Source organism: Streptomyces sp. NPDC107498 (assembly GCF_055582805.1).
The window spans coordinates 112,789-170,459 of record NZ_JBVJPE010000004.1; the positions used below are offsets into that span (position 1 = coordinate 112,789).

At 71.4% G+C, this 57,671-nt stretch carries 42 protein-coding genes and 2 tRNA genes (2 of these 44 only partly in view); 11 read left to right on the top strand and 33 right to left on the bottom strand.

Going from position 1 to position 57,671, the window contains the following annotated elements:
* The 7 genes from ACZ66Z_RS08835 to ACZ66Z_RS08865 form a co-directional block, all read right to left on the bottom strand.
* A protein-coding gene (locus ACZ66Z_RS08835) for a glycosyltransferase family 2 protein (RefSeq protein WP_469933294.1) crosses the window boundary here: on the bottom strand, positions 1 to 1,480 show its 5' portion. It extends 167 nt beyond the left edge of the window; 1,480 of the gene's 1,647 nt are visible here — the first part of the coding sequence; the start codon lies at positions 1,478 to 1,480; its stop codon lies beyond the left edge, outside the window.
* Between the two features lie 120 nt (positions 1,481 to 1,600).
* Entirely contained in the window at positions 1,601 to 3,040 is a 1,440-nt protein-coding gene (obgE, locus tag ACZ66Z_RS08840; protein WP_469933295.1) for a GTPase ObgE, read from the bottom strand.
* 108 nt (positions 3,041 to 3,148) lie between these two features.
* Positions 3,149 to 3,403, bottom strand: a complete 255-nt coding sequence (rpmA, locus tag ACZ66Z_RS08845; RefSeq protein WP_010041940.1) for a 50S ribosomal protein L27 — start codon at positions 3,401 to 3,403, stop codon at positions 3,149 to 3,151.
* Positions 3,404 to 3,416: 13 nt separating this feature from the next.
* Positions 3,417 to 3,737, bottom strand: coding sequence for a 50S ribosomal protein L21 (rplU, locus tag ACZ66Z_RS08850; RefSeq protein ID WP_015033583.1), 321 nt, complete (start codon positions 3,735 to 3,737; stop codon positions 3,417 to 3,419).
* 248 nt (positions 3,738 to 3,985) lie between these two features.
* Positions 3,986 to 7,879: an Rne/Rng family ribonuclease gene (locus tag ACZ66Z_RS08855; RefSeq protein ID WP_469933296.1), complete on the bottom strand. Its 3,894-nt coding sequence runs from the start codon at positions 7,877 to 7,879 to the stop codon at positions 3,986 to 3,988.
* A 233-nt stretch (positions 7,880 to 8,112) separates the two neighbouring features.
* On the bottom strand, positions 8,113 to 8,904 hold the full coding sequence (locus tag ACZ66Z_RS08860; RefSeq protein ID WP_356903854.1) for a TIGR03936 family radical SAM-associated protein: 792 nt from the start codon (positions 8,902 to 8,904) through the stop codon (positions 8,113 to 8,115).
* A gap of 255 nt (positions 8,905 to 9,159) precedes the next feature.
* Positions 9,160 to 9,795: a hypothetical protein gene (locus ACZ66Z_RS08865; RefSeq protein ID WP_469933297.1), complete on the bottom strand. Its 636-nt coding sequence runs from the start codon at positions 9,793 to 9,795 to the stop codon at positions 9,160 to 9,162.
* Positions 9,796 to 10,014: 219 nt separating this feature from the next.
* Here ACZ66Z_RS08865 and ACZ66Z_RS08870 point away from each other — a divergent pair, with 219 nt between their 5' ends.
* Positions 10,015 to 12,036, top strand: a complete 2,022-nt coding sequence (locus ACZ66Z_RS08870) for a glycosyltransferase (protein WP_469933298.1) — start codon at positions 10,015 to 10,017, stop codon at positions 12,034 to 12,036.
* Between the two features lie 70 nt (positions 12,037 to 12,106).
* Here the strand turns inward: ACZ66Z_RS08870 and ACZ66Z_RS08875 are convergent, their stop codons facing one another.
* Positions 12,107 to 15,703 (bottom strand): bifunctional glycosyltransferase/CDP-glycerol:glycerophosphate glycerophosphotransferase, encoded by a 3,597-nt coding sequence (locus ACZ66Z_RS08875; protein WP_469933299.1) that lies wholly within the window; start codon positions 15,701 to 15,703, stop codon positions 12,107 to 12,109.
* Positions 15,704 to 16,066: 363 nt separating this feature from the next.
* On the opposite strand from ACZ66Z_RS08875, the gene ACZ66Z_RS08880 reads away from it, so the two are divergent.
* The gene (locus ACZ66Z_RS08880) at positions 16,067 to 18,367 is read left to right on the top strand and encodes a bifunctional glycosyltransferase/CDP-glycerol:glycerophosphate glycerophosphotransferase (RefSeq protein ID WP_469933300.1); all 2,301 of its coding nucleotides are present in this window, start codon (positions 16,067 to 16,069) and stop codon (positions 18,365 to 18,367) included.
* A 61-nt stretch (positions 18,368 to 18,428) separates the two neighbouring features.
* Here ACZ66Z_RS08880 and ACZ66Z_RS08885 read toward each other — a convergent pair whose 3' ends face one another.
* The 12 genes from ACZ66Z_RS08885 to ACZ66Z_RS08940 form a co-directional block, all read right to left on the bottom strand.
* Positions 18,429 to 20,357: a TIGR03960 family B12-binding radical SAM protein gene (locus ACZ66Z_RS08885; RefSeq protein ID WP_469933301.1), complete on the bottom strand. Its 1,929-nt coding sequence runs from the start codon at positions 20,355 to 20,357 to the stop codon at positions 18,429 to 18,431.
* Positions 20,358 to 20,409: 52 nt separating this feature from the next.
* The gene (locus ACZ66Z_RS08890; protein WP_469933302.1) at positions 20,410 to 21,924 is read right to left on the bottom strand and encodes a CYTH and CHAD domain-containing protein; all 1,515 of its coding nucleotides are present in this window, start codon (positions 21,922 to 21,924) and stop codon (positions 20,410 to 20,412) included.
* A gap of 29 nt (positions 21,925 to 21,953) precedes the next feature.
* Entirely contained in the window at positions 21,954 to 23,153 is a 1,200-nt protein-coding gene (gene rodA, locus ACZ66Z_RS08895) for a rod shape-determining protein RodA (RefSeq protein WP_469933303.1), read from the bottom strand.
* Positions 23,154 to 23,157: 4 nt separating this feature from the next.
* A complete protein-coding gene (gene mrdA, locus ACZ66Z_RS08900) occupies positions 23,158 to 25,416 on the bottom strand; it encodes a penicillin-binding protein 2 (RefSeq protein ID WP_469933304.1) in 2,259 nt (752 codons plus the stop codon).
* A 19-nt stretch (positions 25,417 to 25,435) separates the two neighbouring features.
* Positions 25,436 to 26,104 carry a rod shape-determining protein MreD gene (gene mreD, locus ACZ66Z_RS08905; protein WP_469933305.1) on the bottom strand — a complete coding sequence of 223 codons (669 nt, stop codon included), beginning with the start codon at positions 26,102 to 26,104 and terminating at the stop codon, positions 25,436 to 25,438.
* Positions 26,101 to 27,078, bottom strand: coding sequence for a rod shape-determining protein MreC (gene mreC, locus ACZ66Z_RS08910; protein ID WP_469933306.1), 978 nt, complete (start codon positions 27,076 to 27,078; stop codon positions 26,101 to 26,103). The genes mreD and mreC overlap by 4 nt, the downstream gene beginning before the upstream one ends.
* A 62-nt stretch (positions 27,079 to 27,140) precedes the next feature.
* On the bottom strand, positions 27,141 to 28,160 hold the full coding sequence (locus ACZ66Z_RS08915) for a rod shape-determining protein (RefSeq protein ID WP_469933307.1): 1,020 nt from the start codon (positions 28,158 to 28,160) through the stop codon (positions 27,141 to 27,143).
* Positions 28,161 to 28,383: 223 nt separating this feature from the next.
* On the bottom strand, positions 28,384 to 28,797 hold the full coding sequence (ndk, locus tag ACZ66Z_RS08920) for a nucleoside-diphosphate kinase (RefSeq protein ID WP_469933308.1): 414 nt from the start codon (positions 28,795 to 28,797) through the stop codon (positions 28,384 to 28,386).
* Positions 28,798 to 28,863: 66 nt separating this feature from the next.
* Positions 28,864 to 29,220, bottom strand: coding sequence for a DUF4233 domain-containing protein (locus ACZ66Z_RS08925; RefSeq protein ID WP_469933309.1), 357 nt, complete (start codon positions 29,218 to 29,220; stop codon positions 28,864 to 28,866).
* Between the two features lie 5 nt (positions 29,221 to 29,225).
* Entirely contained in the window at positions 29,226 to 30,725 is a 1,500-nt protein-coding gene (gene folC, locus ACZ66Z_RS08930) for a bifunctional tetrahydrofolate synthase/dihydrofolate synthase (RefSeq protein ID WP_469933310.1), read from the bottom strand.
* Between the two features lie 70 nt (positions 30,726 to 30,795).
* Positions 30,796 to 31,935, bottom strand: coding sequence for a sensor histidine kinase (locus tag ACZ66Z_RS08935; RefSeq protein ID WP_469933554.1), 1,140 nt, complete (start codon positions 31,933 to 31,935; stop codon positions 30,796 to 30,798).
* 156 nt (positions 31,936 to 32,091) lie between these two features.
* The gene (locus tag ACZ66Z_RS08940) at positions 32,092 to 34,713 is read right to left on the bottom strand and encodes a valine--tRNA ligase (protein ID WP_469933311.1); all 2,622 of its coding nucleotides are present in this window, start codon (positions 34,711 to 34,713) and stop codon (positions 32,092 to 32,094) included.
* A 138-nt stretch (positions 34,714 to 34,851) separates the two neighbouring features.
* Here ACZ66Z_RS08940 and ACZ66Z_RS08945 point away from each other — a divergent pair, with 138 nt between their 5' ends.
* Complete coding sequence (locus ACZ66Z_RS08945; RefSeq protein WP_469933312.1) at positions 34,852 to 35,823, top strand: hypothetical protein; 972 nt, start codon at positions 34,852 to 34,854, stop codon at positions 35,821 to 35,823.
* 69 nt (positions 35,824 to 35,892) lie between these two features.
* Here the strand turns inward: ACZ66Z_RS08945 and clpX are convergent, their stop codons facing one another.
* The 5 genes from clpX to ACZ66Z_RS08970 form a co-directional block, all read right to left on the bottom strand.
* Positions 35,893 to 37,176, bottom strand: coding sequence for an ATP-dependent Clp protease ATP-binding subunit ClpX (gene clpX, locus ACZ66Z_RS08950; RefSeq protein ID WP_015033605.1), 1,284 nt, complete (start codon positions 37,174 to 37,176; stop codon positions 35,893 to 35,895).
* A 175-nt stretch (positions 37,177 to 37,351) separates the two neighbouring features.
* Positions 37,352 to 38,014 (bottom strand): ATP-dependent Clp protease proteolytic subunit, encoded by a 663-nt coding sequence (locus ACZ66Z_RS08955; RefSeq protein ID WP_469933555.1) that lies wholly within the window; start codon positions 38,012 to 38,014, stop codon positions 37,352 to 37,354.
* Between the two features lie 65 nt (positions 38,015 to 38,079).
* Positions 38,080 to 38,697, bottom strand: coding sequence for an ATP-dependent Clp protease proteolytic subunit (locus tag ACZ66Z_RS08960; RefSeq protein WP_469933313.1), 618 nt, complete (start codon positions 38,695 to 38,697; stop codon positions 38,080 to 38,082).
* Between the two features lie 240 nt (positions 38,698 to 38,937).
* Complete coding sequence (gene tig, locus ACZ66Z_RS08965; protein ID WP_469933314.1) at positions 38,938 to 40,323, bottom strand: trigger factor; 1,386 nt, start codon at positions 40,321 to 40,323, stop codon at positions 38,938 to 38,940.
* Between the two features lie 171 nt (positions 40,324 to 40,494).
* A tRNA-Pro gene (locus ACZ66Z_RS08970) sits at positions 40,495 to 40,571 on the bottom strand.
* A gap of 132 nt (positions 40,572 to 40,703) precedes the next feature.
* Between ACZ66Z_RS08970 and ACZ66Z_RS08975 the strand changes: the two genes are divergently transcribed.
* Positions 40,704 to 40,777: transfer RNA gene (locus tag ACZ66Z_RS08975), tRNA-Gly, on the top strand.
* Between the two features lie 70 nt (positions 40,778 to 40,847).
* Here ACZ66Z_RS08975 and ACZ66Z_RS08980 read toward each other — a convergent pair.
* Positions 40,848 to 41,042 (bottom strand): hypothetical protein, encoded by a 195-nt coding sequence (locus ACZ66Z_RS08980; RefSeq protein WP_015033610.1) that lies wholly within the window; start codon positions 41,040 to 41,042, stop codon positions 40,848 to 40,850.
* Positions 41,043 to 41,179: 137 nt separating this feature from the next.
* Positions 41,180 to 42,325 (bottom strand): PP2C family protein-serine/threonine phosphatase, encoded by a 1,146-nt coding sequence (locus ACZ66Z_RS08985; RefSeq protein ID WP_469933315.1) that lies wholly within the window; start codon positions 42,323 to 42,325, stop codon positions 41,180 to 41,182.
* A 107-nt stretch (positions 42,326 to 42,432) separates the two neighbouring features.
* Here ACZ66Z_RS08985 and ACZ66Z_RS08990 point away from each other — a divergent pair, with 107 nt between their 5' ends.
* Positions 42,433 to 43,662 carry a GNAT family N-acetyltransferase gene (locus ACZ66Z_RS08990; RefSeq protein WP_469933316.1) on the top strand — a complete coding sequence of 410 codons (1,230 nt, stop codon included), beginning with the start codon at positions 42,433 to 42,435 and terminating at the stop codon, positions 43,660 to 43,662.
* Between the two features lie 34 nt (positions 43,663 to 43,696).
* On the opposite strand, the gene ACZ66Z_RS08995 is transcribed toward ACZ66Z_RS08990, so the two are convergent.
* Together ACZ66Z_RS08995 and ACZ66Z_RS09000 are read right to left on the bottom strand one after the other, a co-directional pair.
* Entirely contained in the window at positions 43,697 to 44,503 is an 807-nt protein-coding gene (locus ACZ66Z_RS08995; RefSeq protein ID WP_469933317.1) for an Fpg/Nei family DNA glycosylase, read from the bottom strand.
* Positions 44,503 to 44,997 carry a ribose-5-phosphate isomerase gene (locus ACZ66Z_RS09000; protein ID WP_317873378.1) on the bottom strand — a complete coding sequence of 165 codons (495 nt, stop codon included), beginning with the start codon at positions 44,995 to 44,997 and terminating at the stop codon, positions 44,503 to 44,505. Before ACZ66Z_RS09000 ends, ACZ66Z_RS08995 begins: the two co-directional genes overlap by 1 nt.
* Before the next feature lie 196 nt (positions 44,998 to 45,193).
* Between ACZ66Z_RS09000 and ACZ66Z_RS09005 the strand changes: the two genes are divergently transcribed.
* Positions 45,194 to 46,645, top strand: a complete 1,452-nt coding sequence (locus tag ACZ66Z_RS09005; protein WP_469933318.1) for an amino acid permease — start codon at positions 45,194 to 45,196, stop codon at positions 46,643 to 46,645.
* A gap of 91 nt (positions 46,646 to 46,736) precedes the next feature.
* Here ACZ66Z_RS09005 and ACZ66Z_RS09010 read toward each other — a convergent pair whose 3' ends face one another.
* Entirely contained in the window at positions 46,737 to 47,330 is a 594-nt protein-coding gene (locus ACZ66Z_RS09010; protein WP_469933319.1) for a biotin transporter BioY, read from the bottom strand.
* A 252-nt stretch (positions 47,331 to 47,582) separates the two neighbouring features.
* Here ACZ66Z_RS09010 and ACZ66Z_RS09015 point away from each other — a divergent pair, with 252 nt between their 5' ends.
* The 3 genes from ACZ66Z_RS09015 to ACZ66Z_RS09025 all read left to right on the top strand — a co-directional run bounded on the left by ACZ66Z_RS09015 (position 47,583) and on the right by ACZ66Z_RS09025 (position 51,334).
* Complete coding sequence (locus ACZ66Z_RS09015) at positions 47,583 to 48,956, top strand: amino acid permease (RefSeq protein ID WP_469933320.1); 1,374 nt, start codon at positions 47,583 to 47,585, stop codon at positions 48,954 to 48,956.
* Positions 48,957 to 49,072: 116 nt separating this feature from the next.
* On the top strand, positions 49,073 to 50,485 hold the full coding sequence (locus tag ACZ66Z_RS09020; RefSeq protein ID WP_469933321.1) for an amino acid permease: 1,413 nt from the start codon (positions 49,073 to 49,075) through the stop codon (positions 50,483 to 50,485).
* Positions 50,486 to 50,689: 204 nt separating this feature from the next.
* Positions 50,690 to 51,334, top strand: a complete 645-nt coding sequence (locus ACZ66Z_RS09025) for a superoxide dismutase (RefSeq protein WP_469933322.1) — start codon at positions 50,690 to 50,692, stop codon at positions 51,332 to 51,334.
* Positions 51,335 to 51,442: 108 nt separating this feature from the next.
* Here ACZ66Z_RS09025 and ACZ66Z_RS09030 read toward each other — a convergent pair whose 3' ends face one another.
* A complete protein-coding gene (locus ACZ66Z_RS09030; RefSeq protein ID WP_469933323.1) occupies positions 51,443 to 52,078 on the bottom strand; it encodes a mycothiol-dependent nitroreductase Rv2466c family protein in 636 nt (211 codons plus the stop codon).
* A gap of 159 nt (positions 52,079 to 52,237) precedes the next feature.
* Here ACZ66Z_RS09030 and pepN point away from each other — a divergent pair, with 159 nt between their 5' ends.
* Both pepN and ACZ66Z_RS09040 read left to right on the top strand, forming a co-directional pair.
* Positions 52,238 to 54,787: an aminopeptidase N gene (gene pepN / locus ACZ66Z_RS09035; protein WP_469933324.1), complete on the top strand. Its 2,550-nt coding sequence runs from the start codon at positions 52,238 to 52,240 to the stop codon at positions 54,785 to 54,787.
* 145 nt (positions 54,788 to 54,932) lie between these two features.
* Positions 54,933 to 55,937 carry a hypothetical protein gene (locus ACZ66Z_RS09040; protein ID WP_469933325.1) on the top strand — a complete coding sequence of 335 codons (1,005 nt, stop codon included), beginning with the start codon at positions 54,933 to 54,935 and terminating at the stop codon, positions 55,935 to 55,937.
* A 10-nt stretch (positions 55,938 to 55,947) separates the two neighbouring features.
* Here ACZ66Z_RS09040 and ACZ66Z_RS09045 read toward each other — a convergent pair whose 3' ends face one another.
* A complete protein-coding gene (locus tag ACZ66Z_RS09045; RefSeq protein ID WP_469933326.1) occupies positions 55,948 to 57,087 on the bottom strand; it encodes a serine hydrolase domain-containing protein in 1,140 nt (379 codons plus the stop codon).
* Between the two features lie 122 nt (positions 57,088 to 57,209).
* Positions 57,210 to 57,671, bottom strand: the 3' portion of a protein-coding gene (locus ACZ66Z_RS09050; protein ID WP_469933327.1) for an NUDIX hydrolase. 6 nt of this gene lie beyond the right edge of the window; 462 of the gene's 468 nt are visible here — the last part of the coding sequence; its start codon lies off the right edge, out of view; the stop codon is at positions 57,210 to 57,212.

Genomic DNA, 57,671 nt, shown 5'->3' on the forward strand with positions numbered 1-57,671 from the left:
CCGAGCGACGCTGCCGCTCCTCCGGAAGCCGGAGCGCCGTCGTGAACGAGCTGCCGTCCGCGCAGGTCACCGTGGCCCGCACGTCCCAGAGCTGCACGCCCCTGCGCCCCCGCCGCAGGCCCTCCCGGGCCAGGTCCGTGAGCCCGGCCGGGACGCGTCCCGACCAGCCGCCGGCCACGCCCGACAGCTCGGCGTGCTCGGTGCGGGCGGGCGTGTCGCCGCCCCGGGGAAGGAAGTCGACGCGGGCGGTACGGGGAAGGGCCTCGGCCAGCCGCCCGTACAGGTCCCGGACCGTGAACCGCAGTTCGCCGCCGGCCGCTCCGGGGCGCAGCTCGCCGTCGACGAGCAGCGGCAGCCCGGCGAGCGGCAGGTCGTCCATGCCGTCCAGCTCCACGGGAAGGTCCTCGGACCAGACGGCGGCGCCCCCGCTCCGGGCGAAGGGCGGGAGCAACCGGGCGGGGTCGGCGGCGAGCCGGGAGAGCCGCTCCAGGTCCCGGGGCTCCCCGGCGGCCAGCAGGAATCGGGCGGCCCAGCGGGCGGGCGGGGACGCGGCGGCGATCGCGCTCTCCCCGAAGGTCCCGACGTGCTCGCGGGCCGACGTCCACCACGCGCCGCGGTAGGCGGTGTCGCGCAGCCTCAACTCGCGGGCGTAGAGCCGCAGGTCGTGCTCCAGGAACTTGGTGCGGCAGGCGGTGGCCAGCTCCTTGCGGCCCGCCTCCTCGAAGGTCTCCACGGCCGTGCGGTGGGCGGCGATCCGGGCCTCCCAGTTGGCGATGCCGTCCCGGTCGAGGGAGATCGAGAGCCGCGCCGTGGCCCGGCGCACGTGCCAGATGTAGACGGTGTCGGGGACGACCGCGACGCGGGGCGCGGCGGCCAGGACGCGCGCGGTGAAGAGGAAGTCCTCGTAGACGCAGCGGCCTTCGGGGAAGCGGATGCCGTTCTCGGCGAGGAAGGCCCGGTCGTAGACCTTGTTGACGCAGAGCGTGTCGTGGACCAGCGGCAGGAGGTCCGCCGGCGTCTCCAGGAGGGCCGGCTCGCGGTAGAGCGCGGGCTGCCAGCGCACGTCGCGGCCCTCGGGCAGTTCGCGCCGCACGCAGGCGCCGACCGCGACGGGGGCGCCGTGCCGCTCGGCCGCCGCCACCAGGGTCTCGGCCGCGCCCTCGGGCAGGACGTCGTCGCTGTCGAGGAATATCACGACGGGGGCGGTGACGGCCCGGACGCCGTCGTTGCGGGGGGTGCCGCAACCGCCGCTGTTCTCCGTGCGGTGCACGACGCGCAACCGGGGGTGGACGGCGGCCAGTTCGTCCAGGACCCGGGCCGTGCCGTCGCTCGATCCGTCGTCGACGGCGACGACCTCCGCGACCACGGGACCCTGGTCGAGCACGGACCGGATCGCCTCGCCGACCAAGCCCTCGTCATTGTGTGCGATTACCACAACGCCGAGCTTTCCTGCCACCTGAGGGGAAGTGATACGACTCACATCCAGGATGGTACGGGACCCGCCCCACCCGAACGGCCCCTTCCGTCCCGGCGGCGGAAAGCACGGAAGGCGGGGCGGCACGTGCCGCCCCGCCTTCCGTCGTCCTCGGGAGCGGAGCTCCTAGAACGGGTCGAACTCGTCGTACTCGCGCTGCGCGTCGTCCCGCTCCGCCTCGCGGTCGCGGCGGCGCTGCGCGGCCGGACGCGGGGCCTCCAGACGGTGGTCCTCGCCGCGGCGGCCGAGCATCTCGGCGCCCGCCATCATGGTGGGCTCCCAGTCGAAGACGACCGCGTTGTCCTCGGCGCCGATCGCGACGCCGTCGCCCGCACGGGCACCGGCCTTCATCAGCGCGTCCTCGACGCCGAGGCGGTTGAGGCGGTCGGCCAGGTAGCCCACGGCCTCGTCGTTGTTGAAGTCGGTCTGGCGGACCCAGCGCTCCGGCTTCTCGCCGCGCACCCGGTAGACCTCTTCGTGCTCGTCGTACGTGACGGTGAAGCCCGCGTCGTCGACGGCCTTCGGACGGATGACGATCCGGGTCGCCTCCTCCTTCGGCTTGGCCGCGCGCGCCTCGGCGACGATGCCGGCGAGGGCGAAGGAGAGCTCCTTGAGACCCGTGCGGGCCACGGCGGAGATCTCGAAGACCTGGTAGCCGCGCTCCTCCAGGTCCGGGCGGATCATGTCCGCGAGGTCCTGGCCGTCCGGGATGTCGATCTTGTTGAGGACGACGATCCGGGGCCGGTCCTCCAGGCCGCCGTACTGCTTGAGCTCCTCCTCGATGACGTCGAGGTCGGTGACCGGGTCGCGCTCGGACTCCAGCGTCGCCGTGTCGAGGACGTGGACGAGGACCGAGCAGCGCTCCACGTGGCGGAGGAACTCCAGACCGAGGCCGCGGCCCTGGCTGGCACCCGGGATCAGACCCGGCACGTCGGCGATCGTGTAGACGGTCGAGCCCGCCGTGACCACGCCGAGGTTCGGGACCAGCGTGGTGAAGGGGTAGTCCGCGATCTTCGGCTTGGCGGCCGACAGGACGGAGATGAGCGAGGACTTGCCGGCGCTCGGGTAACCCACCAGGGCCACGTCGGCGACGGTCTTGAGCTCCAGGACGATGTCCCGCGCCTCGCCGGGCTCGCCGAGGAGCGCGAAGCCGGGGGCCTTGCGGCGGGCCGAGGCCAGCGCGGCGTTGCCGAGGCCGCCGCGGCCGCCCTGGCCCGCGATGAAGGTGGTGCCCTGGCCGACCAGGTCGGCGAGGACGTTGCCCTTCTTGTCGAGGACGACGGTGCCGTCGGGCACGGTCAGGACCAGGTCCTGGCCGTCCTTGCCGGAGCGGTTGTCACCGGCGCCGGGCTGGCCGTTGGTGGCCTTGCGGTGCGGGGAGTGGTGGTACTCGAGGAGAGTGGTGACGGACTGGTCGACGACCAGGATCACATCGCCGCCACGGCCGCCGTTGCCGCCGTCGGGGCCGCCGAGCGGCTTGAACTTCTCCCGGTGTACGGAGGCGCAGCCGTGGCCTCCGTTACCCGCGGCGACGTGCAGCTCGACGCGGTCCACGAAGGTGGTCATGGTTCTGTGCCTCCAGGAAATACGGGTGGAATGTCTGTCTATCAACACGCGAAAGGCGGACCCTCTTCCCTTCCGGGAAGTGAGGTCCGCCTCCGCAAAGAGTTCCGATCAGGCGACCGGAACGATGTTCACGACCTTGCGGCCACGGTGGGTGCCGAACTGCACCGAACCGGCCTGCAGGGCGAACAGCGTGTCGTCGCCGCCACGGCCGACGCCCGCGCCGGGGTGGAAGTGGGTGCCACGCTGGCGGACCAGGATCTCACCCGCGTTGACGACCTGACCGCCGAAGCGCTTCACGCCGAGCCGCTGGGCATTGGAGTCGCGCCCGTTCCGGGTGGACGATGCGCCCTTCTTGTGTGCCATGTCTCAGTCCCTCTTACTTCGCAGCCGCGGGGATACCGGTGACCTTGATCGCCGTGTACTGCTGACGGTGACCCTGGCGACGGCGGTAGCCGGTCTTGTTCTTGTAGCGCAGGATGTCGATCTTGGCGCCCTTGTGGTGGTCCACGACCTCGGCCGTGACCTTGATGCCGGCCAGGACCCACGGGTCGCTGGTCACGGCGTCGCCGTCGACAACGAGCAGGGTCGAGAGCTCGACCGTGTCGCCAACCTTGGCGGTGGAAATCTTGTCAACCTCAACGATGTCGCCGACAGCAACCTTGTGCTGGCGACCACCGCTGCGCACGATGGCGTACACGCGGATCTCTCTCTCACTCGGGATCGAAACCTCTGAAGCCAGCCGCTCACACGGGCCCGGGGGCCCGCGGCGTTCCGGAATCGGACGAGCGGCCTCTCCCGACGGGCGGGAGGGAGGTGCTCAGAGGCGCGGCGCATCGATAGACGCGCCGACGGTCTAGGTTACGGGCGGCTGCCTCAGAGGGTCAAATTCGCCCGTGCGGTGCGGGCCGCCTCCCCGCGGAGGAGGAGGCGGCCCGCACCGGCCGGTCAGTCCTGGGCCGGGGCGGCGGTCTTCTCCGCCGCCTTCTTGGCCGTGGCCTTCTTGGCGGTGGTCTTCTTCGCCGCCGTCTTCTTGGTCGCCGCCGTCTTCTTGGTGGCGGCCTTCTTGGCCGTGGCCTTCTTCGCGGTCTTGCGCGCGGCCGTCTTCTTGGCCGGCGCGGCCTCCGCCTCGGGCTCGGCCGGCGCCTCGGCGGCCTCGGCCGGGGCCGTGGTCACCACGACGACGGCCGCCTCCTCGGCGCCCGCGGGCGAACCGGCGGGAGCGGTGGCCTTGCGGACCACCCGGCGCCGGGCACGCGGCGGGGCGGCCACGGGGGCCTCCTCGACGACGGGCTCGACGACGGCCTCGGTCGCGGGCGCGGCCACCGGCTCCGGTGCCACGACGGGCTCCGGCTCCGGAGCGGGCTCCGCGGCCACGGGCTCGGCGACGATCTCGGCGGGCGCGTCCGTGGTCGAGACGACCGGGGACGTCACCCGGCGGGTGGCCCGGCGACGGCCGCGCGGAGCCGGGGCGGCGGCCTCCTCGGCCACCGGCTCGGACTCGGCGACGGGCCGCTCCTCGGCGGCCGGTGCGACCGGCTCGGCGACCGGTGCGACGGGCTCGGCGGCCGGCGTCGTGGCGGGCGCCGGCTCGAAGTCGACGGCCTCGGTCTCCACGACCGGCGCCGGCGTCGAGACGACCGGGGCGGACACCCGACGGGTGGCCCGACGGCGGCCGCGGCCGCGCGTGGCGGCGGCCTCCGCCTCGGCGGCGGAGCCGTACAGCTCCTCGTCCGGGGCGATCGGCACCGGCACGGCCACCGGGGCGGCCAGCTCCGCGGCGACCTCGGCCTCGGTCTCGACCTCGGTCTCCGCCGTCTCCGGCTCCACGGCCTCGGCGTGCTCGTGCTCGTGGACGTGCTCGGCGCCGCCGCGACCGCGCTTCTTCGAGCGCTTGCCGCCGCCACCGCCGCCGGCGGTGGCCGGCTGCTCCATGTGGACGATGACACCGCGGCCGTTGCAGTGGACGCAGGTCTCGGAGAAGGACTCCAGCAGGCCCTGGCCGACCCGCTTGCGGGTCATCTGGACCAGGCCGAGCGAGGTGACCTCGGCCACCTGGTGCTTGGTCCGGTCACGGCCCAGGCACTCCAGGAGGCGGCGCAGCACCAGGTCGCGGTTGGACTCCAGGACCATGTCGATGAAGTCGATGACGACGATGCCGCCCAGGTCGCGCAGGCGCAGCTGGCGCACGATCTCCTCGGCCGCTTCGAGGTTGTTCCTCGTCACGGTCTCCTCGAGGTTGCCGCCCTGGCCGGTGAACTTGCCGGTGTTGACGTCGACGACGATCATCGCCTCGGTCTTGTCGATCACCAGCGAGCCGCCGCTCGGCAGCCAGACCTTGCGGTCCAGCGCCTTCATCAGCTGCTCGTCGATCCGGTACGTCGCGAAGACGTCGACCTCGCTGGTCCACTTGGACAGGCGGTCGGCCAGGTCGGGCGCGACGTGCGAGACGTACCCGTGGATGGTCTCCCACGCGTCGTCGCCGCTCACGATGACCTTGGAGAAGTCCTCGTTGAAGATGTCGCGGACGACCCGGACGGTCATGTCCGGCTCGCCGTAGAGCAGGCTCGGCGCGGACGTCGAGATCTGGGCGGCCTTCTTCTGGATGTCGGCCCACTGCGCCTGCAGGCGCTCGACGTCGCGGCGCAGCTCGTCCTCGCTCGCGCCCTCGGCGGCGGTGCGCACGATGACGCCCGCGTCCTCGGGGACGATCTTCTTGAGGATGGTCTTCAGACGGGCGCGCTCGGTGTCCGGGAGCTTGCGGCTGATGCCGGTCATCGAGCCCTCGGGGACGTACACGAGGTAGCGGCCCGGGAGGGAGACCTGGCTGGTCAGACGTGCGCCCTTGTGACCGATCGGGTCCTTCGTGACCTGCACGAGGACCGACTGGCCGGACTTGAGGGCGGACTCGATGCGGCGCGGCCCGTTGGCCATGCCGAGCGCCTCGAAGTTGACCTCGCCGGCGTACAGGACGGCGTTGCGGCCCTTGCCGATGTCGACGAAGGCGGCCTCCATGGACGGCAGCACGTTCTGGACCTTGCCCAGGTAGACGTTGCCGACGTACGAGGTGGCCTGCTCCTTGTTGACGTAGTGCTCGACGAGCACGTTGTCTTCCAGGACGCCGATCTGGGTGCGCTCGCCGTTCTGGCGGACGACCATGACGCGCTCGACGGCCTCGCGACGGGCGAGGAACTCGGCCTCGGTGATGATCGGGACGCGGCGGCGGCCCTGCTCGCGGCCCTCGCGGCGACGCTGCTTCTTGGCCTCCAGGCGGGTCGAGCCCTTGATGGACTGGACCTCGTCCGCACCCGTGCCGGGTTCGGCCTTCTCGCGGGCCGGACGGGGCTCGCGGACCTTGACGACCGTACGGACGCCGTCCTCGTCGCCCGCCTCGACGTCGGCGGAGGCGTCCCCGCTGCGACGGCGGCGACGACGGCGGCGACGGGAGCTGCTGGAGCCGCCGGCGTAGGCCTCGGCGTCCTCCGACTCCTCCTCGCCCTCCTCGGGCTCCTCCGTCTCGTCCTCGGCGTGCGGCTCCTCGGCCTCCTCGGCCTCCTCGACCTCGGTGAGCTCGCCGCGGCGGCGGCGACGGCCGCCACGACGGCGACGGCGGGACGGACGGTCCTCGTACTCGTCCGTCTCCTCGGCGTCCTCGGTCTCCTCGACCTCGTCGGCGGCGGCCTCGACCTCGGGCTCGTCGGCGACGGTGGCCGGGACGGGCTCGACGGCGACGGGCTCGCCACGGCGGCGACGGCGACGGCGGGAGCCGGTCTCGGCGCGCTCGGCGGTCTCGGCGGTCTCGGCCTCGGCGGGCTCGACAGCCTCCACGACCTCGGTCGTCTCGACGGCCTCGTCCTCCTCCGGCTCCTCCACGTGGGCGGCGGCGGCCGCGGCGGCGGTCTCCGGGGTCTGGAACATGGGCTCGGTGAAGACCGGGGCCTGGAAGACGGCGACGGCGGGGCGCGCGGCGCGGCGCGTCTCGCGGGTCGGGGCCGGCTCGGAGGTGAACTGCGGCGAGGTGGCGCGGCGGCGGCCGCGGCCACGGGTGGCGGCGGTCTCGGCGGCGGCGACCTCGGCCTCGTCGGCGGCGATCTGCTCGACGGTGGACTGGGGCAGCGACTCGCCGGTGACGGCCGGCTCGGCGGCCGGAGCGGCGGTCGGCTCGGGCGAGGTGACCTTGCGGGTGGCGCGACGGCGGGTACGGGCCGGCGGCGCGGCCTCCTCCACGGTCTCGGCGACCGGAGCGGCGACGGCCTCGGCGGCCGGCGCGACGGCGGGCGCCGCGGTCTCCTCGGCGGCGGCCGGGGGGCCGGCCGGGGCGGTGGCCTTGCGGGTGGCGCGACGGCGGGTACGGGCCGGCGGCGCGGCCTCCTCCACGGCCTCGGCGACCGGAGCGGCGACGGGCTCGGCGGCCGGCTCGGCGGCAGGGGCCGCGGTCTCCTCGGCGGCGGCCGGGGAGGTCACCGGCGAGGTGGCCTTGCGGGTGGCGCGGCGGCGCGGGCGGGCCGGGGCGGCCTCGGAGGCCTCCTCGACGGCCTCGGCCGCGGGGGTCTCCACGACCGGCTCGGCGACCGGCTCGGCCGCGGTCTCCACGGAGGGCGCGGTGGCCTTGCGGGTGGCCCGGCGGCGGGTGCGCGGCGCGGGGGCGGCCTCGGCCTCGGCGGGGGCGGCCTCCACGGCGGGGGTCTCGACGGCCGGGGCCTCGGCGGTCACCGTGGTCTCGGCGGCGTCGGTGGTCGCGCCCGTCACCGGCGGACCGGCGGGGCGGGAAGCGGCGCGGCGCCTGCGGCGCGGCGGCAGCTTGTCACCGGGGGCGTTGGTGTCTTCGTTGGACTCGAGCATGCGGGGTTCTCCCGTCACGCTCCCGGGCGCCGCGTCTGGTTCCGGTCCGGCGGCACGATCGCGCCTGTGGCGCGGTGCCGCCGTCCGGGGCGCGGGCGCCGCACGGGAGCTCTGTGTCTGGCTCGCCGGTTCCGTACGCCCTGTGCGGACGGCCTGGCGAAAGTCTCCTGGTCAGTGCGCTGCCCGGCCCAGGTGGCTCCCGAGTGCCAGGGCGGCGCTACGACGACCGCTCCCTACGCGGTACCGGCACCCGGCGCCGTCGCCGGGGCGGTCGCGGCGGCCGTGGGTGAAGCGGCCGTGACTGCCTCGCGGTCGGGCGCGAGCGGGTCGGTCACCGTGCCGGACTCCTCGTCGAAGAGCCCCTGCGCCAGCCTGGTCACCGCAGCGGGGACCGGCGGCGCCAGGTCGGCCACAGCTCGGAGACCGGACAGGACGTCGTCGGGTCGCACGGCAGGTGTCACGTGCCGAACAACCAGGCGCAGTATCGCACAGGCGCTGTCCAGCGGCCTATCACCCTGGGGATCGCCCTGGTGACGGGCTGCCGTCAGCTCGGTGACGGCGGAACGGGCGTCGAAGGTGCGGACTCCGTTCTTGGTCTTGCGCTGTACTTCCACCGTCTCGGCCGCGAGAAACGCCTCGACGGCCTTCTCCGCGTCCTCGACGGCGACGCCCTCCAGGCGCAGCTCCCACACGGAGGCGGTGAGCCGGTCGGCGAGGCCCGAGGTCCGGGCCTCGACGGCGTCGGTGATGTCGAGGCCGGCCGGGAGGGACTCGTCGAGCAGGGCCCGCAGGGTCTCCGGGTCGCGCGCCTCGGTGAGCGCGATCTCCAGGTACTCGGCCTCGGAGCCCGTGCCCGTCGGGGCGGCGTTGGCGTACGACACCTTGGGGTGCGGGGTGAAGCCCGCCGAGTACGCCATGGGCACCTCGGCACGGCGCAGCGCACGCTCGAAAGCGCGCTGGAAGTCACGGTGGCTGGTGAACCGGAGGCGGCCGCGCTTGGTGTAGCGCAGTCGGATGCGCTGCACCGCCGGTGCGGGCGGCGGGCCTTCGGGCTGTCGCTTGCCCAGTGGTTCTTCTCCTCGGTGCGGGGCGGGCGCGGGTGGCGCTCCGCCCGGAAGCTCGGGGGACGTCCCCTGGGCGGCCCGCCCGGACCACCCCCGCGTCCTGCGGGGAGATCTCGGGGCGGGCGCCGCGCCGGGGACGTTCGTCGTACTGCCCAGAGTACGCGCCCGGGCCGCCTCAGGTTCCCGGGAGGAGGACCGGGGACCCGTGCGGGCCGGTCAGCGGGGGCCGCCGAAGAGGGCGGTCCGTACGTCCCGGGCGGCGGTGCGGACCGCCCGGCCGACGGCGGCGGCGGGCTCCCACACCCAGGTGCGCAGCCAGTGGCCGACGGGCGTGAGGATCACCCGGTACGCCCAGGCGAGGGGGCGGCCGATCGCGTTCCACAGCACCCAGCGGAGCGCCCGGCCGAGGACCGACGAGACCTGCCCGGCGATCCGCCAGGCCCGGGCGAGGGCCGCGCCGACGGCGCGGAGGACGGGACCGAGCAGGTACCTCCAGAGCCAGGTGAGGGGGGTGACGAGGATCAGGTCGACCACCCACCACAGGGCCTTGCCGACCGGGACGAGGACCCCTTCCCAGAGCCGGAGCAGGGGGACGACCACGAGGTGGTGGAGCAGCCACCCGAGGGCTCGGCCGATCGGGGCGAGGACCCACTTCCACAACCAGAGGAGGGGAACGACGAGGAGGTGGTGGAGCAGCCACCCGAGGGCTCGGCCGATCGGGGCGAGGATCCAGCGCCAGAGCTGCCGGAGGCAGTAGGCGAGGGCGTCCCAGACCAGCCGGACGGGCAGGACGACGACGAGGGCGACGGCGCGCGCCACTCCCGTGAGGCAGCCCGGATTTTCCGTGTTCATGCCCAGGACGACGTCGCAGGTCCGGGAAGGGTTTCCCCCTCGCCCCGCCGAGACCAAGGCGTTACGCGGCGGACACCGGCTCCGGGCCCCGCCGGAGCGGACGGACCCACCCCGCTTCCGGGAGGCGGACCCGTAACCTAAGGTGCGTCACCTCCGTGCTCGACGCACGTCCCGCACACCCCTTCCGGGGCCCAATCTCCGCAGACAACGAGGCTCGGCGTGAAAATATCCTTCATCCTGGTAGACCGCTGTCACATCGGCGGCGTGGTGAGCGCGATCCACAACCTGGCCGGTGCGCTCGCGGACCACCACGAGGTCGAGCTGGTCGCCCTCCGCCGCAACCGCGACCAGGCGTTCTTCCCGCTCGACCCCCGGGTGAAGACCCTCGCCCTCTCGGACTACCGGAAGCACTCCCACACGTACGACGGCGACGACCCGCAGATCGAGGTCTTCCCGCACATCTACCCGAACGAGCCCACGGACAAGAAGCCGTGGATCAGCCGCCTGGCCGAGAAGCGGCTGATGGAGTACCTGGCCACGACCGACGCCGACGTCGTGGTCAGCAACAACCCCAAGATCACCATCATGCTGGCCCACGCGGACCGCGACTTCCTCAAGGTCGCCATGGAGCACTCCCGGCCCGCGCGGTACGGCGCGCACATCCGGGACGCCCTCTTCCGGGACGCGTACCCGAAGATGGACGCGATCACCGCGCCGACGCCGGACGAGTGCCGGACCATCGCCGGGGTCGTCCCCACCGTGAGCCACCTGCTCTCCCCGATGCCCAACTGCATCCCGGCCCACGAGGGCCAGATGTCCACCGGCGACAACAAGGTCGTCGTCACCGCCGGCGTGCTCAAGTCCCACAAGGGCTTCGCCGACCTCATCGAGGCCTTCTCCACCGTGGCCCCGCGCCACCCGGACTGGAGCCTGCGGATCTACGGCGCCGGCCCCGAGCGCGGCAACCTGCGCAAGAAGATCAACGACACGGACAGCAACAACCAGATCTTCCTGATGGGCCCGGCCACCCCGGTCACCCCGGAGTTCGCCAAGGCGTCCCTGTTCGTCCTCCCCTCCCACCTGGAGGCCTTCGGCAACGTCACCGTCGAGGCGATGGCGGCCGGTCTTCCGGCGATCTGCTACGACGCCCCGCACGGCCCGCGCAACATCATCAAGCAGGGCGAGGACGGGTACGTCGTGCCGCTCGGCGACAAGGAGGCGCTCGCCGAGCACATCGAGAAGCTGATCTCGGACGAGGACCTGCGCCGGAAGATGGCGGCCGCCGCGGTGGCCAACGTGGTCCGCTTCCAGGGCGCCGAGACCGTCGCCCGCTTCGAGCGGCTCGTGGAGACCATGCGGGCCCGTCGGGCCGTCCCCCGCACGGCCACCGCCGTGGTCGCCCCGCAGGGCGACGTCCGGGTGCGGGTCGAGGGGCTGCCCGCCGGCTCCGACGCCCGGCTGGTCTGCCGGGACGTCCGCAAGAAGGCCGACGAGGTCGTCCTCCCCTTCGTCGACGGCGAGGCGCTGGTCCCCGCGCTCGGCACGCTCGTCGAGGGCGACTGGGAGCTGGTGATCCGCGCCGCCGACTGCGAGATGCCGCTGCGGTCGGCCGGCTGCGACACCCTCCAGATCCTGTCGCTGAAGCTGCCCCGCACCGAGGGCCCCGCCCTCTCGCTGCTGCTGCCGCACGCCCACACGGACGGCACCCTGCGGGTGCAGAGCCGGGTCCGCGCCCAGCACGTGGAGGTCGCGGGGCTGCAGGTCGGCGCCACCTCGATCGTCATCGACGCCGCCGCCTGGGGCGCCGAGCCGGTCACCGGCAGCGTCGTGGAGGCCGTCCACCGCAAGGACGCCGACAAGAACTTCACCTTCCCGGTGAAGACGGGCGCCGACGGGCGCTTCACGGCCGCCCTGGACAACGCCGCCGCGGCCCGCCTGCACCAGCCGGGCACCGAGGACGTCTGGGACCTGTGGCTGCTGCCGGACAAGGCCTCCGCCCGGATCCGCATCTGCAAGCTGGCCAACGACGTGCTCACCCCGATGGACGTCTTCACCTACCCGTACCCGGTGGTGAAGCAGTCCGGCGCCCCGGCCCAGGCCGCGGAGCAGCCCAAGGCCAGGAACGGCTGGCGGGGCCGTCTGTCCTCCGTGCCCGCCGCCGTCGCCCCGGTCCGGCACGAGCTGCGCCCGTACTTCTCCAGCAACGGGCAGCTGTCGCTGAAGATCATCGACAAGAAGTAACCACGCGTACGGAGGAGCCCCGGTCCGCAGTGCGGACCGGGGCTCCTTCGCACGGGGCCGGGGGCGTCGCCTACAGCGGCGCGCCGTCCTCCGCCGTCTTGAACATCAGGTCCGCCAGCCGCTCGGACGCGTGGCCGTCGTCCAGGTCGCAGAAGAGGTGGTGGAACCTGTCGTACTTCTCCCGGTACTCGCCCGCGACCTCGTCGACCTCGCGGATCGCCTTGATCAGCTCGTCGGACGTGCCGATGAGCGGGCCCGGGGCGTCGTTCTCGAAGTCGAAGTAGAAGCCGCGCAGCTTGTCCCGGTAGTGCTCCAGGTCGTACGTGAAGAACAGCATCGGACGACGCAGGTGCGCGTAGTCGAACATGACCGACGAGTAGTCCGTGATCATGATGTCGGCGGCCACGTACAGGTCCGCGATGTCCGGGTACTCGGAGACGTCGAAGACGAAGCCGTTGCCCGCGCCCGGGATGCTGTCGACGATGTTGGAGTGGCGGCGGATCAGGAAGACGTGGTCGTCGCCCAGCCGGCGGCGGGCGTCCTCCAGGTCGACCCGGAGGTCGAACTTGAACTGGCCGCGGGCGTGCGAGAGGTCGTCCCGCCAGGTCGGCGCGTACAGCACGACCTTCTTGCCCTCGGGCAGCCCGAGGCGCTCCCGCACCTCCTTGGCCCGCTCGTCGCGGTCCTCGGCGTACAGGTAGTCGTTGCGCGGGTAGCCGATCTCGGCGATCAGGCCCTCGTATCCCATGGCGCGCTTCAGGATGGGCGTGCTGAAGCGGTTCGAGGAGACGAGGATGTTCCAGTTCGCCGCTTCCTTGACCAGCCGCTCGTGGTAGTTCGGGTCGAACTTCGGCGCGTCGATGTCCAGGCCGATCTTCTTCAGCATCGTGCCGTGCCACGCCTGCACGATCACCTGGCCCGGGCGCCGCTTGATCCAGTGCGGCAGGTGGGCGTTGGTGACGATGTAGCGCGAGCGCGCCAGCGCCTCGTACCACTCGGTGCCCTGGAACCGGACCGGGGCGACCGTGTCGGGCAGCTCGACCTGGCCGTCGCGGACCAGCCACAGGTGCTCGACCTCCGAACCGCGGCGCAGCAGCTCCTCGTGGAGCGCGCGCGGGCTGTCCGAGTACTGCTTGCCGTTGTAGCTGATGTACAGCACCTGGTCGCGCAGCGGCAGCTCGCGGCCCTTCTCGTACACCTCCTGACGCAGCTGGTACTGGCGGTTGTCGCCCCGCTCCAGCGGCGTGAGGTCGGTCAGGCAGTTCAGCTGCGGGTGGTCCTGCCAGTGGACCTCCAGCTGGTACTCGCGGCCGTTGTGCGTCCCCTCCAGCGGGAACTGCGGCACGGCGAGCCGGTCCACCACGAGCGGCATGTCCGGCGCGTCGCCGGAGGACTCCAGGCGGAAGACCCAGCGGCCGGCCTTGAGCGGCAGCCCGCCGGTCGCCCCCGACATCGTGGAGGGGCGGAAGGACGCCTCGAAGCTCCCGTCCGGACGGACGGTCACCGGGACGGTCTTCTCGTCGAAGCGGTTCTTCGCGCTGACGACCAGGTGGTGGTCGGAGAGCGCCACCGGGGTGGTGCCCCGGATCGTGAAGGTCCCGTCCTCGCAGGTGATGTCGACGATCTTGGCGCGGAGGGGGCGCCCGGAGAACTTCAGATAGCCGTTGGTGCCGGAGAGGACCGCCACCTCGTTCAGCTCGGCGCCCTCGCCGAAGCCCGCGGGCAGGCCCACCTGCTGGTCGGCCACGCCGTCCTTGACGACGACGCGGACCTTCCGCGGGTTCTCCACGCCCGGCTCCTCGACCTGGAGCTGCGTGCTCCAGTTGCGGCGCATCGCCTTCGCCGGGTCGGCGCCGCCGGTCTCGGTGGTGTCCAGGTGCTCCGGCAGCAGGGCGACGTCGCGCAGCGGGACGCGGACCCGCAGCGAGGTCCGCGCACCGGCGGTGCCGGTGACCTCCGCCGGGTACTCGAGCACCTCGCCGCTGCTCTGGTTCACGACCCGCAGGGTGAACCCGGTCCCCACGGGCACCGCCTCGCGGAACACGCCGTCGATGACGATCCCGTCACCCTCGGCCGTGAAGCCGTCGACCAGGAACGGCACCTTCTCGACGCGCAGCTTGAGCGCCGCCCGACGGAGCTCCGGAACCATCCGGTAGTCCTCGTCGAGCCAGTGGTACGGAGGGTAGGCCTTCCGGTCCGAGCCGTACGAGTGCACGGAGCGGGAGCGCACGAGGCCGCCGGACATGACGCGCATGCCCACGTGCCAGAGGCCCTCCTGCCACTGGCCGCCCTTGCGGAAGCGGGCCGGGTCGATGACCGTCTCCCAGCCGGCCCAGTCGAAGCTGTGGCCGCGTCCCGCGTAGCCGGAGGCCGTGGTGGCCTCGGCGGTGAAGATGTTGCCCAGCGGTATCAGCATGCGGCGCTGGGTGCCGTCCTTCTTCAGCTGGAGCAGCTTGACGACGCTGCGCTTGCTGCCCTGGTCGACCCGGTCGACCCAGGCGTTGCCGGCCAGCCGCAGCTTGCCGTCCCGCCACTCCAGCTCGGTCAGCGGGGAGCGGAGCTGGAGGTCCTGGTCCATGCGCAGGACCTTCTTGGGCAGCAGGTCGCCGTCGAGCGAGGGGAACTTCGCGTACTTGCGGATGGCGCCGTCGAGCTCGACGGGCTCGCCCAGCCGCTCCGCCTCGATGAAGTCGAGCAGCTCGTTCAGGGCGTGCTTGCGGACGAGCAGCCACTTGACGCGCAGCGCGGTGGGCAGCGCCTTGACCGTCTTGAGGTCGACCTGGTCGAGGTACTTGTTGGCCACCCGCAGGAACTCGGCGCGGTACTCGTCGTCGCCGTCCGGGAAGACGTTGAGGAAGATCCGCAGGTCGCCGGTGAGCACGGTCCGGTCGTACTCGCGCTTCAGCTCGTCGGCGACGGGCTCCTTGCGCTCGGCGAGGAACCGGCTGACGGACTCGACGGCGGAGGCGCGGTCCCGGGCGGCCTTCGGCTCGGTCCGGCGCTGGGTGATCGAGGGGGTCGCCTCGCCCTCGCGCAGGCGCCAGTAGTACGTGGTCGAGCTGATGATGTCGACGGACTCGGCGAGGTACTGGGCCGGCACGATGACCGGGGTGTCCTCGTACAGCACGCCCTCGGGGAAGCGCAGGGAGTTCGCCTCCCAGAAGTCGCGGCGGAACACCTTGTTGCAGGCGATCCGGTCCGTCAGGAGCATCCGCTTCCTGGAGACGTGCGTCTTCTTGACCGCGCCCCGGGAGAGGAAGCGGTGCATCGGGGACTGCCACACCTTGGTCGAGTTGATGTGCTCGACGTTGCCCGTGGCGAAGGAGGAGCCGGTCTCCTCCAGGGTCTCGATCATCAGCCGGTAGGCGTCCGGCGGGATCATGTCGTCGCTGTCGACGAAGGCCAGGAACTCGCTCTCCGGCGCCAGGCTGTCGAGACCCGTGTTGCGGGCGGCACCCAGGCCGGCGTTCTCCTTGCGGATCAGCCGGAAGCGGGCGTCCTTGGCCGCGAACTCCGCCGCGATCGCATGGGACCCGTCACTGGATCCGTCGTCGATCATCAGCACTTCCAGGTCCTGGAAGGTCTGCACGGCGAGCGAGTTGAGGCAGGCCGGAAGGTACTGCTCCACGTTGTAGATCGGGACTATGACGCTGAGCCGGGGTGCCATGAAGTTCTGCGTTCCTTTCCGTTTCAGACCCGCTCGACAAGCCGAGCGCCTGAGGGGGTGACGGGGCGTGCTTTCGGTTTTCCAGCGGACCGACAGAGGACGTCCCCGCCCTCCGAGGAAGACCCGCCTGACGGCCGCACGCCCGCCGTCGAACTGCAGTGCTTCTCCCGGTACCCGGTCCGCAGCTTAGCTGTCGGCTCATCCGCCCCGGCTGCGGAGCACGGGGACCTGGCTACATGACTCTGCGGTGGCCCCCGGCCACCGCAGCTCTCCAGGATAGACGATCCCCGCCTCTGGCGTTCGATCGCCGTTGGGCCTCCTGTCATACTGCGTTCGAGCGGTTCGACTGAGGAGAAACACGGCATGCCGGCTGCAGCTAACCCCCGATTCAGCGTGATCATCCCTGTGTACGGGGTCGAGGGCTACATCCGCGAGTGCCTCGAATCGGTGACCTCGCAGAGTTACCGGGACTTCGAGGTCATCGCGGTCGACGACTGCTCCCTCGACGGCAGCGGCGCCATCATCGACGAGTTCGCCGCCCGCGACCCGCGGGTCCGCGCCGTCCACCGCGAGCGGAACGGCGGCATCGGCGCCGCCCGCAACACCGGCGTCGCCCACGCCCGCGGCGACTACCTGCTCTTCCTCGACGGCGACGACTCGATCCGCCCCGGCTCCCTGCAGGCCGTCGCCGACCGGCTCGACGGGGCCCGGGACCCCGAGATCCTGATCTTCGACCACGTCCGCACCCACGTGGACGGCCGCGTCGAGGCCAGCAAGACCGGTCCCCACCTGGCCGGCATCCGCGACCGGGTGGTCCGCCCCGTCGACCACCTCGAACTGCTCCGGATCTTCGCCGTCGTCTGGAACCGCGTCTACCGCCGCGACTTCTTCACCGGCGAGGGCTACACCTTCACCGACGGCCTGTACGAGGACGCGCTCATGGTCTACACGACCATGGCCGCCGCCCAGCGCGTCGCCGGGCTCGAGTACGTGGTCGTCGAGTACCGCCAGCGCCGCCAGGGCAGCTCGATGCGCAGCAGCTCCCCCCGCAAGCACTTCGTGATCTTCGAGCAGTACCAGCGGGTCTTCGACTACCTCGAAGGCCGCCCCGGTCTCGACGAGTACCGCAAGCTCGTCTTCGAGCGGATGGTCTCCCACTTCCTCTACACCTTCGCCCGGGGCTTCCGAATACCCCGCAGCCACCGCCGCGCCTATCTGAAGCAGGCCGGCGCGACCTACCGCCGCAACGAGCCCGCGGGCTTCACCCCGCCGCCCGGCATGGTCGGCCTGAAGTTCAAGGTGATGCGGACCGGTTCGTACGCCGCCTGGGAGGCCCTCAAGACGGTCAACGGCACCCGCGAGACCGCCTTCGGCGCCCTCGGCAGGTCCAAGCGCTGGGGCGGCCGCAAGGCCCTGCGCGCCTACTACGCCGTGCAGCGCCGGCTCCCCGTCGACGAGAACCTCGCCGTGTACTCGGCGTACTGGGGCCGCACCCCCGGCTGCAACCCGCTCGCCGTCCACGAGGCCGCCAAGAAGCTCGCGCCCGGCATCCGCGGCGTCTGGGTCGTGAACCGGGCGCACGCCCGCGACCTCCCCTCCGGCCTCACCCGGATCGCCCCGGCCACCTTCGGCTACTGGAAGGCGATGGCCCGGGCCAAGTACCTGGTCAACAACGTCAACTTCCCCGACGCCGTGATCAAGCGCCCCGGCCAGGTCCACCTCCAGACCCACCACGGCACCCCGCTCAAGCGGATGGGCCTCGACCAGCAGCACTACCCTGCCGTCGCCCGCAGCATGGACTTCGACAAGCTCCTGGAGCGCGTCGACCGCTGGGACTACAGCGTCTCCTCCAACCAGCACTCCACCGAGCAGTGGGAGCGGGTCTACCCGGCCGCCTTCCAGACCCTCGACACCGGCTATCCCCGCAACGACGTCTACTACCGCGCCACCGCCGCGGACGTCCGCCGGATCCGCGGCGAGCTCGGCATCGCGCCCGGCAAGAAGGCGCTCCTGTACGCCCCCACCGTGCGCGACCACCAGAAGGACGCCTTCGTCTCCCGCCTGGACCTCGCCCGCTTCGCCCGCGAGCTCGGCCCCGACCACGTCCTCCTGGTCCGCGCCCACTACTTCTACGGCGGCGACCCGGAGCTGGCGCTCCTCGCCGAGCGCGGCGCGCTCGTCGACGTCTCCCGCCACCCCTCGGTCGAGGAGCTCTGCCTGGCGGCGGACGCCCTGATCACGGACTACTCGTCGATCATGTTCGACTACGCCAACCTCGACCGGCCGATCGTGACGTACGCCGACGACTGGGAGATGTACCGCACCTGCCGCGGTGTGACCTTCGACCTGCTCTCCGGCGAGCCCGGCGACACCCCCGGCGTCATCGCGACCACCGAGGACCAGCTGATCGAGGCCTTCCGCAGCGGCGCCTGGGAGGGCGAGCGGGCCGCCGAGCTCCGCCGGGCCTTCCGCGAGCGGTTCTGCGCCTGGGACGACGGCTTCGCGGCCGAGCGGGTCGTCCGCCGCGTCTTCCTCGCCGAGGACCGCCCCCGTCCGCCGGTCGTCCCGCTCCAGGAGCGCACCCCGGCCCCGTCCCCCCGGACCGCCGAGTGCGCCCCGCTCCTCCCCCGCGACGACCTGGCCGAGGCCCGCTCGGAGCACTGACCCACCACGACGAAGAGGCGCCCGGACCGATGCGGTCCGGGCGCCTCCTTCGTCGTGGGGACTACTTCACGACCGTCAGCGGCAGCAGCTTCTTGCCCGTGGGGCCGACCTGGATCTCGGTCTGCATCGCGGGGCACACGCCGCAGTCGAAGCACGGGGTCCAGCGGCAGTCCTCGACCTCGGTCTCGTCGAGGGCGTCCTGCCAGTCCTCCCAGAGCCAGTCCTTGTCGAGGCCCGAGTCCAGGTGGTCCCAGGGCAGGACCTCCTCGTAGGTGCGCTCGCGGGTGGTGTACCAGGCGACGTCCACGCCGGCGGCGGGGAGCGTCTTCTCGGCGCAGGCCATCCAGCGGTCGTACGAGAAGTGCTCGCGCCAGCCGTCGAAGCGGCCGCCGTCCTCGTACACCGCGCGGATGACCGCGCCGAGGCGGCGGTCGCCGCGGGACAGCAGGCCCTCGACGATGCCGGGCTTGCCGTCGTGGTAGCGGAAGCCGATCGAGCGGCCGTACTTCTTGTCGCCGCGGATCTTGTCGCGGAGCTTGCGCAGGCGCTCGTCCGTCTCCTCGGCCGACAGCTGCGGGGCCCACTGGAAGGGGGTGTGCGGCTTGGGGACGAAACCGCCGATGGAGACGGTGCAGCGGATGTCGTTCTGGCCGGAGACCTTGCGGCCCTCGGCGATCACGTTCATCGCCATGTCGGCGATCTGCAGGACGTCCTCGTCGGTCTCCGTCGGCAGGCCGCACATGAAGTACAGCTTCACCTGGCGCCAGCCGTTGCCGTAGGCCGTCGAGACGGTACGGATGAGGTCCTCTTCCGAGACCATCTTGTTGATGACCTTGCGCATGCGCTCGGAGCCGCCCTCGGGGGCGAAGGTGAGGCCGGAGCGGCGGCCGTTCCTCGTGAGCTCGTTCGCCAGGTCGACGTTGAACGCGTCGACGCGGGTCGAGGGGAGGGACAGGCCGACCTTGTCCTCCTCGTACCGGTCCGCCAGGCCCTTCGCGATGTCGGCGATCTCGGTGTGGTCCGCGGAGGAGAGGGAGAGGAGGCCGACCTCCTCGAAGCCCGTCGCCTTGAGGCCCTTCTCCACCATCTCGCCGATGCCGGTGATGCTTCGCTCCCGCACGGGGCGCGTGATCATGCCGGCCTGGCAGAAGCGGCAGCCGCGGGTGCAGCCGCGGAAGATCTCGACGGACATGCGCTCGTGGACGGTCTCCGCGAGCGGGACGAGGGGCTGCTTGGGGTACGGCCACTCGTCGAGGTCCATGACGGTGTGCTTGGAGACGCGCCACGGCACGCCGGACCTGTTCGGCACGACGCGGCCGATGCGGCCGTCCGGCAGGTACTCCACGTCGTAGAACGCCGGGATGTACACCGAGCCGGTCTTCGCGAGGCGGAGGAGGACCTCCTCGCGGCCGCCGGGGCGGCCCTCGGCCTTCCACTGCCGGATGATCTCGGTCATGTCGAGGACGGCCTGCTCGCCGTCGCCGATGATCGCCGCGTCGATGAAGTCCGCGATCGGCTCGGGGTTGAAGGCGGCGTGGCCTCCGGCGAGCACGATCGGGTGGTCGACCGTCCGGTCCTTCGCCTCCAGCGGGATGCCCGCCAGGTCCAGGGCCGTGAGCATGTTCGTGTAGCCGAGCTCCGTGGAGAAGCTGAGGCCGAAGACGTCGAACGCGCCGACGGGGCGGTGGCTGTCCACGGTGAACTGCGGCACGTCGTGCTCGCGCATCAGCTCTTCGAGGTCCGGCCACACGCTGTAGGTGCGCTCGGCGAGGACGCCCTCGCGCTCGTTCAGCACCTCGTAGAGGATCATGACGCCCTGGTTGGGCAGGCCGACCTCGTACGCGTCCGGGTACATCAGCGCCCAGCGGACGTCGGCGGACTCCCACGGCTTGACCGTGGAGTTCAGCTCTCCACCGACGTACTGAATCGGCTTCTGCACGTGCGGGAGCAGAGCTTCGAGCTGCGGGAAGACAGACTCGGCAGCAGACATCTCGAACCTTCGTGAGCTGGCAGGGGGGCGACTCTCAAGCGTACCCCGGTGCTCAGTGGCTCAGCGCCGCCGTGAGGGCCGGGGCCGAGGCGCGGGCCCAGACCCCGGGCAGTTTCCGCTCGGTCGCGTCGGCCGCCGCCTCCTCGCGGCCGTGGAGAAGTCCCCAGGTGAAGGCCGATTCGCCGGCGCCGTGGGCCATGATCCCGAATTCCCGGAGGGCGGCGCGGGCGACGACGGCGTCCTGGTGTTCGCCGAGGAGGGACTGGACGGCCTTGACCCGCTTCGAGAGCCGCTTGGCGGGCTTGCCGAGGGTGGGACGGGCCGCCTCGGCGGCGTAGCGGGCGCGTTTGGCGGCCTTGCGGGCCTCGTGGAGGGCGAGGTCGCGCTCGTGGCCGGGGGCGAGGGCGAGGGCGTGCTCGATCCGTCCGCCGAGGCGGTCGTGGTCCTTGCGGACGGCGTGGGCGAGGACCGGGCGGGCGGCGCGGCGGGCGGCCTTGCGCAGCGGCGGGTCGGCGAGGAGCGCGTCGAGGGTGTCGAGGAGGGCGAGGTAGCGGGCGGAGTCGAGGGCGGCGAGGACCTGGTGCCGGGCGTTCCTGGCGAGGGCGGCGTTCCGGCGGCGCAGCCGGGCTTCGACGGGGCCGAGGACGAGGGTGAGGGGCAGGTCCGCGACGCGGGCGTGCAGTCGTGCGTCGAGGACCTCCTGGTCGCGGGCGACGCCGAGCTCTCCGGCGAGCCATTTCAGCTCGTCGCCGACGGGGTCGGTGACCTGCCGGTCGAGGACCTTGCGGTAGGTCTTGAGGGCGCTGCGCATCCGGCGGCAGGCGACCCGCATCCGGTGGACGGCGTCGGGCAGGTCGCGGCGCACGGCGGGGTCGAGCGCGACGATCGCGTCGGCCTGTTCGCGCACGTAGGCGAGGACGGCGGCGCCCGCGGTGCCGGGCTTCCCCGCGGTGGGGGCCTTCCGGGGCCCCCGGCCGGTCTCCGCGAGGGCCCGGGCGAGTTTGGACGGCGACGCGGAGGGGTGGACGCCGGTCTCGCGGAGGCGTTCTTCGACGGCGTCGAGGAGGGCCGGGTCGACGTCGTCCGCGAGTTCGACCTCGATCTCGGTCCAGGTGGCCTCCGCGCCTTCGGGCAGGCGTGCGGCGTGGACCGTGTCGACGGAGAGTTCGGCGAGGAGGCCGCCGTCGGCGTCGAAGAGGTGGCGGACGTCACGTGCCGAGCGGAGGCGGACGACCGGGACGATCTCCGCGTCGCGGACGCGGGAGCGCAGGAGCCCCGCGAGCTCACCCGGCAGGGTGTCGCTCAGCGGGGCCCTGATCTCGTCGCGGACTCCGGCGGCGACGGGGAACTTCACGTGCCAGCCGGCGTCGTTCCCGCCGGTGCGGCGGCGGAGGGTGACCGCGTCGGCCGCCAGACGGAGGTCCGGGGTGTCGTAGTAGACGGCGTCCAGTTCCACGACGCCCCGGACCGCGACCCCGGAGACCCCGGGGACGTCGGTGAGGTCCGGGGGCGGGGTCTCGCCGGTGGCTTCGTACTTTCGCTCGATCTCGCGCTTCGTCTCGGCCATACCCCGCGTCTAACCGCCTTCCGCCGCCGTCATGCCGTCATCGGGCGCTGCACGCGGATCGACTGGAGCAGTCCGATGGCCACCCACACGGCGAACATCGACGAGCCGCCGTACGAGACGAACGGCAGCGGGAGGCCGGCGACCGGCATGATGCCGAGCGTCATGCCGATGTTCTCGAAGGACTGGAAGGCGAACCAGGCGACGATGCCGGCCGTGACGATCGTGCCGTAGAGCTCGGTGGTCTCGCGGGCGATCCGGCAGGAGCGCCAGAGGATGACGCCGAGGAGGACGAGGATCAGACCGGCGCCGACGAAGCCGAGTTCCTCGCCGGCCACCGTGAAGACGAAGTCGGTCTGCTGTTCGGGGACGAACTGGCCGGTGGTCTGCGAGCCCTTGAAGAGGCCCGCGCCGAGGAGGCCGCCGGAGCCGATGGCGATGCGGGCCTGGTTGGTGTTGTAGCCGACGCCGGCGGGGTCGAGTTCGGGGTTGGCGAAGGCGGCGAAGCGGTTGATCTGGTACTCGTCGAGCATGCCGAGCGCGGTGACGAGGACCGCGCCGACGACGCCGGCGCCGATGAGGCCGAGGACCCAGCGGTTGGAGGCGCCGGAGGCGAGCAGCACGCCGAGCACGATGACCGCCATGACCATGACCGAGCCGAGGTCGGGCATCAGCATGACGATGCCCATGGGGAGGGCGGCCAGGACGAGGGCCTTGGCGACGGTGCGGTGGTCGGGGTGGAGCTGGTCGCCGGCGTCGACCCTGGCGGCGAGGAGCATCGCCATGATCAGGATGATCGTGATCTTCACGAACTCGCTGGGCTGGAGGGAGAAGCCGCCGCCGATGACGATCCACGCGTGGGCGCCGTTGATGGTGGCGCCGAGCGGGGTGAGGACGGCGAGGATCAGCACGATCGAGAGGCCGTAGAGGATCGGCACCGCGCCGCGCAGGGTGCGGTGGCCGAGCCAGATCGTGCCGATCATCAGGGCGAGGCCGATGCCGGTGTTGAGCAGGTGGCGGAAGAGGAAGTAGTACGGGTCGCCCTGGTTGAGCTCGGTGCGGCCGCGGGTGGCGGACCAGACGAGCAGCGAGCCGACGCCGGAGAGGGCGAGCGCGGAGAGCAGTATGGGCCAGTCGAGCCGGCGGAGCACCGAGTCGCGGGCGGTCAGCCTGGCGAGGGTGCCGCGCTCGGGTGCGTACCGGGAGACGGAGAAGCCGTGGGGTGCCGTCATCTGTTCAGAGCCTCCCGCGGGCGGCGGGCGGGCCCGCCAACTGCTGGTCGTCGTCCGGCTTCCTGGTGGGGGGCGTCGTGGGGTCGGCCGGCGGGGCCGGCGGCTGGGCGCCGTCGACCTGCTGCTTCGTCTCGTCGACCTTCTGCGCCTCCGGGTCGTACGGCTTGATCTTCGGCGCGTCGATGGAGCCGTCGGCCTCGATCTTCGGCAGGGCCTTCTGCGGCTGCGGCAGCAGGGCCCGCTTGAGGTCCTGGTTGCCGGAGTCGTCGAGCCCGTAGAGCGCGTCGTAGATGTTGCGCACGGCGGGGCCGGAGGCGCCGGAGCCGGTACCACCCTGGGAGATCGTCATGACGATCGCGTAGTCCTTGGTGTACGTGGCGAACCAGGAGGTCGTCTGCTTGCCGTAGACCTCGGCGGTGCCCGTCTTGGCGTGCATCGGGATCTTGTCCTGCGGCCAGCCGACCTGGGCGAAACGCCAGGCGGCGGTACCGCGGGTGGCGACTCCCGCGAGGGCTTCGTCTATCAAGTCGCGGGTGGCGGCGTCGAAGGGGAGCCTGCCGTGCGACGTGGGCGCGATCTCGTGCACCTTCTTGCCGTCGGGGCTGATGACGGCCTTGCCGACGGTGGGGTTCCACAGGGTGCCGCCGTTGGAGATGGCGGCGTAGATGGTGGCCATCTGGATGGGGGTGACGAGGGTGTCGCCCTGTCCGATGGAGTAGTTGACGGAGTCACCGGCGCGCATCAGGTTGCCCTCCAGGCAGTTCTCGTACGAGAGCTGCTGGACGTAGGTGCCGCCCTTCTTGCCGTACTTGCACCACCAGTCCTTGTTGGCCTCCCAGAACTTCTGCTTCCACTGGCGGTCGGGGACGCGGCCGGAGACCTCGTTGGGGAGGTCGATGCCGGTCTCGGCGCCGAGGCCGAACTGGTGGGCGGTCTTGTAGAACCAGTCGCCCGGGTTCTTCTTCGGCTTCATCCCGCCGTCCTTGATCCACTGCTGGTGGGCGAGGGCGTAGAAGACGGTGTCGCAGGAGACTTCGAGGGCGCGGCCGAGGCTGATGGGGCCGTGGTTCTGCGATTCGAAGTTCTTGAAGACCTGGTTGCCGATGGAGTACGAACTGGTGCACGGGTAGCGGCCGTCGAAGTCGTAGCCCGCGTTGACGGCGGCGGCGGTCGAGACGACCTTGAAGATGGAGCCGGGAGCGGCCTGGCCCTGGATGGCCCGGTTGAGCAGCGGCAGGTTGGAGCCCTTGCCGGTGAGGGCGGCGTAGTCCTTGGCGGAGATGCCGCCGACCCAGGCGTTGGGGTCGTAGTCGGGCTGCGAGGCCATGGCGACGATCCGGCCGGTCTTCGCCTCCATGACGACCACGGCGCCGGAGTCGGCCTTGTAGTTCTCGCTGGTGTTGCGGTCGACGACCTTGCGGGCCTCGACCATCGCGTTGTGCAGCTCCCATTCGGCGACCGCCTGCACGCGGGCGTCGATGGAGGTGACGACGTTGGCACCGGGCACCGCGGGGTCGTTCTTGGCCTGGCCGATGACGCGGCCGAGGTTGTCGACCTCGTAGCGGGTGACGCCGGCCTTGCCGCGCAGCTCCTTGTCGTACGTGCGCTCCAGGCCGGAGCGGCCCACCATGTCGGAGCGCAGGTACGGCGAGTCGGTGTCCTTGGCCTTCTCGATCTCGGCGTCGGTGACGGGCGAGAGGTAGCCGAGGACCTGGGAGGTGCGGGACTTGCCGGGGGCCGGGTAGCGGCGGACGGCGGTGGGTTCGGCGGTGATCCCGGGGAAGTCCTCGGCGCGCTCGCGGATCTGGAGGGCCTGCTGGGTGGTGGCCTCGTCGGTGACGGGGATCGGCTGGTAGGGCGAACCGTTCCAGCAGGGCTTGGGCGTCTTGGAGTCGCAGAGCCGGATCTTGTTGACGACGTCGACGGGCTTCATGTCGAGGACGGCGGCGAGCCGGGTGAGGACGGCCTTGCCCCGGTCCTTCATCTTCATCAGGTCGGTGCGGGACGCGGAGACCACGAGCCGGGTCTCGTTGTCGGCGAGCGGGACGCCCCGGGCGTCGAGGAGCGAGCCCCGGACGGCGGGCTGGACGACCTGCTGGACGTGGTTGTTCTTGGCCTCGTCCGTGTACTCCTTGCCGTTGCGGATCTGGAGGTACCAGAGCCGGCCCCCCAGGGTGAGGAGCAGGGAGAAGACGAGGATCTGGATGACGACGAGTCGGATCTGGACCCGGGGGGTCCGTCCGGTCTCGGGGATGTTGCTCATACTGCCGGTGCCCCCTCGGTCACAGTCGCTTGACTCCCTTGATGCGTCCGGCGCGTGAGGCGCGGCTCCGCGCGGCCTTCACGCGCAGGCCGCCGCGCTGGGTGCCGATCCGCAGGCCCGTGCCGGAGGCGAGCCAGCCGGAGGCCACGTCGGCGCCGCTGCCGCCGCCGGTGTCGGCGAGCGGGTCGTTCTCGGCCCGGCGGGCGAGGGCCATGATGAGCGGCACCGTGAAGGGCGCGAGGAGCAGGTCGTACAGGGCCGCGGTGAACAGCAGGAACCCGAGGCCGACATGGCGGGCGGCGGTGTCGCCGACGAGGGCGCCCACGCCCGCGTAGAGGAGCGTGGAGCCGACGGCCGCGGCGACGACGACGGCCATGGGGCCGGTCGCGGAGGTGAGCCGGCCGTTGTCCGGCTTCGCGAGGCCGACGAGGTAGCCGATGACGCAGAGCACGAGGGCGTAGCGGCCGGCGGCGTGGTCGGCGGGCGGGGCGAGGTCGGCGAGGAGGCCGGCGGTGAAGCCGACGAGGGAGCCGCTGACGGGTCCGTGGACGAGGGCGAGGCCGACGACGGTGAGGAGGACCAGGTCGGGGACGGCTCCGGGGAGCTGGAGGCGGGCGAGGACGGAGACCTGGACGACCAGGGCCACCACGATCAGGGCGGCGGAGAGGAGGATGCGGTTGAGCTTCACGGTGTCGCGTCCCCCTGGTCCTGCGGTGTCTGCCGGCTCTGACCGTCGTTCTGTTTCTGCTGTCCGTCCGGTGGTGACGGTGTGACCGTGACGGTGACGGTCGGGGCGGGCCTGGGCTTCCGCGGCAGGACCGTGTCGCGCGGGTCCGACTGCGGGGCCTGGACGACGACGCCGACGATGTCGAGCTTGGTGAAGCCGACGTACGGGCGGACGTAGACGTTGCGGGTCAGGCCGCCGCCGGACGGGTCGACGCGGACGATCTCGCCGACCGGGACGCCGGGCACGAAGGGCTTGTCGGCGCGCGATCCGAAGGTGACGAGCCGGTCGCCGGGCTTGACCTTGGCCTTGCCGTTGAGGAGCTGGACGAGGAGGGGGCTGTCGCCCTGGCCGGTGGCGAAGCCGAGTTCGTCGCTCTTCTCCATGCGGGTGCCGACGGTGAAGTCGGGGTCGTTGGCGAGGAGGACGGTGGAGGTGGAGGGGCCGACGGTGGTGACGCGGCCGACGAGCCCGGAGCCGTTGAGCACGGTCATGTCGCGTTCGATGCCGTCGCGGGCGCCGATGTCGATGGTGACGGTCCAGGAGAAGCCCTGGGCCGCTCCTATGGCGATGACCTGGGCGCCCTTGATGCCGTACTGCCCGGCGCCGGCGGTCTTGAGCATGGCGTCGAGCTCGCGCAGCCGGTTGCGGTTGCGGTCGTCGCTGCCGAGCTTCGCCTTGAGTTCGGCGTTCTCCTTCTCCAGGGCGGCGATCCGGGTGTGCCGCTCCCCGGAGTCCCGTACGGCGCCTATGGCGTTGCCGACGGGATCGACGGCGGCCGCCACACCGTTCTCGACCGGCCCGAAGACCGCCGCTGCGGCCTGTCGGGCACCGTCGACGGGTGACTCCTGGCCGCCGCGGATGTCCACCGTGATCAGTGCGAACGCGATGGCGATCAGCAGCACCAGGAGCAGCCGGCTCTCTCGTGTGTCCCTCACGTGCGGCGGCCGTGCCTTTCCTCGTGGTTCGGTTGTTCGGCTGTAGGGGTGAAACGGTGTCGCTAGCGGCGCGGTTGGGCGTCCAGGACCTGCTGGAGCGCCTCGAACTCCTCCACGCACTTGCCGGAGCCGAGCGCCACCGAGTCCAGCGGGTCCTCGGCGATGTGGATCGGCATGCCGGTCTCGCGCCGGAGGCGCTCGTCGAGGCCGCGGAGCAGGGCGCCGCCACCCGTGAGAACGATGCCGCGGTCCATGACGTCACCGGAGAGTTCCGGCGGGCACTTGTCGAGGGTGGTCTTCACCGCGTCGACGATCGCGTTGACCGGCTCCTCGATGGCCTTGCGGACCTCGGCCGCGGAGATGACCACGGTCTTGGGCAGCCCGGAGACGAGGTCGCGGCCGCGGATCTCGGTGTGCTCGTCCTTGTCGAGGTCGTACGCGGAGCCGATGGTGATCTTGATCTGCTCGGCGGTGCGCTCGCCCAGGAGGAGGGAGTACTCCTTCTTGATGTGCTGGATGATCGCGTTGTCCAGCTCGTCGCCGGCGACCCGGATGGACTGTGCCGTGACGATTCCGCCGAGGGAGATGACGGCGACCTCGGTGGTGCCGCCACCGATGTCGACGACCATGTTGCCGGTGGCCTCGTGGACGGGGAGCCCCGATCCGATGGCCGCCGCCATGGGCTCCTCGATGATGTGCACCTGACGGGCGCCGGCCTGGCTGGACGCCTCGATGACGGCGCGGCGCTCCACTCCGGTGATGCCGGAGGGCACGCAGACGACGACGCGGGGGCGGGCCAGGTAGCGGCGCTTGTGGATCTTGAGGATGAAGTAGCGGAGCATTCGCTCGGTGATCTCGAAGTCGGCGATCACGCCGTCCTTGAGCGGGCGCACGGCGACGATGTTGCCGGGGGTCCGGCCGATCATCTTCTTCGCCTCCGCGCCGACCGCGAGGATGCCCCCGGTGTTGGTGTTGATGGCGACGACCGACGGCTCGTTCAGAACGATGCCTCGACCCCTGACGTACACCAGCGTGTTGGCGGTCCCGAGGTCGACAGCCATGTCACGGCCGATGAACGACATTGAGTTCCCCTTGATTTCCCATGGCTGAGAGTGGTGCGGCGTGGAGTTTTCCATCGTAGTGCCGCCCGCACGGATGGCGCGCGGTGGTCCACCTCTGTACAGGTGACGGCAGGACGCGGCGATCCGTTCCCGGGATTGGTGTTCATATGCCTGGGGGCGACCGAATTCCTTCGGTCGCCCCACAGGGTTGTGCCGATCGACTGACGCCGGGTCAGCGATCGGCTCAGGCGAGACCCGGGAAGAAGATCTTCAGCTCGCGCGTGGCGGACTCCTCCGAGTCCGAGGCGTGGATCAGGTTCTCCCGGACGATGGTGCCGAAGTCGCCGCGGATCGAGCCCGGCGCGGCGGCGATCGGGTCGGTCGGGCCGGCGAGCGTGCGCAGGCCCTCGATGACCCGCTCGCCCTCGACGACGAGCGCGACGACCGGGCCCGACTGCATGAACCCCATCAGCGGCTCGTAGAAGGGCTTGCCCTTGTGCTCGCCGTAGTGCTGCTCCAGCGTGTCCTGGTCCAGCTCGCGCAGCTCCAGGGCGGTGATGGCCCATCCGGCCTTGCGCTCGATGCGGCCGATGATCTCGCCGATCAGGCCACGGCGGACGGCGTCGGGCTTGAGCAGGACGAGCGATCGCTGGCTCACGGGGGGACTCCTTCGGAAAAGCGGTGTGCGGGACCTCCGAGGCTACAGGGCCCGCACGTCCCGCGATTACGCAGCGTCAGGCCCTGCCGAGGCATGGGCCGCGGCCCAGTCGGCCTTGACCTTGTCGATCCGCCGTCCGTAGTGCACCGAGGCCCACCACAGACCGGCGAAGACCGCCCCGAGGAAGAACATGGTGGGGACGAAGAAGCCGCTGAGGACCAGCCCGATCTGCAGGGCCCAGCCGAGCTGCACCCCGCCCGGCCGGGTGATCATCCCGCACAGCAGCACCGAGAGGACCATGGCCACGCCGCAGACCCACCAGACGGTGGACGTCGCGAGGCCGTCGTCCTTCATGGCGACGAGCCCGGCGAAGCCGATCACGAAGAACTCGCCGATGAGGGTCGAGGAACAGAGCACGCGCATCGGGTTCAGCCCCTTCGCAGCAGCAGTCGGGCGTCGCCGACCGTGAAGATCGAACCGGTCACGAGGACGCCCGCGCCGCCGTACTCGGCCTCTTCCTCCGCGAGGGTGATGGCCGCCTCGATGGCGTCGGGCAGCCGCGGCTCGACGACGACCCGGTCCTCGCCGAAGACCTCGACCGCGATCGCGGCGAGCGCGTCCACGTCGGTGGCCCGCGGGTTGGAGTTCGCGGTGATCACGACCTCCGCGAGGATCGGCTCGAAGGCCTCCAGAAGGCCCTTGGCGTCCTTGTCCCCGCTCGTGGAGACCACGCCGATGAGCCGGGAGAAGCCGAAGGCCTCGCTGATGCCCTCCGCCGTCGCCCGCGCGCCGTGCGGGTTGTGCGCGGCGTCCAGGACGACGGTCGGCGAGGAGCGGACGATCTCCAGCCGGCCCGGCGAGGCCACCTGGGCGAAGGCCCGGCGGACGGTGTCGACGTCCAGGGTCCTGGCGTGCTCGGCGCCGATCCCGAAGAAGGCCTCGACCGCCGCGAGCGCCACCGCGGCGTTGTGCGCCTGGTAGGCGCCGTGCAGCGGCAGGAACACCTCGTCGTACTCGCCGCCCAGGCCCCGCAGGGTGAGGAGCTGGCCGCCGACCGCGACCTCGCGGGAGGCGACGCCGAACTCCATGCCCTCGCGGGCCACGGTCGCGTCCGCCTCGACGGCCTTCTTCAGCAGGACCTGGGCCGCGTCGACCGGCTGCTGGGCCAGGACGACGGTCGCGCCCTGCTTGATGATCCCGGACTTCTCGGCCGCGATCTCGGCGGTCGTCCCGCCGAGCCGGTCGGTGTGGTCGAGGTCGATGGGGGTGACGACGGCGACGGAGCCGTCGATGACGTTCGTCGCGTCCCAGGTGCCGCCCATGCCGACCTCGACGACCGCCACGTCGACCGGGGCGTCCGCGAAGGCGGCGTACGCCATGCCGGTGAGGACCTCGAAGAAGGAGAGCCGGTACTCCTCGCGGGCGTCGACCAGTTCCACGTACGGCTTGACGTCCTGGTACGTCTCGACGAACCGCTCGGCGGAGACCGGGGCGCCGTCCAGGCTGATCCGCTCGGTGATGGTCTGCACGTGCGGCGAGGTGTAGCGCCCGGTGCGCAGCTCGAAGGCGCCGAGCAGGGCCTCGATCATGCGGGCCGTCGACGTCTTGCCGTTGGTGCCGGTGATGTGGATCGAGGGGTACGCGCGCTGCGGCTCGCCGAGGACGTCCATCAGGGCCGCGATCCGCTTGACGGAGGGCTCCAGCTTGGTCTCGCCCCAGCGGGTGGACAGCTCGGTCTCGACCTCGCGCAGCGCCTCGTCCAGCTCGGGGTCCTCGGGACGGCCGGGCACGGGGTCGCCCTGGGGCGGTCCGCCCTGCGTGCGCAGGGTGCGGCTGCCGGCCTCGATCACCGCCAGGTCGGGGTCGCGGTCTGTCTCGGTGTCGACGATGTCGTCGAACTGGTCATTCGGGTCGCTCGGCTCGCTCACGGGCCCAGTCTACGGAGCGGTGCCGACAGGACCGCGGACCCACCCCTTTCGGGACTTTCGGTCCACCGGCCTACCGGGCCGGCCCCGCCGGCAGCAGCGCCGTCACCACGTAGGCGCCGCCCTCCCGGCGGGCCCGCAGCGTGCCGCCCATGCCGGCGACCCGCTCCTCCATCGAGAACAGTCCGGTGCCGGTGGAGACGGGCGCCGGGTCCGGCGGGCTCTTCGGCAGCGGGTTGCGCACCTCCGTCCGCAGGTCCGGTCCCTCGACCGTGATCACGACCGTCACCGGGAGGCCCGGGGCGTGCTTGGCGGCGTTCGTCAGGCACTCCCGGACGACGCGGTGGACGGCGGCCTGCCGGAGCGGGGACAGCGCCTTGGCCTCCTCCGCGACCCTGAGGTCGACGGGGCTGCCCATGCGTTCGCCCTCCCGGGCGAGTTCGGGGAGTCCTTCGAGGCCGGGCGTCGCGGCGTCCCGGTCGGCGCGGCGCACGAGCGTCTCGTTGAGCATGAGGTGGGCGCGCCGGGCGGTGTCCGCGAGCTCTTCGACGTCCTTCCGGTGGGCCTCGTCCCCGGCTCGTACGGCGAGGACCTCGGCCCGCACCGCGAGGACGGTGAGCTCGCGGCCGACCAGGTCGTGGACGTCCCGGCCGACGGAGATCCGCTCCTCCTGCACGGCCTGCCGGGCGGCGGCCTCGCGGCGCTGGGCCTCCAGGGCGCGGACGAGGTCCTGGCGGTAGGCGGCGATGCCGACGCCGGCCGCGAGGACGCCGATCGGGACGACCAGGCCGAGGAAGTCGCTGACGGTCCCGCCGTGCTCGACGGGCCAGCCGGGCGTCAGGAAGCAGCCGTACGCCACGGCGACGTACAGCAGGGTCGTGAGGACGGCGGCGCGCCGTCCCCGGTAGCGGCCGATCGAGTACAGCGCGAACTGGATCATGGTCAGTTCGTGCAGCCGGCCCATCAGACCGAGCGCCACGGCGTACGGGAGCCACGGCAGCCGCCGCCGGAGCACCAGCGTGGCCGCCCCGCCCGCGAGGACCAGGGTCGCGGTGACCCCGGTGAGGGAGTTGTCGGCGCGGGCGAGTCCCGGCACGTCCAGGACCATCAGGCCGAAGGCGAAGAGCGCCGCGACGACGTCCAGGGCGCGGGGCGAGCCGGTCCACCGGTCCACGCGGCGGCGGAGCGCGGGGAGGGTGGGGAGGCGGAGCATGTCCTCCATTCCCGGGTCTTTCGTCCCGGGCTCCTGGACCGCGGTCACGGGTCCCGTGACGTCACCCGCACACGGACGGAGGCGTCCCCGCGAGCGGACGGAGCCGAAGGGGCCCGGAACCGCTCCGCGCGGTTCCGGGCCCCTTCGTCGCGTGTCCTAGGCCTGCGGCAGGTTCGCCAGCTGGGCCTGGATGCGGGCGATGTCCTCGTCCGCCTTGGCGAGGCGGGTGCGGATCTTGTCCACCACGTTGTCCGGGGCCTTGGCGAGGAAGGCCTCGTTGCCGAGCTTGCCCTCGGCCTGGGCCTTCTCCTTCTCGGCCGCCGCGAGGTCCTTCGCGAGGCGCTTGCGCTCGGCGGCGACGTCGATCGTGCCCGAGAGGTCGAGCGCGACGGTGGCACCGGCGACCGGCAGGGAGGCGGTGGCGGAGAAGCCCTCGCCCTCCGGCTGGAGGCGCAGCAGCTGGCGGATGGCGGCCTCGTGCGCGGCGAGCGGGGTGCCGTCCAGCTCCAGGCGGGCCGGGACCTTCTGACCGGGCTGGAGGCCCTGGTCGGCGCGGAAGCGGCGCACCTCGGTGACGACCCGCTGGAGGTTCTCGATCTCGGCCTCGGCGGCGTCGTCGCGGAAGCCGCTGTCCTTCGGCCACTCGGCGACGACCAGGGACTCGCGCCCGGTGAGCGTGGTCCACAGCGCCTCGGTGACGAACGGGACGATCGGGTGCAGCAGGCGCAGCATGACGTCCAGGACCTCGCCGAGGACCCGGCCGGAGACCTCGGCCTGCTCGCCGCCGGCGAAGAACGTCGTCTTCGACAGCTCGACGTACCAGTCGAAGACCTCGTCCCACGCGAAGTGGTAGAGCGCGTCGCTGAGCTTCGCGAACTGGTAGTCCTCGTAGTACGCGTCGACCTGGGCGACCGTCTTGTTGAGACGGGACAGGATCCAGCGGTCGGTCGCCGACAGCCGCTCGACCGGGGGCAGTTCGCCCTCGATCGTCGCGCCGTTCATCAGGGCGAAGCGGGTGGCGTTCCAGATCTTGTTGGCGAAGTTCCGGGAGGCCTTGACCCAGTCCTCGCCGATCGGGACGTCGACGCCCGGGTTGGCGCCGTTGGCCAGGGTGAAGCGGACGGCGTCGGAGCCGTACTGGTCCATCCAGTCCAGCGGGTTGACGACGTTGCCGAAGGACTTCGACATCTTCTTGCCGTTCTGGTCACGGACCATGCCGTGCAGCGCGATGGTGTGGAACGGCGGGGTGCCGTCCATCGCGTACAGACCGAACATCATCATCCGGGCGACCCAGAAGAAGAGGATGTCGTAGCCGGTGACCAGGACGGAGTTCGGGTAGAACTTCTCGAGGCTCTCGGTCCGCTCGGGCCAGCCGAGCGTGGAGAACGGCCACAGGCCGGAGGAGAACCAGGTGTCCAGGACGTCCGTGTCCTGGTGCCAGCCCTCGCCCGCCGGCGGCTGCTCGTCCGGTCCGACGCAGACGACCTCGCCGTTCGGGCCGTACCAGACCGGGATGCGGTGGCCCCACCACAGCTGGCGCGAGATGCACCAGTCGTGCAGGTTGTCGACCCAGTCGAAGTACCGCTTCTCCATCTCCTGCGGATGGATCTTGACCTTGCCGTCGCGGACCGCGTCACCGGCGGCCTTCGCGAGCGGGCCGACCTTGACCCACCACTGCATCGACAGGCGCGGCTCGATGGTGGTCTTGCAGCGCGAGCAGTGGCCGACGGAGTGGACGTACGGACGCTTCTCGGCGACGATCCGGCCCTCGGCGCGCAGGGCGGCGACGATGGCGGAGCGGGCTTCCAGGCGGTCCAGGCCCTGGAAGGGGCCGTGGACGGTGATGACCGCGCGCTCGTCCATGACGGCGAGGTTCGGCAGGTCGTGGCGCTGGCCGATCTCGAAGTCGTTCGGGTCGTGCGCCGGGGTCACCTTGACGGCGCCGGTGCCGAACTCGGGGTCGACGTGGGTGTCGGCGACGACCGGGATCGTACGGTCCGTCAGCGGCAGCTTGATCCGCTTGCCGACCAGGTGCTTGTAGCGCTCGTCGTCGGGGTGGACGGCGACGGCCGTGTCACCGAGCATCGTCTCGGCGCGGGTGGTGGCGACGACCAGGGAGTCCTCGCCCTCGCCGTAGCGGATGGAGACGAGCTCGCCCTCGTCGTCCTGGTACTCGACCTCGATGTCGGAGATGGCCGTCAGACAGCGCGGGCACCAGTTGATGATGCGCTCGGCGCGGTAGATCAGCTCGTCGTCGTAGAGCTTCTTGAAGATGGTCTGGACGGCCTGGGACAGGCCCTCGTCCATGGTGAAGCGCTCACGGGACCAGGCGACGCCGTCGCCCAGGCGCTTCATCTGGCCGGAGATCTGACCGCCGGACTCGGCCTTCCACTGCCAGACGCGCTCGACGAACGCCTCGCGGCCCAGGTCGTGGCGGGACTTGCCCTCCTTGGCGAGCTCGCGCTCGACGACGTTCTGGGTGGCGATGCCGGCGTGGTCCATGCCGGGCTGCCACAGCGTCTCGAAGCCCTGCATGCGCTTGCGGCGGGTGAGGGCGTCGATCAGCGTGTGCTCGAAGGCGTGGCCCAGGTGGAGCGAACCGGTGACGTTCGGCGGCGGGATGACGATGGTGTACGGCGGCTTCTCGCTCTTCGCGTCCGCCTCGAAGTACCCGCGCTCCACCCAGCGCTCGTACAGCGGCCCCTCTACCTCGGCCGGCGCGTACTGGGTCGGCAGTTCGGTGGTGGGCGCTGTCTGCTGCTGAGTGTTCTCGGTCACGGGGCCAGTTTAGGGGTGTCGCGGTCCTGTCCTGAAACGCTTTGGTTCGGTAACGGTGTGGCCCCCGCCGCACCGAGTGTCCAACGGTTCCGTCAGGATGTTCGGCAGGCATAAACATCCTGTGAGGGGAACCTGTCGATGAGCTACAACCAGCCGGGCCCGTACGGCGGCCAGCAGCCCGGTCCCTACGGCCAGCCGGGTCCGTACGGCCAGCCGCCGCAGCAGCCGGGCCCGTACGGCCAGCCGCCGCAGGCTCCGCAGCCGGGTTACGGCTACCCCCAGCAGGCCCCGCAGGGCGTCCCGCCGCAGCAGCCCCCTTACGGCTACCCGCAGCAGCAGCCCCAGCAGCCCGGCCCCTACGGCCAGCAGCCCCCGTACGGCGCCCCCCAGGGTCCCGGCGGCTACGTGCCCCACCCCCCGGCCCCGAAGAAGTCCAAGACCGGCTGGATCATCGGCGCGGTCGCGGTGGTGGCGGCGATCGGCGTGGGCGCGTACTTCGTGCTCGGCGGCGGGGGCGGCGCCTCGGTCGCGGACGACGGCCCGCACAAGCTGATCACGCCGGAGACGGTGCTGGGCGAGTACAAGAAGGCGCCCGACACCGGGAGCAAGAGCGACGACGACGACTTCATCAAGGACGCCCAGAAGAGCGGCGTGAAGAACCCGCAGCGCGTCAACGCGCAGTGGCAGGTCAAGGACGCGGCCAACCCGCTGGCGGGCAAGCTCCTGCAGTTCGGTGGCGCGTACGGCCAGATCGACGACCCGGAGAAGACCCTCGACGCCGTTTTCGCGAACATGCGCGCGGAGGCCGACAAGGACAAGGAGGGCAAGGCCCAGCTGGTCGGTGACCCGCAGGAGTTCACGCCCGAGGGACTCGACGGCGCCCTCATGAAGTGCCAGGAGATCAAGTCCAAGACGGACAGCGGATCGGACTCCGGCGGCCTCGGCCCCAAGGAGATCGTCATGCCGGTCTGCGTCTGGGCCGACCACAGCACGCTCGGCTACGTCATGCCCATGAACATCGCCGATCTGATGGCCGGCAAGGGCGCCTCGGCCGCGGACGCCGCCGCCACCGCCGCCAAGCTCCGCAAGGAAGTCCGCGTCAAGGCCTGATCCACGGCCCGCACGCGGAGAAGGGGCGCCCCGCCGACCGGCGGGGCGCCCCTTTCATGTCCGTGCGGATCAGGCCGACTTCTCGTGCCTGCCGTCGTTCTTCACGATCCGCGGGACCAGCGTCGGGTTGACGTTGTTGCGGACGACGTCGGCCGTGATGACCACGCGGGCCACGTCCTTGCGGGACGGGACCTCGTACATCACCGACTGGAGGACCTCCTCCATGATGGCGCGCAGGCCGCGCGCGCCGGTGCCGCGGAGGATCGCCTGGTCGGCGATGGCCTCCAGGGCCGGGCGGTCGAAGTCCAGTTCCACGCCGTCGAGTTCGAAGAGGCGCTGGTACTGCTTCACCAGCGCGTTGCGCGGCTCGACCAGGATCTGGAGGAGCGCCTCGCGGTCCAGGTTGTGGACGGAGGTGAGGACGGGGAGACGGCCGATGAACTCGGGGATCATCCCGAACTTCACCAGGTCCTCCGGCATGACCTCCTGGAACTGGTCGCTCGCCTCGATCTCGCGCTTGGAGCGGATGGTCGCCCCGAAGCCGATGCCCTTGGCGCCCGCCCGCGACTCGATGATCTTCTCCAGGCCGGCGAAGGCGCCGCCCACGATGAAGAGCACGTTCGTCGTGTCGATCTGGATGAACTCCTGGTGCGGGTGCTTCCGGCCGCCCTGCGGCGGGACGGAGGCCGTCGTGCCCTCCAGGATCTTCAGGAGGGCCTGCTGCACGCCCTCGCCGCTCACGTCGCGCGTGATCGACGGGTTTTCGCTCTTACGGGCGACCTTGTCGATCTCGTCGATGTAGATGATCCCGGTCTCGGCCTTCTTGACGTCGTAGTCGGCCGCCTGGATCAGCTTGAGCAGGATGTTCTCGACGTCCTCGCCGACGTAGCCGGCCTCCGTCAGCGCCGTCGCGTCGGCGATGGCGAACGGGACGTTGAGCATGCGGGCCAGGGTCTGCGCGAGCAGCGTCTTGCCCGAACCCGTGGGGCCGAGCAGCAGAATGTTGGACTTCGCCAGCTCGATGGCGTCGTCACGGCCCTGCGCGCCGCCGTTCTCGCCGGCCTGGACGCGCTTGTAGTGGTTGTACACCGCGACCGAGAGGGCCTTCTTCGCGGGCTCCTGCCCGACGACGTACCCCTCGAGGAACTCGTAGATCTCGCGGGGCTTGGGGAGTTCCTCCCAGCGCACCTCGCTCGTCTCCGCGAGTTCTTCCTCGATGATCTCGTTGCAGAGGTCGATGCACTCGTCGCAGATGTACACACCGGGTCCCGCGATGAGCTTCTTCACCTGCTTCTGGCTCTTTCCGCAGAACGAGCACTTGAGCAGATCGCCGCCATCACCGATGCGTGCCACGAGGTGCTTCCCCTTCGCCTGGGAGCGCTTGGTTCAGCGACTCCTGGTGCCTCATATTCGACGGTACCTTGCCGGGCCCCCCGTTCGGGCCCCCCTTGGCACGGTTCACATGGTCGTGATTCGGCCACACGGGCCGTCAGGGCCTCCGTGAACCGTGCCGAGGGAAGGTCGGGCGTCAGCGCTCCGCGGAGGCCGTGCTCTTGCGGGTCGAGACGATCTGGTCGACGAGCCCGTACGCCAGGGCGTCCTCGGCCGTCAGGATCTTGTCGCGCTCGATGTCGTCGCGGATCTTCTCGATCGGCGTCGAGGAGTGCTTGGCCAGCATCTCCTCCAGCTGGCTGCGCATCCGCAGGATCTCGTTGGCCGCGATCTCCAGGTCGGAGAGCTGCTCACGGCCGGTGCCGCCGGAGGGCTGGTGGATCAGCACGCGGGCGTTCGGCAGGGCCATCCGCTTGCCGGGGGTGCCGGCGGCGAGCAGCACGGCCGCGGCGGAGGCCGCCTGGCCCATGCAGACCGTCTGGATGTCGGGCTTCACGAACTGCATCGTGTCGTAGATGGCCGTGAGGGCGGTGAAGGAGCCGCCCGGGCTGTTGATGTAGATCGAGATGTCGCGGTCCGGGTCCATCGACTCCAGGCACAGGAGCTGCGCCATGACGTCGTTGGCGGAGGCGTCGTCGATCTGCACGCCGAGGAAGATCACGCGCTCCTCGAAGAGCTTCGCGTACGGGTCGTACTCGCGCACGCCCTGCGAGGTGCGCTCGACGAAGCGCGGCACGACGTAGCGGCTGTCCATCGGCGCGCCGGTGTAGAGGCCGCTCGGGGAGAGGTTGTTCTGCATCTGGGTGTTCACCGTCCTGGTGGCGTTCGGCGGGGGGCTGGGGCTCTTCGGCGGGCTGCCGGCGCTCAGGCGCCCGTGCCGCCGCCGCCCGGAACACCCGCGGCGTGCGTGATGATGTCGTCGATGAGGCCGTACCCCTTGGCCTCCTCGGCGGTGAACCAGCGGTCGCGGTCGCCGTCGCGGATGATCGTCTCGACGGTCTGGCCCGAGTGGTGCGCGGTGATCTCGGCCATGCGCTTCTTCGTGCGCAGCAGGTACTCGGCCTGGATCTTGATGTCGGAGGCGGTGCCGCCGATGCCGGCGGAGCCCTGGTGCATCAGGATGTCGGTGTTCGGCAGCGCGAAGCGCTTGCCGGGGGTGCCGCCGGTGAGCAGGAACTGGCCCATGGAGGCGGCCATGCCCATGCCGATGGTGACGACGTCGTTCGGGATGTACTGCATGGTGTCGTAGACGGCCATGCCGGCCGTCACGGAGCCACCCGGGCTGTTGATGTAGAGGAAGATGTCCTTGTCCGGGTCGGCGGCCAGGAGGAGCATCTGCGCGGTGATCTTGTTGGCGATGTCGTCGTCGACCTGCTGACCGAGGAAGATGATGCGCTCGCCGAGCAGCCGGTTGTAGACATGGTCGCCGAGGCCGCCACCGATGGACGGCTCACCCGCGGCGTAAGGCTTCAGATTCGTCACGTATCCACCTGCTCGTCTCCGACGGCCCCGGGCCGTCTCAGCGTCTTGTTCTGAGGGCAGTGCCCTCGTATTCATGGACCCTAACGCGCAGGTCGGACAACGCCATCCCGGTTCCCGAACTGTTCGCTGGGAGCGCAAGGTAGTTGGAGGCGTGTAAGCGGGTCCCGGTACGTCCACGGGCCCGTACGCACAGCTGTGCGTACGGGCCCGTGGAACGGGGTCCGCCGGGGGCGGGGGCCCTTACTTGTCCTCGGAGACCTCGGCCTCGCCGGTGGCGGCCTCGACGGCCTCGGCGGCGGCCTCGACCTCGTCCTCGTCGTCGGAGAGGTCGACGACCTCGCCGTTGGTGTCGACGACCTTGGCGGCCTCGACGACGACCGCGAGGGCCTTGCCGCGGGCGACCTCGCCGACGAGCATCGGCACCTGGCCGCCCTGGGCCACGGCCTGGGCGAACTGGTCGGGGCTCATGCCGGAGGAGGCGGCACGGCGGAACAGGTGCTCGGTGAGCTCCTCGCGGGAGACGTCGAGCTTCTCCTTGTTGACGAGCTCATCGAGGATGAACTGCGTCTTGATGCCCTTCTCGGCCTGCTCCTTGGTCTCGGCCAGGAACTCCTCCTCGGTCTTGCCCTGGATCTCCAGGTACTTCGCGAGGTCGAGGCCCATCTGGCCGAGCTGGTGGTGCTCCAGGTTGTGCTTGCGGGTGTTGATCTCGTCCTCGAGGAGCTTCTCGGGCATCGGGACCTCGACCAGCTTGAGGAGCTCGTCGAGGACGCGCTCCTGGGCCTGGGTGGCCTGGTCGAACTGCTTCATGTTCTCGAGGCGCTTGCGGCTGTCGGCCTTGAGCTCGTCGAGGGTGTCGAACTCCGACGCCATCTGCGCGAACTCGTCGTCGAGCTCGGGGAGCTCGCGGGCGGCGACGGTGGTGACCTTGACGGTGACCTCCGCGTCCTTGCCCTCGGCGGAGCCGCCCTTCAGCTGCGAGGTGAAGGTGGCCTCGCCGCCGGCCTCCAGGCCCTTGACGGCCTCGTCGATGCCGTCGAGCAGCTCGCCGGAGCCGATGGTGTACGAGACGTCGCTGGCGACGCCGTCGGGCAGGACCTCGCCGTCGACCTTGGCCTCGAGGTCGATGGTGACGACGTCGCCGTCCTGGGCGGCGCGCTCGACCGGGGAGGTCGAGGCGAAGCGCTCGCGGAGCTGCTCCACGGACTTCTCGACGTCCTCGTCGGTGACCTCGACCGCGTCGACGGTGACCTCGATGCCGGAGTAGTCCGGGATCTCGATCGTCGGGCGGATGTCGACCTCGGCGGTGAAGGCCAGCAGCTCGCCGTCCTTCAGCTCGGTGATGTCGACCTCGGGCTGACCGAGCGGGTTGACCTCGGCCTCGTTGACGGCCTCGGTGTAGAACTTCGGGAGCGCGTCGTTGACGGCCTCCTCCAGCACGGCGCCGCGGCCGAACCGCTGGTCGATCACGCGAGCCGGGATCTTGCCCTTGCGGAAGCCCTTGACCGTGACCTGCTGGTTGATCTTCTTGTACGCCGCGTCGAGGCTGTCCTTGAGCTCCTCGAAGGGCACCTCGACAGTGAGCCGAACCCGGGTCGGGTTCAGGGTCTCCACGGCGCTCTTCACGGTTCGGTCTCCTTGTGGCTGATTCCTGGAATCCGCCGGGGCCGCGTGCAGCGGTACCGGCGGGTCGGCCCGGTCAGAAAGACACACGGGCACGCAGCTTGCATAGTAACCGCAAGCGGGATGACGCCCACAACGTGATCAAGGACGCGGGAGGTGGCCGCGTGATCGTCATGGTCGGGGTGGCGGGATTTGAACCCACGGCCTTCCGCTCCCAAAGCGGACGCGCTACCAAGCTGCGCCACACCCCGTCGGTGCGACACGTAGGGTACATGGACGGGGACTGTGCGGCGCCCCCCGTTTCCCGGGTGTGCGCGAAGGCCCGCCGACCGGCTACCATGCTCCTCGTGCCGCGGTCCTCGTGACCTGCGGCGCGACGCCGTGCGGGTGTAGCTCAATGGTAGAGCACTAGTCTTCCAAACTAGCTACGCGGGTTCGATTCCCGTCACCCGCTCCACGCAGGTCAGGGCCGGTCCGGAGAGTCTCTCCGGACCGGCCCTGAGTCGTTTCCCGGGCGGGTCGGGCGTTCAGAACTTGATGGAGGCCACCGTCTGCGTTATCGAGTCCAGGAAGCGCTGGATGTCGTCGGCCATGCCGGTGGAGGCGAGGAAGAAGCCGAAGAGGACCGCGACCACGGCCGGGCCGCCCTTGAGGTTTCCCCCGCGGATCAGCACCACCAGGATGATTGCCAACAGCAACACCACAGACAGTGAAATGGCCACAACTGATCACACCCTCGGTCGGTCCCGCCTTGCCCACCAGGGAGTCCCCGTCTCGGAACGCACCCCGCTGCCTCCATCGTGCCATCAACCCCCTTGCCCTCGCTGCCCGGTGACGAATCGTCGTGCGGAAGATCACGTCAGGCGGGGCGGGAGAGGAGCAGCAGGGCCCGGTCGTCGTTGACGTCCTTGGCGACGGCCTCGATCAGGTGCCAGGCGACGCCCTCGAAGCCCTCCACGACGCAGCGGTCGGCCTCGCCGGTGAGGCGGTCGATGCCCTCGGCGATGTCCCGGTCGGCGGCCTCGACCAGGCCGTCGGTGAAGAGCATGAGGACGTCGCCGGGGCGCAGCGAGCCCTTGACCGGGTGGAACTCGGCCCCGTCGTACACGCCGAGGAGGGGCCCTTCGGCGGCCTTCTCCTCCCAGCGGCCGCTGCCGGCGTGGAGCTGGAGGGCGGGCAGGTGCCCGGCGGAGAAGAGCTCGTAGTCGCCGGATTCCAGGTCGAGGACGAGGTGGATCGAGGTGGCGAAGCCCTCGTCCCAGTTCTGCCGGAGGAGGTAGCCGTTGGCGGCCGGGAGGAAGCCGTGCGGCGGCAGCGAGCCGAGGAGGCCGCCGAAGGCGCCGGAGAGCAGCAGGGAGCGGGAGGCCGCGTCCATGCCCTTGCCGGAGACGTCGGTGAGGACGACCTCCAGGGTGCGCCCGCCGTGGGTGCGGGCGGCGACGACGAAGTCGCCCGAGAAGGACTGGCCGCCGGCCGGACGCAGCGCCATCTCGCGGTGCCAGCCCTGGGGGAGCCGGGGCAGCGCGCTCTGGACGCGGATGCGTTCGCGCAGGTCGAAGAGCATGGTGCCGCCGCGCCGCCAGGGCACGCCGACCCGGGCGCGGAACTGGGCGATGAGCAGCCCGAAGAGTCCGCAGGCGGCGACGACCAGGACGGTGCCGGGGGTGACCCTGGCCGGGCCCTGGGTGTACGGGCCGAGGACGACGGACTCGACGATGAGGGCGCCGGCCGCCGCCGCGTACAGGGCGAGCAGGCTGGCGGGGCGCAGCAGCAGGCCGCCGGCCACGATGGGCAGGACGAGCGCGGCGGGCGCGCACCAGACGGGGTCGAGGAGGGTCCCGCACGCGATGGCGGGGATCATCAGGAGGAGTCCGGCGAAGGCGAGCCAGTCCGCGCCGTCGCCGCGGAAGTAGTCGACGGCGGACCTGCGCAGCGCGACGCGGGCCCGGCGCACGCGCCTGCGTGTCCGGGCCGCGTACGTGTTCACTCCGGCGCGCTGTCCCATTGGCCTGGACCCTATCCATCCCGTCGGACATCGTGCAGGGGGCACCCCTGTGACAATGTGCCTGAAATCGGGTCGCCCCGGGCGTGCGGCGCTGATATCGATGGCATATGACGACTGAACTGCGGGCTCTCGACCCGTCGGAGTGGGATCGCTGGTTCGGGGTGTTCGAGCTCGCGTTCGGGGGCGTGCCGGAGGCGCCGGAGGCGCGGCGGCTGTGGCGGGACCTGACCGAGTTCGACCGCTTCCTGGGTGCCTGGGACGGCGACCTGTGCGTGGGGACGGCGGGGGCGTTCACGTTCCGGCTCACGGTGCCGGGCGGGGCGTCGGTCCCCGCGGGCGGGGTGACGCTGGTGAGCGTGGCCGGGACGCACCGGCGGCGCGGGATCCTGACGTCGATGATGCGGCGGCAGCTGGACGACCTGCGGGCGGCGGGCGAGTCGCTGGCCCTGCTGACGGCGTCGGAGCCGGAGATCTACGGGCGGTTCGGTTACGGCGTCGGCGCGTACGCGGTGCACGCGACGATCGACACGGCCCGGGTGCGGCTCACGGTGCCGGAGGGCACGGACGGGGTCTCCCTGCGCATGGCCGACCCGGTGGAGTCCTCCGCGGCGTGCGAGGCGGTCCACGCGGGGCTGGTGCCGACGCGGCCCGGCATGCTCGCGCGGCAGCCGGGGTGGGAGCGGCAGCCGCTGCTCGACCCGCCGGGCGAGCGGGAGGGGGCCTCGCGGCTGCTCTGCGTGCTCGCGGAGCGGGGCGGGGAGGTCGTGGGGTTCGCGCACTACGCGATCAAGCCGGACTGGGCGCCCGCCGGGGCCGAGGGTTCCGTGGCCGTGCACCGGCTGATGGGGCTCGACCCGGTGGCCGAGGCGGCGCTGTGGCGGTTCCTCTGCTCGGTGGACCTGACCTCGCGGGTGCGGCTCCACGACCGGCCCGTGGACGACGGCTGGCAGCACCTGGTGAGCGACGTGCGGCGGTGCGAGCCGACGCTGCAGGACGCCCTGCACGTGCGGCTCGTGGAGGTGGGCGCGGCGCTGGAGGCGCGGACGTACCAGGCGCCGGTGGACGTGGTGTTCGAGGTCGCGGACGCGTTCTGCCCCTGGAACGAGGGGCGGTGGCGGCTGACGGGCGACGCGAAGGGGGCGTCGTGCGTGCGGACCTCCGACCCCGTGGACCTCGCGCTGTCGGTGCGGGAGTTGGGGGCCGCGTACCTGGGCGGGACCTCGTTGGTCTCGTTGGCCGCGGCCGGGCGGGTGCGGGAGCTCCGGGAGGGTGCGCTGGTCGAGGCCTCGGTGGCGTTCGGGTCGCCCGTCGCGCCTTGGCTGCCGCACGGGTTCTAGGGAGCGCGACGGGGGCGGCGGGCGGCGCCCGTGCCTAGGCCGCCTGGCAGGTGGGGCACCAGAAGAGGTTCCTGGCCGCCAGGTCGGCGGTGCGGATCTCGGTTCCGCAGACGTGGCACGGCCGGTTCGCGCGGCGGTAGACGTAGACCTCGCCGCCGTGGTCGTCCACGCGGGGCGGGCGGCCCATGGCCTCGGGGGTGTGCTCGGGGCGGACCGTGTCGATGCGGTTCAGGCGGACGCCCTCGCGCATCAGCGCCGCGAGGTCGGCCCAGATCGCGTCCCACTCCCCCGCGGTGAGGTCCTCGCCCGCGCGGTACGGGTCGATGCCGTGCCGGAAGAGGACCTCGGCGCGGTAGACGTTGCCGACGCCCGCGATGACCTTCTGGTCCATGAGGAGGGCGGCGATCGTCGTGCGGGACCTGGAGATCCGGTGCCAGGCCTTCGCCGGGTCGTCCTCCCGGAGCGGGTCCGGGCCGAGCCGGTCGTGCACCGCCCGCTTCTCGGCGTCCGTGATCAGGGCGCAGGTGGTGGGGCCGCGCAGGTCGACGTACCCCTCGGGGTCGGCGATGCGCAGGCGGACCGTGTCCGCGGGCGGCGGGGCGGGGGCGTCGCCGAAGTCCACCTTGCCGAAGAGGCCCAGGTGGATGTGGATCCACTCCCCGCCCGCGAAGGCGAGGAAGAGGTGCTTGCCGTGCGCCTCGGCGGTCTCCAGGACGGTGCCGTCGAGCAGGGCCGCCGAGTCGGCGAACTTGCCCTGCGGGCTGGAGACGCGCACGGGCCGGCCGCCGAACCGCTCGCGGTGGTCGGCGGCCAGCCGGTGGATGGTGTGCCCTTCGGGCATCAGGCGGTCGGCTCCTGCGGGTGGTGCGCCGGGATCGGGGGGAGCTCGCCGGTGTTCTCGTACGCGGTGAGCATGTCGATCCGGCGGGTGTGACGCTCGTCACCGGAGTACGGCGTGTTCAGGAAGATCTCGACGAACTTGGTCGCCTCTTCCCGGGTGTGCATCCGGCCGCCGACGGAGATCACGTTGGCGTTGTTGTGCTCGCGGCCGAGGGCGGCGGTCTGCTCGCTCCAGGCGAGGGCGGCGCGCACCCCCTTCACCTTGTTCGCGGCGATCTGCTCGCCGTTGCCGGAACCGCCGATGACGATGCCCAGGGCGTCCGGGTCCGCGGCCGTCTTCTCGGCGGCGCGCAGGCAGAACGGCGGGTAGTCGTCGAGGGCGTCGTAGATGTGGGGCCCGCAGTCGACGGGCTCGTGGCCGTGTGCCGTGAGCCACTCGACGAGGTGGTTCTTCAGCTCGAAGCCGGCGTGGTCGGAACCGATGTAGACGCGCATGGTGCCGAGTGTGGCACGCCGGGGCGCGGGTAACCGGCAGCGGGGTCGGGACCTTCACCCGACCCGGTACGGACCTTCGACTCTCGCGAGGTCGCTCGTACAACGATCCGGAGTGAGGTCTTCCGATCATCCCTGTCGACGGGGTTGAATGCTCGGGCTCGCGACCCGAGCACCCCCCACACACGAGGAAGCGTCGATGAACACGCAACCGACCCTGCCGAAGGACGGCCAGGAGACCGGCACCACCGGATCCTCGCAGTCCTCCGACGGCCTCAAGGCCGGGCTCAAGAACCGCCACCTGTCGATGATCGCGATCGGCGGCGTCATCGGCGCCGGCCTCTTCGTCGGCTCCGGCTCCGGCATCGCCGCGGCCGGGCCCGCGATCCTCCTCTCGTACGCACTCGTCGGCGCCATGGTCGTCTTCGTGATGCGGATGCTGGGCGAGATGGCCGCCGCCCGGCCGTCCTCCGGCTCCTTCTCGGCCTACGCGGACCGGGCGCTCGGCCGCTGGGCCGGTTTCACGATCGGCTGGCTGTACTGGTTCTTCTGGGTCGTCGTCCTCGCCGTCGAGGCGACCGCGGGCGCCAAGATCCTGGAGGGCTGGATCCCGGCCGTGCCGCAGTGGGGCTGGGCCCTCATCGTGATGCTGGTGCTGACCGCGACCAACCTGGGCTCCGTCGCCTCGTACGGCGAGTTCGAGTTCTGGTTCGCCGGCATCAAGGTCGTCGCCATCTCCGCCTTCGTCGTCATCGGCCTGCTCGCCGTCTTCGGCGTGCTGCCCGGTTCGGACAACCCGGGCGCCGGATTCGCGCACCTCACGGACGCCGGGGGCTTCTTCCCGATGGGCGCGGGCGCGGTCCTCACCGGTGTCCTGATGGTCGTCTTCTCCTTCATGGGCAGTGAGATCGTCACCCTGGCCGCCGGCGAGTCCGCGGACCCGCAGAAGGCGGTCACCAAGGCCACCAACAGCGTGATCTGGCGGATCGGCGTCTTCTACCTGGGCTCGATCTTCGTGGTCCTGACGCTGCTGCCGTGGAACGACAAGTCGATCGTCGAGAAGGGCTCGTACGTCGCCGCCCTCGACTCCATCGGCATCCCGCACGCCGGCCAGATCATGAACGTGATCGTCCTGACGGCCGTCCTGTCCTGCCTGAACTCGGGCCTCTACACGGCCTCCCGCATGGCCTTCTCGCTGGGGCGGCGCGGTGACGCGCCCAAGGCCTTCGCGAAGACCAACGCGCGGGGCGTGCCGACGGCCGCGATCCTGTCCTCGGTGGTCTTCGGCTTCGTCGCGGTCTTCTTCAACTACAAGTGGCCGGACACCGTCTTCGCCTTCCTGCTGAACGCCTCCGGCGCCGTCGCGCTCTTCGTCTGGCTGGTCATCTGCGTGACCCAGCTGCGGATGCGCGGGATCATCCTGCGGGAGTCGCCGGAGAAGCTGGTCGTCCGGATGTGGCTCTTCCCGTACCTGACCTGGGCGACCATCGCCATGATCGTCGCCGTCCTCGGCTACATGGTCTACGACGGCGGCAGCAACCGTGAGCAGGTCGTGCTGTCCCTGCTCGTGGCCGCGCTCGTGATGGCGATCGCGGTGGTCCGCCAGCGGCTCGGCAAGAACGCCGGCGCGGAGGAACCGGAGCGCGTGTAGCGCCCCGGAGGTCCTCCCGGACTCCCGGACGTACGAAAGGGCCCTGCCGCTCCCCCGAGCGTCAGGGCCCTTTCGCGTACGTCCGCAGCGTTCAGCCCTTGCGGCCGACGAGCTTCCAGGCGGCCGGCAGGGCGCCCATGGCGAGCGCGGCCTTGAGGGCGTCGCCGACGAGGAACGGGGCCAGACCGGCGGCGACGGCCTGACCGGGGGTCATGCCGGTGGCGAGGGCCAGGTACGGCACGCCGACCGCGTAGATGATCGCGGAGCCCAGCACCATGGCGCCGGCCGTGCGGAGCACGGAGCGGTCGGCGCCGCGGCGGGCGAGGGCGCCGACGACGGGCGCGGCGAGGAGCATGCCGAGGACGTAGCCGAAGGACGGCATGCCGTAGCCGGAGGTGGCCTGGGCGAACCACGGGACGCCCGCCATGCCCGCGACCGCGTACAGGGCGAGGGCGAGGAAGCCGCGGCGGGCGCCGAGCGCGGTGCCGACGAGCAGGGCGGCGAAGGTCTGGCCGGAGACCGGGACCGGGGAGCCGGGGACCGGGACCGAGATCTGCGCGGCGAGGCCGGTGAGTGCGGCGCCGCCGACGACCAGGGCGATGTCGCGGGCGCGGCTCGACGGGACGAGGTCGGCGAGGACGGTGCCCGCCCGGAGGGTGCGGACGGGGGCGGTGGCGGTGCTCATCGGTACTCCGCGGGGTGGGGTGGGAGGGACAGGTCGACGGTATGCCAGGAGTGAACGGTCGATCACCGTCAGCCGCCGACAAAGCGGCGGTCGAGCACTTCGTGGAGATCGCACAAAGGCCGCCGGTCACACCTCGCGCCACGTGATGCTTGTCACGGGGAAGTCTTCCTCGGAGGTCCCTTTTGCGCCGGGGGGCGTCCACTGGGGAGACTGTGGGGTCCCCATAAACCGTCAGAGAACACGAGTCCCCCCATGCACGAGCCCCTCGCCCCCGAACCGGAGCCCCTCTCCCACGGTCTGAAGCAGCGTCACCTGACGATGCTGGGGCTCGGCGGCGTGATCGGCGCCGGACTCTTCGTCGGCTCCGGCGCCGGCATCGCCGTCGCCGGGCCCGGCATCGTGGTCTCGTACCTGATCGCCGGCGCGCTCGCGATGCTGGTCATGCGGATGCTCGGCGAGATGTCGGCGGCGATGCCCGCCTCGGGCGCGTTCTCGGTGCACGCGGAGCGGGCGCTCGGCCGCTGGGCGGGGTTCTCGGTGGGCTGGCTGTACTGGTTCCTGCTGGTCGTGGTCCTCGCCGTGGAGGCGACGGGCGCGGCGCGGATCGCGCACGGCTGGGTGCCGGGGGTGCCGCAGTGGGGCTGGGTGCTGGTCTTCATGGTCGTGTTCACCCTGGCCAACCTGGCGGCGGTGAGGAACTTCGGCGAGTTCGAGTTCTGGTTCGCGGCGCTCAAGGTCGGCGCGATCGTCCTCTTCCTGGCGCTGGGGGTGCTCGCGATCGCGGGCTGGCTGCCCGACACCGACCCGGTGGGGCTCGCGAACCTGACCGGGCGGGGCGGGTTCCTGCCGAACGGCTGGTCGGGGGTGGTCTCCGGGGTCCTGGCGGTCGTCTTCGCCTTCGGCGGCCTGGAGGTCGTCACCATCGCGGCGGCCGAGTCCGACGACCCGGCGCGGAACGTGGCGCGGGCGGTGCGCAGCGCGGTCTGGCGGATCCTGCTCTTCTACGTGGGCTCGATGCTGGTCGTCGTGACGCTGCTGCCGTGGACCTCGATGCGACCGGGCGAGTCGCCGTACGTGGCGGTCCTGGACGCGATCGGGGTGCCGGCGGCGGGCCAGATCATGAACGTGGTGGTGTTCGTGGCGCTGCTCTCGGCGCTCAACGCGAACCTGTACGGCTCGTCCCGCATGGTGTTCTCGCTGGCGGAGCGCGGGGAGGCGCCGAAGGGGCTGCTGAAGGTGTCCCCCGGCGGTGTCCCCCGGCGGGCGGTGCTCGCCTCGGTGGCCTTCGGCTTCGTCTCCGTGCTGCTCAATCTGAAGTGGCCGGATTCCGTCTTCCTCTACATGCTGAACGCGGTCGGCGCGGTGCTGCTCTTCGTCTGGGCGCTCATCGCGCTCTCGCAGCTGCGGCTGCGGCGCCGGATCGAGCGGGAGGCCCCGGAGACGCTGAGCCTGCGGATGTGGGGCTTCCCGTGGCTGACGTGGGTGGCGCTCGCCGCGATGGGCGCGGTGGTCGTCCTGATGCTGTGCGACGACGGGGCGCGACCGCAGGTGCTGTGGTCGGCGGGGGCGACCGGGGCCGTCCTGCTGGTGGCGTGGGCCCGGGAGCCGCGCACGAACGGGAACTGAACCTTCACCTTGTGTGAAGGTCGTGCCCGTATAGCGGACATCCGTTCCCTCCGAGCGGCGTGCCCACCCACACTGTGGGCTCCCTCCCCGTCTCAGCTAGTGAACAGGGTTCGCCCATGTCTCGGACCACCGCGCCCGCGCCGGCCGACCGCAAGGACGGCGCGACCGCACCTGCCGACGGCCTCTCCCACGGCCTCAAGCAGCGCCATCTCTCGATGATCGCCCTCGGCGGGGTCATCGGCGCCGGACTCTTCGTCGGCTCCGGCGCCGGCATCGCCGCCGCCGGGCCCTCGATCGTCATCGCCTACGCGATCTCGGGCGTGCTCGTCATGCTCGTGATGCGGATGCTCGGCGAGATGTCGGCCGCGAACCCGGCCTCCGGCTCCTTCTCCGTCCACGCCGAGCGCGCCTTCGGCTCCTGGGCGGGCTTCACCTCGGGCTGGGCCTTCTGGTTCCTGCTCTGCGTCGCCGTCGGCCTGGAGGGCATCGGCGCCGCGAAGATCATGACGGGCTGGTTCCCCGGCAGCCCCGAGTGGGCCTGGGTGGCGCTCTTCATGGTGGTCTTCTGCGTCACCAACCTGGCGGCGGTGAAGAACTTCGGCGAGTTCGAGTTCTGGTTCGCGGCGCTCAAGGTCGCCGCCATCGTCCTCTTCCTCGGCATCGGCGTCCTCGCCATCCTCGGCCTCCTGCCCGGCACGGACGCCCCCGGCACCACGAACCTCAGCGGCGAGGGCGGCTTCTTCCCGCACGGCTCCGAGGGCCTGATCGTGGGCCTGTTGGCCTCCGTCTTCGCATACGGCGGACTGGAGACGGTCACCATCGCGGCGGCCGAGTCGGAGCACCCGGTGCAGGGCGTCGCCAAGGCGGTCCGTACGGCGATGTGGCGGATCGCGCTCTTCTACATCGGCTCCATGGCGGTCATCGTCACCCTCGTCCCGTGGGGCGACGAGGCGGTCGTCGAGAAGGGCCCGTACGTCGCCACCCTCGACCACCTGGGCATCCCGGCGGCCGGCCAGATCATGAACGTGGTCGTGCTGGTCGCCCTGCTCTCGGCGATGAACGCCAACATCTACGGCGCCTCCCGCATGGCCGGTTCGCTGGTCGCGCGCGGTCAGGGCCCGAAGGCGCTGGGCAGGCTGTTCGGCGGGGTGCCCCGTCCCGCCGTCCTCGTCTCCTCGGTCGTCGGCTTCGGCTGTGTGCTGCTGAGCTACTGGTCGCCGGACAAGGCCTTCATCTGGCTGCTCAACACCATCGGCGCGATCATCCTGGTCGTCTGGTTCTTCATCGCCGCCTCCCAGCTGGTGCTGCGCCGCCGCACCGAGCGCGAGGCGCCCGAGAAGCTGGTCGTGCGGATGTGGGCCTTCCCGGCCCTGACGTGGGTGGCGCTGGCCGGCATGGCGGCTGTCTTCGTGCTGATGGCGCGCGAGGAGGGCACCCGTGTGCAGCTGTACTCGACGGGCGGCCTGACGCTGCTGCTGGCCGCGGTCGGCTTCGTGCGCCAGAGGACGGCGGCCGCCCGGGCCGCCTGAGCCCTCGCCCCTCCCGTACGGGAACCCCCGGACCGCGCCTCGGTCCGGGGGTTCCGTCATGCCCGGAGGAAGCACCGGAGGAAACCCCCCGGGGGAAGCCGGGGGCGCGGGACCTAGGACGAAGGGCTGATCATCTTTCGGCGCACCTACTGCTAGCCTGCACTTGCATAGAGGTTGCAATAAGCCGTCGAAGGGCTCGGGCACATGGCGATCTACACACTTCCGGAGCTGCCGTACGACTACGCGGCGCTGGAGCCGGTGATCAATCCGCAGATCATCGAGCTGCACCACGACAAGCACCACGCCGCGTACGTGAAGGGTGCGAACGACACCCTGGAGCAGCTGGAAGAGGCGCGCGACAAGGACCAGTGGAGTGCGATCAACGGCCTGGAGAAGAACCTCGCGTTCCACCTCTCCGGGCACATCCTCCACTCCATCTACTGGAACAACATGAACAGCCCGAAGGACGGGGGCGGCGGCGAGCCGCTCGCCGCCGACGGCGTGGGGGACCTCGCGGACGCGATCACCGAGTCCTTCGGCTCCTTCGCCAAGTTCAAGGCCCAGCTGACCAAGGCCTCCGCGACCACCCAGGGCTCCGGCTGGGGCGTGCTCGCGTACGAACCGATCAGCGGCCGGCTCATCGTCGAGCAGGTCTACGACCACCAGGGCAACGTCGGCCAGGGCTCGGTCCCGATCCTGGTCTTCGACGCCTGGGAGCACGCCTTCTACCTGCAGTACAAGAACCAGAAGGTCGACTTCATCGAGGCCATGTGGCAGGTCGTCAACTGGCAGGACGTGAACAAGCGCTACGCCGACGCCAAGGGGCGCACCCCGCTCATCGGCATCTGAGGAACGCCCTGCTCGTGATCGTCTTCTCAACCTTCACCGGGCAGGCGGAAAAGAGGACGGCCCCCGCGATGACGTGAATCGCGGGGGCCGTCCGCCGTACGGGGGCGACTACTCGAAGCTCGGCGCCGCCGTCCGGGTGCGCTTGATCTCGTAGAAGCCCGGCGTCGACGCCACGAGCAGCGTGCCGTCCCAGAGCCGGGCCGCCGCCTCGCCGCGCGGGGTCGGGGTGACGACCGGGCCGAAGAAGGCGACCTCGTCGCCCGTCGGGCCCGGCACCGAGATGACCGGGGTGCCGACGTCCTGGCCGACCTTCTCGATGCCCTCCTTGTGGGAGGCGCGGAGCTCGGTGTCGTACGTGTCCTTGTCGGCGTACTCCACCAGGTCCTCGGGCAGGCCGACGTCCTTCAGGGCTCCGATCATCGCCTCGCGCGTCGGGCCCTCGTCGTTGTTGTGGAAGCGGGTGCCGAGCGCCGTGTAGAGCTTGCCGACGACCTCGTCGCCGTGCAGCTGCTGGGCGGCGACGACCACGCGGACCGGGCCCCAGGCCTGGGTCTCCAGCATCTCGCGGTACTCGGCGGGGAGCTCGTCCAGCTTGTTCTCGTTGAGCACGGCCAGGCTCATGACCTTCCAGCGCACGTCGACCGGGCGCACCTGCTCCACCTCCAGCATCCACCGGGAGGTCATCCAGGCCCACGGGCACAGCGGGTCGAAGTAGAAGTCGGCGGTGGTCCTGCTCTCGGACATGTCACTCCTCGGTAAGGCCGCGGTGAAGGGGTATCGCCGAAAGGGGAGAACGCCGCCGGGGTCCGTCCGCATTCCCGCGCGTCCGCATTCCGCCGCGCCGGACGACAGTGGCACATGGGAGGATCGGTGCTGTTTCGAACGCGCCACGAAGGAGTGACCGTGCCCGGTGAGAATCTGTCCCGCGACGAGGCCCACGAGCGGGCCTCACTGCTGTCCGTCGACGGGTACGAGGTCGACCTCGACCTGCGGTCGGCGGTCGGCGAGTCCGCCGAGGCGGTGCGCACCTTCCGCTCGCGGACGACGATCCGGTTCCGCCGCACCGGCGAGGGCACGAGCACGTTCGTCGACCTGATCGCCCCCTCGGTGAACGCGGTCACGCTCAACGGCCGCTCCCTCGACCCGGCGGTGGTCTTCGACGGCGCGCGGATCGCGCTCGACGGCCTCGCCGACGAGAACGTGCTCGTGGTGGACGCGCAGTGCGCCTACAGCCGCACCGGCGAGGGCATGCACCGCTTCGTCGACCCGGAGGACGGCGAGGTCTACCTCTACACGCAGTACGAGCCGGCCGACGCCCGCCGGGTGTACGCCGACTTCGAGCAGCCCGACCTCAAGGCGCCGTACCGCTTCTCGGTGACCGCGCCGGAGGGCTGGACGGTCTGGTCGAACGGCGCGGGCGAGCAGGACGCCGAGGGCGTGTGGCGGTTCGCGGAGACGGCGCCGATCTCCACGTACATCACGTGCGTCGTGGCGGGCCCGTACCACTACGTGACCGACACCTACACGCGCGGCGAGCTGGAGATCCCGCTCGGCGCGATGTGCCGGAAGTCGCTCGCGAAGCACTTCGACGCGGACGACGTCTTCCTGATCACCAAGCAGGGCTTCGACTTCTTCCACGACAACTTCGACTACCCGTACCCCTTCGGGAAGTACGACCAGGCCTTCGTCCCCGAGTACAACCTCGGCGCGATGGAGAACCCGGGCCTGGTGACCTTCCGCGAGGAGTACGTCTACCGGGGCAAGGTCACCCGGGCCGCGTACGAGAGCCGGGCCAACGTCATCCTGCACGAGATGGCGCACATGTGGTTCGGCGACCTGGTCACCATGGTGTGGTGGGACGACCTGTGGCTGAAGGAGTCCTTCGCGGACTTCATGGGCTCGTTCGTGAACGCCGAGGCCACCCGCTTCACCAACAGCTGGGTGACCTTCGCCAACAACCGCAAGTCCTGGGCGTACCGCGCCGACCAGCTGCCGTCCACGCACCCGATCACGGCCGACATCCGTGACCTGGAGGACGCCAAGCTCAACTTCGACGGCATCACGTACGCCAAGGGCGCCTCGGTGCTCAAGCAGCTCGTCGCGTACGCCGGGCGGGACGCGTTCCTGGAGGGTGCGCGCCGCTACTTCAAGCGCCACGCCTACGGGAACACGCGCCTGGCCGACCTCCTCTCGATCCTGGAGGAGACCTCCGGGCGGGACATGAGGACCTGGGCGAAGTCCTGGCTCCAGACCTCCGGCGTCAACAGCCTGACCCCGGCCGTCACCTACGACGCGGAGGGCCGGATCACCGAGCTCGCCGTCCTCCAGGAGGGCGACGAGCTGCGTCCGCACCGCGCCGCCGTCGGCCTCTACCGGCTCTCCGGCGGGGAGCTCGTGCGGTACGCGCGGGCCGAGGCCGACCTCACCGGCGTCCGGACCGTCGTCGACGGGCTCGCGGGCCAGGAGAAGCCCGACCTGGTGCTCGTCAACGACGACGACCTGACCTACTGCAAGATCCGCTTCGACGAGGGCTCGCTCGCGACCCTGCGGGCTCACCTCGGCGACATCACCGACCCCCTGGCCCGCGCCCTGTGCTGGTCGGCGCTGTGGAACCTGACCCGCGACGGGCTGATGCCCGCCCGGGACTTCGTCTCCGTCGCGCTCGCCTCCGCGGGCCGCGAGACCGACATCGGCGTCCTCCAGATGGTGCACAACTGGACGAAGTCGGCCGTCACCCTCTACGCGGCGCCGACGTGGCGCGAGGAGGGCGGCCGTCTGCTCGCCGAGGGCGGACTGCGCGAGCTGCGTCTGGCCGAGCCGGGCAGCGAGCACCAGCTGACCTGGGCGCGGTTCTTCGCGGCGACCGCCTCCGCCGAGAGCGACTTCCAGCTCCTGGAGGGGCTGCTCGACGGCACGGCGAAGATCGACGGCCTCGACGTCGACCAGGAGCTGCGCTGGGCGCTGCTCTCCCCGCTGGCCGCGCACGGCCGCGCGGACGGGACCCGGATCGACGAGGAGCTGGCCCGGGACGACACGGCCACGGGCAAGCGCCACCAGACCCGTCTGCTCGCCTCCCGGCCCTCGGCGGCGGTCAAGGCGCAGGCCTGGGCGCAGGTCGTCGAGTCGGACGCCCTGTCGAACGCGCTGGTCGAGGCGACCATCGCGGGCTTCGTCCAGCCCTCGCAGCGCGAACTGATCGCGCCGTACGCCGAGAAGTACTTCGCGGCGATCGAGCGGCTGTGGGACGAGCGGTCGATCCAGATCGGCATCGACGTGGTCCGGGGCCTGTTCCCGGGGCTCCAGGACGACGGGACGACGCTCGCCGCGACGGACGCCTGGCTGTCGGAGCACGAGTCGGCCCCGCCGGCGCTGCGCCGCCTCGTCCTGGAGGCGCGGGACGACCTGGCGCGGGCGCTGCGGGCGCAGGAGTGCGACGGGCGCGTGGCGGAGTAGACGGTGCGTCGACGGGGGCGGCGCCCTTCGGGGCGCCGCCCCCATCGGCACTCGAACGTGCGTACTTTAGGGCGAGGTTGTCCCGGAATGTCGACGAGCGTGTAACAGGGGTTAGGGGAGCCTTCGGAAGCGGAAGACCCCCGGCATGAACCACAACACCCCCATCACCCCCCGCCCCCTCCCCCTCTCCTCCCGCACCGGTCGTGCGCAACGCCTGGCGTCCGCCGACCAGTTGAGGGCACAGGGCGTCCCCGCCGCCGAGGTCGCCGCGCACTGCCGCCCCGGCGGCTGGCAGCAGCTGCTCCCCGGCGTCTTCCTGCTCCAGCCCGGGCCGCCCACCGGCGAGGACCGGCTGAAGGCCGCGCTGCTCTACGCCCGCAGGACCGGCGCCGTGCCCCCGCAGGGACCCGACCCGATGATCACCGGACTCGCCGCGCTGACCCTGCACCGCCTCCCCTCCGCTCCCCCGCTCACCGCCCTGGACCGGATCGACGTCCTGGTGCCGCGCACCCGGCGACTGCGCTCGACCGGCTGGGTGCGGGTGGTGCGCGCCCCCGAGTCGCCGGAGCCGGTGGAGCTCACCGGCCTCCCCGTCGCCCCGGTCGCCCGCGCCGTCGCCGACGCGGTCCCGGGCCTCGCGGACGCGGAGACGGTGCGCCGGCTGCTCACCGAGGCCGTCCGCGGCGGCCACTGCGAACCGGGCACGGTGGTGAGGGAGTTGAGCCGGGCCCGACTGCTCTCCCGGCCGCACGTGGTGGACGCGGTGGACTCGCTGCTCGCCGAGGGGCGCGCACGCTCCGAGCAGCGGCTCCACGAGATGGTGCGCGAGTTCGCGCTGCCGGACCCGCTGTGGAACGTGGACCTGCGCCTGCCGGGCGGCCCGCACCTGGGCGGGGTGGACGCCTACTGGCCCGACCAGGCGGTCGCCGTGGAGCTGGACACCCGGGCGCCGCGACAGGACGACGACGAGCTGTGGACCGAGTGCACCCGCAAGCGGGAGCACCTGGAGCGGCTCGGCATCACGGTCGTCCACCTCACCCCGCGCAAGCTGCGCGAGGCGATGGACCAGCAGGCCACCGTGGTCCGTACGGCCCTGATGGCCGCGGCGGACCGGCAGCCCGCCGCGTACGTCGTCGTCCTGCCGCGGTGAGCCCTCCGGGCTACTTCTTCGGGTCGGTGCCGCAGAACTCGGCCTCGACGACCTCGTGGGTGTCGCCCGTCCAGTCGGCGTTGAAGTTTCCGGCGAGGGAGTGCCCGCCGTCACGGGTCACCTGGGCCAGGGAGGAGGAGCCGTGGATGCCGCCGCCGTGCCCCCAGATCTCCACCCCGCAGCTGAGCCTCTCCCTCATGAGCCCGAGGCCGTAGCCGGTGTCCGGGAGCTCGGGGGAGATCGCGACCGTGGTGGTCATCTCCTTCAGCCCGCCCTTCGTGAGCAGCCGTCCCTTGAGCAGCGCGCTGTAGAAGGTCTGCAGGTCGCGGGAGTCGGAGATGATCTCGCCGGCCGCGCCCGCGATGCTCGGGTTGAGGTCGGAGACGTCGTGGACGGGGTCGTTCACGTCCCGGGAGAGCTTGGAGTACGCCGGGCTGCTGGGCTCCGGCATGGCCGAGCGGGTCCCGGGGACGGTGGTGGCACGGAGCTTGAGCGGCTTGATGATCCGGTTCTCGACGGCCTTGCCGTACGGACGGCCGGTGACCTTCTCGATCACCATGCCGGCGAGGACGAAGTTGGTGTTGGAGTAGTTCCAGCCGGACCCGGGGGCGAAGTCCGGTTCGTGGGCCATGGCGACGGAGACGAGCTGCCGCGGGGTCCAGGTGTCGTAGCGGTGCTCCAGGAAGCCGGGGCCGAAGACCTTCTCCTGGAAGGCGGGGTCCTCGGTGTAGCTGTAGATGCCGCTGGTGTGGTTGAGGAGTTGGCGGACGGTGATCCGCCGGCCGTCGTGGCCGTGGCCCCGGACGACGCCGGGGAGCCACTTCTCGACCGGGTCGTCGAGGTCGAGGCGGCCCTCCGCCTGGAGCTGGAGGAGGACGGTGGCGGTGAACGTCTTGGTGAGGGAGCCGACCCGGTAGCGGTCGTCGCCCCCGCGCTCGCCGGCGGTGCCGGTCCAGCGGTCGCGTCCGTCGCGGGCCTGGGCGACGGCACCGGGCACGCCGTCGGCGACGGCCGCGTCCAGGGCCTGCTGGGTGGCCGTGTGGTCCTGGCGGTGCGCCGGGGCCTGCGCGGCGAGGGCGGGTGCGGCGAGGGCGGTGGCGGCGAGGCCTGCCACGAGGGTGGCGGCGACGACGGTGCGTGCGGCTGACATGCGGAACTCCCCTGATCGGTGCGGTGCCGATCGGTGCGATGCCGATCGTTGTGCTGCGGTCGGGGGGAGGGACCCCGGAAGGCGGGCGGGGGTTGATCGCGTCTTCGGTGGTTGAGCGCCTTTCAGCCGTTCTCGTGCTCCGTGAGGTGCGAGCGCCCGAGGAGCGGGCGGTCGCGCCAGAGCTGGAGGCCGATGTCGACGAGTTCGACGCGGGCGAGGGAGGGCACGGAGTCGAGCGGGTGCCAGGCGGCGAGGTCGGTGGAGCCGTCCTCCTCGTTCCGCAGGGCGCCGCCGGTGATCCGCGCCTCGTAGATGATCCGCAGGCCCTGCCAGTCACCGGAGCCGCCGAGCCGGCGGAGCCAGGAGCGCCGGATGGAGTCGATGCCGAGGAGGACGGTCGGCTCGGTCAGGTAGCCCGTCTCCTCCTCGACCTCGCGGACGACGGTACGGACGGGCTCCTCGCCGTGGTCCATGCCGCCGCCCGGAAGGGTCCACCGCTTGGTGCCGTCCTTCGCGACCCAGCGGGCGAGGAGCACCTCGTCGTCGCGGACACACACGGCGTAGGCCGCCACCCTCAACTCCTG

Bases quoted from the DNA above. Each gene is read 5' to 3' on its own strand.
- ACZ66Z_RS08885 (WP_469933301.1), bottom strand. From the start codon at position 20,357: ATGTCTGCTGCCGAGTCTGTCTTCCCGCAGCTCGAAGCTCTGCTCCCG.
- rodA (WP_469933303.1), bottom strand. From the start codon at position 23,153: ATGACGGCACCCCACGGCTTCTCCGTCTCCCGGTACGCACCCGAGCGC.
- ACZ66Z_RS08985 (WP_469933315.1), bottom strand. From the start codon at position 42,325: ATGGGACAGCGCGCCGGAGTGAACACGTACGCGGCCCGGACACGCAGG.
- ACZ66Z_RS08890 (WP_469933302.1), bottom strand. From the start codon at position 21,924: ATGGCCGAGACGAAGCGCGAGATCGAGCGAAAGTACGAAGCCACCGGC.
- ACZ66Z_RS09010 (WP_469933319.1), bottom strand. From the start codon at position 47,330: ATGAGCACCGCCACCGCCCCCGTCCGCACCCTCCGGGCGGGCACCGTC.
- ACZ66Z_RS08855 (WP_469933296.1), bottom strand. From the start codon at position 7,879: ATGCTCGAGTCCAACGAAGACACCAACGCCCCCGGTGACAAGCTGCCG.
- rpmA (WP_010041940.1), bottom strand. From the start codon at position 3,403: ATGGCACACAAGAAGGGCGCATCGTCCACCCGGAACGGGCGCGACTCC.
- ACZ66Z_RS09030 (WP_469933323.1), bottom strand. From the start codon at position 52,078: ATGTCCGAGAGCAGGACCACCGCCGACTTCTACTTCGACCCGCTGTGC.
- ACZ66Z_RS09025 (WP_469933322.1), top strand. From the start codon at position 50,690: ATGGCGATCTACACACTTCCGGAGCTGCCGTACGACTACGCGGCGCTG.
- ACZ66Z_RS08915 (WP_469933307.1), bottom strand. From the start codon at position 28,160: ATGTCGTTCATCGGCCGTGACATGGCTGTCGACCTCGGGACCGCCAAC.
- mrdA (WP_469933304.1), bottom strand. From the start codon at position 25,416: ATGAGCAACATCCCCGAGACCGGACGGACCCCCCGGGTCCAGATCCGA.
- ACZ66Z_RS09015 (WP_469933320.1), top strand. From the start codon at position 47,583: ATGCACGAGCCCCTCGCCCCCGAACCGGAGCCCCTCTCCCACGGTCTG.
- ACZ66Z_RS08945 (WP_469933312.1), top strand. From the start codon at position 34,852: ATGAGCTACAACCAGCCGGGCCCGTACGGCGGCCAGCAGCCCGGTCCC.
- ACZ66Z_RS09020 (WP_469933321.1), top strand. From the start codon at position 49,073: ATGTCTCGGACCACCGCGCCCGCGCCGGCCGACCGCAAGGACGGCGCG.
- ACZ66Z_RS08995 (WP_469933317.1), bottom strand. From the start codon at position 44,503: ATGCCCGAAGGGCACACCATCCACCGGCTGGCCGCCGACCACCGCGAG.
- ACZ66Z_RS08875 (WP_469933299.1), bottom strand. From the start codon at position 15,703: ATGGCACCCCGGCTCAGCGTCATAGTCCCGATCTACAACGTGGAGCAG.
- obgE (WP_469933295.1), bottom strand. From the start codon at position 3,040: ATGACCACCTTCGTGGACCGCGTCGAGCTGCACGTCGCCGCGGGTAAC.
- ACZ66Z_RS08865 (WP_469933297.1), bottom strand. From the start codon at position 9,795: ATGAACACGGAAAATCCGGGCTGCCTCACGGGAGTGGCGCGCGCCGTC.
- ACZ66Z_RS08935 (WP_469933554.1), bottom strand. From the start codon at position 31,935: ATGCTCCGCCTCCCCACCCTCCCCGCGCTCCGCCGCCGCGTGGACCGG.
- ACZ66Z_RS09000 (WP_317873378.1), bottom strand. From the start codon at position 44,997: ATGCGCGTCTACATCGGTTCCGACCACGCCGGCTTCGAGCTGAAGAAC.
- ACZ66Z_RS09045 (WP_469933326.1), bottom strand. From the start codon at position 57,087: ATGTCAGCCGCACGCACCGTCGTCGCCGCCACCCTCGTGGCAGGCCTC.
- ACZ66Z_RS09040 (WP_469933325.1), top strand. From the start codon at position 54,933: ATGAACCACAACACCCCCATCACCCCCCGCCCCCTCCCCCTCTCCTCC.
- ACZ66Z_RS08880 (WP_469933300.1), top strand. From the start codon at position 16,067: ATGCCGGCTGCAGCTAACCCCCGATTCAGCGTGATCATCCCTGTGTAC.
- ACZ66Z_RS08925 (WP_469933309.1), bottom strand. From the start codon at position 29,220: ATGCGCGTGCTCTGTTCCTCGACCCTCATCGGCGAGTTCTTCGTGATC.
- ACZ66Z_RS08955 (WP_469933555.1), bottom strand. From the start codon at position 38,014: ATGCAGAACAACCTCTCCCCGAGCGGCCTCTACACCGGCGCGCCGATG.
- ACZ66Z_RS09005 (WP_469933318.1), top strand. From the start codon at position 45,194: ATGAACACGCAACCGACCCTGCCGAAGGACGGCCAGGAGACCGGCACC.
- ACZ66Z_RS08990 (WP_469933316.1), top strand. From the start codon at position 42,433: ATGACGACTGAACTGCGGGCTCTCGACCCGTCGGAGTGGGATCGCTGG.